A 57,671-nucleotide genomic window follows, 5' to 3' on the forward strand; every position below is an offset into this window, starting at 1 on the left:
TTCACTTTATCACCAAACATATCTAGATGCTTAGAAGTTGGGCCGATAAATGTAATACCTTCTTCTTCACAACGGCGTGCAAAATCAACATTTTCAGATAAAAAACCATATCCAGGATGAATCGCATCAACATTAGCATCTTTTGCAATCGCAATGATGCCCTCGATGTCTAAATAGGCATCAATTGGCTTCTTGCCAGCACCTACTAAATAGGCTTCATCTGCTTTAAAACGATGGAAAGCAGCACTGTCCTCACGGGAATAAATAGCGACAGTGTTGATCTTAAGCTCCGTACATGCACGGAAAATACGAATTGCAATTTCTCCTCTATTAGCTACAAGAATCTTGTTGATTGGACTCATTGGAATCCTCCTTATGAAATTGATTTTTTTCTTTCTACCTTTTCAAACATGGAAATATTTACTAATATCCCCATAGCTAAAGATAGCATTATTATAGATGTCCCGCCATAACTAATGAAAGGAAGCGTGACACCGGTTAACGGGATTAACCCAGTTACACCGCCAAGATTAATAAATGATTGGAAGCCTATCCAGCTAGCAATACCAGCCGCAATCATGCGTGCTAATGGATCTTTTGTACGTAGTGCGATAGATAAACCTTTATATACTATAAAGCCTAAACCACCAAGGACTATGAGAACACCCCAGATACCGAGTTCCTCCATAATAATCGCCATAATGAAATCGGTATGTGGCTCTGGCAAATAACCTAATTTTTGTATGGACTGACCTAAACCTCTACCCTCTAGACCGCCTCCGCCAATAGCATAGTAACCATTGACCACCTGATGGCCAGATCCATCTTCATAATCGAACGGATTAATATAGGATTTAATTCGTCCCACACGACTATCTGTTAATATATCACCTTTTAATGTAAATAGAATGCCTAGAATAACACCACCAAACGCACCTAATACACCAAAGAATTTCCAAAATGTCTTAAATGGTATACCACTTGCAGCCACAACTGAAACCGCAATTCCGCATAAAATAATAACCGCACCTAAATCAGTTTCAAAAGCTACTCCAGCAACGACCAAAATCCATAGAAAAATAGGATAAAATATTTCCGTCGGCTGTAGTTTTTCAAATGTATATTTTTGTGCCTTGCGATAAAAAGCAGCAGCAAAATATAAAATAATAAATAGTTTCGCATATTCAGAAGGTTGAAAACTACCTAATCCAGGTACTTTAATCCAACTTTGTGAACCTATCTCAGCACCAACACCATTTACTTTTACCCACGTAAATAACACAACTAATACAACTGTAAGCAATAACATAATATTTTTGTTTGCATAATGTTTATATGGGAAAAAGGCAGCTACTGCAAACGCCAAAAACGCTACTATTAAATTTTTCACTTGTCTTACATAAAAGTGGTCCGGTGCTTGCTCTTCTATAACAATCGCCACCATCATGCTGGAGCTATAAATCATTACTAGTCCAATTAAACTTAGCATTAGCACTGTAAAAAATAATGGGTAGTCAAAATTTTGTGCATAACGTTTCAAATATTTATTCATCGCGGAAACCTCGTTCTAGTAAAAAAACCCAAATCGCACATAGCGTTTTGAGTTTTTTCTTTTTATTTGTCTGTATACGCGTCGTGTAGTACAGAAAGTTCCTTCTCGAGTGAATCGAGAATTTCTTTGCCTTTTTCGCGCTCAATAAGTCCAAGCTTCACAGCAAAGTCAATTTCACGTGAAAGGCCGAACATTTGTGTATCTAATACTTCTTCATATAAAGGGCATTGTGGCATTGTCAAATGATCCATTTGTACTCGAATGAGGCGAGCAATTTTATCTGCATCAGCAACTAAAAGTTCCAAAGCCTTCTCTTGAAAAGAAGTTTGTGATTTCGTATCCATGAGGACGCCCCCATTATCTGATATTTCTTCGATTCTATCTTCATAAAGTTTATCTTTTAGTTGGTAAAATTGCAAGTGCCTACACTGTAAAATAGAGAATTCGAATTATATTTCTTTATTATCTCCTGTACTTAGCGTTATACTATTTCATGGATATACAAGATTTAAGGGGGACTTCTAACATGGAAATCATCATTCCAATTAAAGGCGCAGTTACATATCAACTAACATTAGATCCAACAGTATGGATTTTCGATGACCGTAAATTAGATTTAAATACGCACTTCAACGTAAAAGAAGATGAGGAAGATTCAGATACAAAATATATGCGTGAGGTCGGTGCACACTGGTCACGTGAGATTATGGAAGGTGCAACTTTCCCTCCAACGTTAAAGTCAGAACGAAAATTCGACCGTAAAGGCATGGAAACAGGTACTTTCGGTATCGAATTACGTCATTTTTTGAAAAATGCTGAAATTAAACCAGAAGCGACAAAAATCGTCATCGAATGTAAAGACGGCGAGGAACATGCCTTTACAATTGAAGAATCGAATACGCTGATTTTAAAATATAGCCAAGATGGTAAGCCGCTCTTAGAAGATGGTCCCGTTTATGTAATATTCGGCGACGGATCAAATATCGACAATCCAATCAAACATGTCTTAGCCATTCGTGCTGAATAGGGAGGAAAAACCATGCGTGTAAAATGTGTCATCTGCGATACAATTGGCCAGTTAGACGACGATTTACCGTTAGCAAAAAAATTACGAAATCGACCGATTAATACGTATATGTGTGACACATGTCACGAGCGCATCGCAGAAAATACCATCGCAAGAATCGAAACAGGAAACTTTCGCTTCTACCGTACATCTCCACAAATGGATAAAGAATTTTAACTTTATTTACATCAAAAACAGGGTGTCTCCTTAACGAGATACCCTGTTTGATTATTTAATCATTATTTTTAATAAGCTTCTTTTCAATTAATTCCACAACCTGATACATAATGGTTGCGAAGACGGCGATGATTAACAACGACATTAATACGAGGTTAAAGTTAAACACTTGGAAGCCATAAATGATTAAATACCCCAGCCCTTTTGAAGAAACTAAAAATTCCCCAACAATTACACCAACCCAAGCTAGGCCAACATTTACTTTCAGTGTCGAAATAATAGTTGGGAAAGAAGCTGGCAAAATTACCTCTTTAAATATTTGCCACCTCGTCGCCCCAAATGTTTGCATCACCTTGCTATAATTCGGGTCAACCCCTTTAAAAGCGGTATACACAACAATAGTTGTAATAATAATTGAAATCAGCGCACCCATCGCCATGATGGAAATATACCCCGGTCCCAACGCGACAATAAGAATTGGACCGAGCGCAACTTTAGGCATTGCATTTAAAATAACTAAGTATGGATCTAATACTTTCGACAACATCGGCGACCACCATAATAATGTTGCAAGCAAAGTACCTAGTAACGTGCCGACAATAAAGCCAACAACTGTTTCCATTAACGTAACACTTACGTGCATCAGTAACGTTCCATCACTTACTTTATCTAAAAACGTGAACCAAACGCGCGATGGAGAACTAAATATTAAGCGATCAATCCAATCATTTCTTGAAAATAACTCCCAACCACCAAAAAACACTAGCAATATTATTAACTGATAGAGCCTCACAAAGCGGCGTTCTTTTTTTAACGATTTCTGATACTGCTCAAATAATGTTTTATCCAAGGCTTTCAAGCTCCTTCCAAATCGTTTGGAATACTCCTCCATACGATGGATGTTGCCTTACATCAAAAGGTGATAGCTCTTGAAGTTCTTTCGGTACATCAAACACTTTGTGCAATTTACCTGGATTTGCCGAAAACAAGAAAACCCGTTCACTCATTGCTATCGCTTCACCAATATCATGCGTCACAAGGACAGCCGTTTTACGGTATGTTTTTAACGTTTCTACCACTAAATCTTCAAGTTTCAATTTAGATTGATAATCAAGTGCAGAAAACGGTTCATCTAACAATAATATTTTAGGATTGACGGCTAAAGTTCTCGCTAAAGCGACCCGCTGGCGCATCCCTCCTGACAACTCCCTGGGATAATTGCTACCTACATGTGGCAAACCGACTTCTTGTAAAAGAGCACTAGCCGTTACTTTATGTGTCTTATTTTTGCGATCCGTTAATTTTAATCCGATGGTGACATTATCTTCAATCGTTTTCCAAGGAAATAAATAATCTTGCTGCAGCATATAGCCGATAAGTGATTTATTTTGTTCATCTATTTCTTCCCCATCGATTAATACTTTGCCTTCAGTTGAAGGAAATAACCCTGCAATAATAGATAGTAATGTTGTTTTTCCGCAGCCACTCGGACCGATAAACGATACAAACTCACCTTCACGAATAGATAAATTAATATCGTACAAGACTTCTTTTGCTTCTTTGCTTGAGAAATAGCTATGGTGAATATGCTCAAGCTTTAGGAATTCCATTACTTCGCAGCCTTTTTAGCAAATGTTGTATTTACTAGATCTTCATATTCTACGCGTTGCGGAAGTTCACCGGCTTCCTCCATAACCGCTTGCAAGTTTTCCCACTCTTCTTTATCTAAAATAGGATCAGTTGCATAAGAACCCTGCGATTTATAACGCTCTACAACCGTTTCAATCAACGCTACATCAATATTTTCGAAATATGGTTGGATAATTTTCGCTACTTCAGCTGCACTTTTTTCCTGTACAAAATCTTGCGCTCTTTTTAAAGCATTTGTAAAACTTTGGGCTGTTTTGTCTTGTTCTTTTAAATAACTGTCTTTCGCCATATACGATGTATACGGTAAGTGCCCTGATTCTGTACCGAATGAAGCAACAATAAAGCCTTTTCCTTCATTTTCAAACACACTCGCAGTTGGTTCAAATAACTGTACAAAGTCACCTGTACCCGACGCAAATGCCGTAGAAATATTGGCAAAATCAATATTTTGAATCATTGTTAAATCTTTTGAAGGATCAATATCATGTTTCTTCAAAACAAATTCTCCTGCCATTTGTGGCATGCCACCTTTTCGTTGCCCAAGGAAAACAGAACCCTTTAAGTCTTCCCAAGAGAAGTTTTCCATTTTTTCACGAGCCACTAAAAAAGTACCGTCAGTCTGTGTCAGTTGCGCAAAATTTTGAATGGGGTCACTAGTACCCTGAGCTGTCACATAAATAGAAGTTTCTGAGCCAACTAAAGCAATATCAATGCCGTCCGTTAGTAATGCTGTCATCGTTTTATCTCCACCGGCAATGGTTTGTAGATCCACGGAAAGTCCCTCATCTTCAAAGAAGCCTTTTTCAAGCGCTACGTATTGAGGCGCATAGAAAATCGAGCGCGTTACTTCTCCAACTTTTACTTTTTGAAGCTCTCCTGAATTACATGCTGCCATTGAAAGAAGCAACAAAGCTGCTACACTAAACAAAATGCCCTTTTTAAGCCAACGCATTCTTTTTTCCTCCTTGATTGATGAAATAGCCTATCGACATTAACTTATTCACAAGGAGCATTTTCGGTGCTAGCTTTTTAGGCAAAATCTATGTTATCCTCCGGTGACTTTATTTTCATTCAACTCATCACCAAAATTGATGGCAAGTTGAATAAAAATAAAAACAGCCCTAGCACATTACCATGCTAGGACTGCTTTCATAGGAGCCGAGCTACTATCACTAATTGGCAGCTCGTTGCTCTTCTCTTTTCTCACGCCATAAACGCGTTTTGTATAAAATTAATATTAACGCAGCTACGATTAGTCCTTCAACCATAGGCAGGAATAACGCTAAAAATGTCAGCATAATACATCCTACAAATAGGAAAACGTAAATTACGATATTTTGAGACATTTTTAGTTTCTTCGCAAAGCCTAATTTATAGACAAGCGCGGAAAGTAAAAATACAAGGATGAAAACAACATATCCAGCCATGTTATAGCTAGGCAGGTTTTCATATAAAAAACGAGTAATCCCAGCCATACGGTTAAATACAAATTCTGTTTCTCCTGCATTTGCTGGTGCAGCAACTTGAATAACATTCAGTTCACCCATTAAAGCGGACTTCATATCCAAGACTCCTCTTCCTTTCATGACAGCGGAAAATTATACTTCAGCGTTACGTAATTTTTTCGCTGCTTTCTCACGTTCGTTTTTATCTAGAATTTGTTTACGAAGACGAATTGATTCTGGTGTGATTTCTAAGTACTCATCATCACCTAAGTATTCAAGCGCTTCTTCTAGTGAAAGGATACGTGGTTTTTTAATAACATTCGTTTGGTCTTTATTTGCTGAACGGATGTTTGTTTTTTGTTTCATTTTTGTGATGTTTACAGTAATATCAGCGTCACGAGTGTTTTCACCAACGATCATACCTTCGTAAATTTCTGTACCTGGCTCTAAGAATAGAGTACCACGGTCTTCAATTTGCATCATACCATAAGTTGTTGCTTTACCAGTTTCCATTGAAACTAATACACCTTGGTGACGGCCACCAATTTTACCTGGTAATAATGGTTGGTAGCAATCGAACGTATGGTTGATGATACCGAAACCTTTTGTCATTGACATGAATTCAGTTGTATAACCGATTAATCCACGAGCAGGTACTAAGAACGTTAAACGAACTTGTCCACTGCCGTTGTTTACCATATCAAGCATTTCACCTTTACGTGTACCAATTGATTCAATAATTGAACCAACATTTTCTTCAGGTACATCAATTTGAACGCGTTCAAATGGTTCACATTTTACGCCATCGATTTCACGCACGATTACTTGTGGTTTAGACACTTGTATTTCGAAGCCTTCACGACGCATGTTTTCGATAAGGATCGATAAGTGAAGCTCTCCACGACCTGAAACTGTCCAAGCATCTGGAGAATCTGTATCTTCAACACGTAAAGATACGTCCGTTTGTAATTGAGCACGTAAACGCTCTTCTACTTTACGAGAAGTAACCCATTTCCCTTCACGACCAGCGAATGGAGAATTGTTTACTAAGAACGTCATTTGTAGAGTTGGCTCATCGATACGTAATGGCGTAAGCGCATCTGGGTGCTCAACAGGGCAAACTGTTTCCCCAACGTTGATGTCTTCCATACCTGAAACGGCGATTAAATCACCAGCTTTTGCTGTCTGTACTTCTTCACGCTTTAAGCCGAAGAAACCAAAGATTTTCGTTACACGGAAGTTTTTCACTGTACCGTCTAACTTCATAAGAGATACTTGTTGACCTACAGAAATTGTTCCGCGGAAAACGCGACCAATACCGATACGTCCAACGAAGTCATTATAGTCAAGTAAAGCTACTTGGAATTGTAATGGGTCTTCTGAGTTATCAACTGGAGCTGGAATAGCTTCAATGATTTTTTCAAATAGACATTTCATATCTGCTTCTTGCTTAGCTGGATCAGCATCTAAAGAAGCTGTACCATTTACACCTGAAGCGTAGACAACAGGGAAATCTAATTGGTCTTCATCTGCACCTAGCTCGATGAATAATTCAAGTACTTCATCTACTACTTCTAGTGGACGAGCTGAATCTTTGTCTACTTTGTTAACAACAACGATTGGTGTTAAACGTTGTTCTAACGCTTTTTTCAATACAAAACGAGTTTGAGGCATACAACCCTCATACGCATCGACAACTAGTACAACGCCATCTACCATTTTTAAAATACGTTCTACCTCACCACCGAAGTCAGCGTGTCCAGGCGTATCAAGGATGTTGATACGAGTTCCTTCATAATTTACTGCTGTGTTTTTTGCTAAAATTGTAATCCCGCGTTCGCGTTCAATATCGTTAGAGTCCATTGCACGTTCTTCAACACGTTCGTTTGAACGGAATGTACCTGATTGTTTTAATAATTGGTCGACTAAGGTAGTTTTACCATGGTCAACGTGGGCGATAATTGCGATATTGCGAAGATCTTGACGTAAGTTTGTCATTATTCCACTCCATATTCTTTTTTCGAATGTTTAACTGTGTTATTATAGCACATGAAGGATGAAAATGTCCTTATTAGAATATCTATCATTCTAAAAATATATTTTTCCAGAGAAAATAATCCATAATAATTTTAGGAGGCACAGCTATGAATCGTGCGAAATTAGTAATGGGCATTTATGCATTAGCTGCCGTTTTAGCAATGTGTGCAATCGGTTATTCTGTTGCTTTAGGTAGTTGGTTTGGCATCTTAGCAGGTATTGTTGCTACATGTGTCGTTTTCATGACAGCTTTTAAAATGAAACGCAAATTCCGCGAGCAAGGACTTCTATAAAAAGCGAGAAACGTACCTAAGAGAAATGTAACTTTCTCTAGGTACGTTTTTTTAATCATATTGCACAATATATTTTTCTAAAAGTTCTTGATGAATAAACGGGTTTGCAATAATAAATGTGTCTTGATGTAAGAAATCGAAACCTTCTCCTCGAAGATTTGTCGCAATAGCTCCTACTTCCTTCGCAATAATCGTTCCCCCCGCAATATCCCAAGGTGATAATCGCATCGAAACGTAAGCATCTAACTTACCACTCACGACAAATGCAATTTCCATCGCTGCTGAACCATATGAGCGGGTACCTCGAGCAGTTCTTACTAAATCAATTACTTTTTCGTGATGAATTTTTCGATTTGGTGCAACCCAACTTGCATTAATGCCAATCACTGCTTCTTCAATTTTCACTGGTTGGAGTTTGCGCAAAGGAGAGTCATTATACCAAGCACCAACACCTTCAATAGCGTAAAATAAATCTTCACGCATAACATCAAATATGTAACCAAGCTTCCCTACACCATCGATAAAAATACCAATCGAGATCATAAAATGGCGATGTTGCTTAACAAAATTCATCGTGCCGTCAATCGGATCAATAATCCATACAACACCTTCTAGTGAATCGACTTTTTCGCCCATGCCTTCTTCACCAATTATTTTATGCGTCAAATCAAATGATTTAATTTTTTCTATGAAGAATAATTCTGTCTCACGGTCAATGTTTGTCACTAAGTCATTTGCGTTTGATTTTGTTTCTACGACTAAATCGTAAGTAAATGCATTTCGAATACGTCTACCCGCTTCAAAAATAGTATTTTTCGCAAATTGATCGATAAGTTGTAAATCCATAAAAACCCACCTTTCGAATAGAACCTTTACATAATTACATGAACCATTATGATATATTGTCTATTTTACCCTTTATAACGACAAAAATCACCTGCTGTCGGAATATTCAGCAAGTGATTTTTAAATTGGTTTAAAATTGCATTTACGCATAAGCGTGCAAACCCTCAAGCTCTTCTCTAATTTCAGCTAGTCGCTTTTTACTTTTTTCAATTTCACCCTCATTCTGCTCATTCATTGCAGAAAATAAGGAGGCTAATTCATAATCAATCTCTAATTGTAAGATGTGTTTATATTGCTTTTCAATGTCAACTTTACGTATAATTTTTACGATCTGTTTCATAAAAATCACTTCCTTTAATTTATTTTTTTACAAAACCTTATTGTTCTCGATAAAGTTGCTGTTATAAGATTTTTCCCCAAAAACTTAATAAAATAAACCTGAAAATCGAAAGGAATTATCAAAAATGCAAAAAACACAATGGACGAATCAGGACTTCGATGTTTTTCAAATAAATGGTTTAGAACAACGAATGGATGCACTGATTTCCTTAGTACGACCAAAATTTAATATACTTGGAGAAGATTTTTCCACTTACTTTTCCAGCAAATTAGGGGAAGAATTTTATCCTCATGTAGCAAAACATGCTCGCCGTACCGTTAACCCTCCTAAAGATAGTTGGGTTGCCTTTGCTCCTTACAAAAGAGGCTATAAAGCACTTCCACACTTTCAGATTGGTCTATGGGGCACACATTTATTCATCGTCTTAGCAATCATTTATGAAGCGCCTCAAAAAAATATGTTTGCAGAACGTTTATTAGCGAAAAAAACGCTTTTCAATGAGCTACCAAATGATTTCATCGTTTCTGGAGATCATATGTCACCTTTAGCGATTCCTCTAAGTGAAGCAAAGGATGAAAAACTCGAGCAATTACTTGTTCGCTTACGTGACGTGAAAAAAGGTGAGTTTTTAGTCGGGCGTCATATTCCACGTGAACAAGCTATCACCCTATCCGCCGATAACTTACATCATTTAATTGAGGAAACATTCGATGCGCTGCTACCTATTTACAGCACCATTACAAATAACTAAGTGCGTATATTTATGTAGTTTTAGTAATTAACCTCTTAATTATTCCAACAAATATAGAAAAAAAAATATTATATTGAATTTTTTATTTGCTACTGTTTCTACAAATAATGAAGTTCACATAATATTTAGTTAGCCCTAGGAAGTTGCACGTCACTCGATGGTGCAACTTCCTTTTCTTTCATACTATGAACATAAAACTGTCATCAACACCTATTTCAGAAAATTAAAGCCTTTAGAAATTGTCATATCTTTTGACAGGTACAAAAAGGGAGTGCTGAAAACAGCACTCCCTCTCAATCAAAAAATAATTTTATAATACTTACCCCATTGATGAATATACATTAGATATTCATTAAACATCCCTAATTTAGGCGTTCATTCACCGATAGTCATTGATTTTTTTAACGACGCTGCTTTGGCGCAATTTTAATCGTCGTACCATCTGGCGCTTCTTTTGTTTGTTTGATGACAGGATAGCTTACATAACCACTCGCTTCTTCAAACTCACGAAAGATTGTTTTTTCTTCAGCTTGCGAGGGCACAATTTCTTTAAAACGACGATATTTCGCCATCATCGTTTCTCGTTTAATCCCCTTTTCATAAGCTTGCTCGATTCCTTCAAAAAACTTTATAACGTCAACAATTTCTTCTGTCGACCAATCAATTGAAAACGGATATGAATATTCCATTTGGACAAAACCACCTTTACATTACTGACCCCATTTTACCCGGATACTTTCCGCTTCTGCAACCATTCGTGTCATTAGCTCATCCACTGTTGGTATATCATGAATCATGCCAGTTACTTGTCCTGCCCATCCAATACCCGAATCTTTCTCACCATCATATATAAAACGCTTATTTGCCTCACCGCTAATATAATCTTTTAATGCCTCATATGTCGGTGTTGTACGTTCAATTTCTAAAATTTTCTCAGTAAACTCACTACGTATCGCACGAGCGGGTGCGCCTATTGAACGTTTAATCACAGTCGTGTCCGCTTCCGAACTTGCAAGAAGCGCCTCTTTGTAAGCCTCTGAGGCATTAATACACTCCTTTGTCGCAATAAAACGTGTACCCATTTCAATGCCCTCTGCACCAAGCGCATGCGCAGCCATCCAACCACGCCCATCTCCAATACCGCCTGAGGCAATGACTGGAATTTTCACACTGTCGACAACTTGAGGCACAAGGACCATCGTACCAACATCATCTCGTCCCAAATGACCTCCACCTTCTTGTCCTACGACCATCACAGCATCTGCACCAAGTTCCTCTGCCTTCTGTGCTTGTCTACGTGCAGCAACAAGGACTAATTTTTTTATATTTGTTCCTGCCAAAATCTCGAAAATTGGCGCTGGGTTGCCACCTGTCATTGTGACAACAGGTACTTCTTCCTCAACTGCGACGCGTACCATATCCTCATAGCCTGTACCATGCAAACCAATCGCGAAATTGACGCCAAACGGCTTATCCGTTAATGTGCGTACCTTACGAATTTCAGCGCGCAATAAATCTGCGTCCCGTAAGCTCATTGCTGTAATTTGACCAAGTCCTCCCGCATTCGACACTGCGGCAGCTAAATCCGCATAGGCTAAATATGCTAGTCCCCCTTGAATAATCGGATATTTGACCCCTAATAACTCCGTCACTCGTGTGTGCCAGTTCATAATAATCTCCCCTTTCTACACTTAACTACTTCTTGAAGGATGCAGGGAAATCCTTCATTATTTTTTTAAAAGTCTATTCATGGAAGTCGTTAGGTGCTATAATTCACTTGTTTTCAAAATATTTAAAAAGTCAGGTGGTACCTGCGTTGTCACAATTAGAGACTCCTTTGTTCGACGTATTATTAAAACACCGGAACAGACATCCAATTCAGTTCCATATTCCAGGCCATAAGAAAGGGCGCGGAATGGATCCTGCTTTCCGAGAATTCGTCGGCGACAACGTTTTATCAATCGATTTAATTAATATTGCTCCACTAGACGATTTACATTCACCAAAAGGCGCGATTAAAGAAGCACAAGAACTTGCTGCCGAAGCTTTTGGTGCTGATCATACATTCTTTTCCGTTCAAGGTACTAGTGGCGCCATTATGACGATGATCCTGACCGTCGTCGGTCCAGGTGATAAGATTCTAGTACCACGGAATGTTCATAAATCAATCATGTCAGCAATTGTTTTTGCTGGCGCAATTCCAATTTTCATTCATCCAGAAGTTGATAGCGAACTTGGAATATCACATGGCATTTCAGCTGAAGCTGTGGAAAAGGCGCTTACTGCGTACCCCGATGCCAAAGCATTACTTGTTATTAACCCAACTTACTTTGGTTTTGCTGCCGACTTAAAACGAATTGTTGAGCTTGCACATAGCCGTAACATACCTGTTGTTGTAGACGAAGCACATGGTGTCCATATTAAATTCCATGATGATCTGCCTTTATCTGCGATGCAAGCAGGCGCAGATATGGCTGCAACAAGCGTCCATAAGCTCGGCGGTTCAATGACACAAAGCTCTGTACTTAACTTACGAGAAGGTCGTATTTCAGCAAAACGTGTACAAGCTATATTCTCCATGCTGACGACAACATCCACATCGTATCCAATTTTAGCATCACTGGATACAGCACGACGCCAGCTAGCGATTCATGGTCATGATTTAATTGATGAGGCCATACGCTTATCAAAAGATACACGTAAACGCATTAACCAAATTCCACATCTAACATGTGTTGGTAAAGAAAAATTACACTCTTCAGCAACCTATGATATGGACCCTACAAAGCTACTCATTAGTGTGAAAGATTTAGGTATTACAGGACACCAAGCCGAAGAATGGTTACGTCACAATGCCAATATCGAGGTAGAACTTTCAGATTTATACAATATTTTATGTCTTGTCACACTTGGTGATACAAAGAAGGAAATGAATCTACTCGTTAACGCACTACAGCGTATGTCAAAAGCGTATGATTCCGAAGCTACAATTAAAGAAACTCATGTGTCTGTTCCAGAAATACCCGCGTTGGCAATGTCACCGCGTGATGCTTTTTATGCAGATACAGAGGTCGTACCTCTTGCAGAAGCGCATAATTGTATTTGTGCAGAGTTCATAATGGTGTACCCACCTGGTATTCCTATATTCATTCCCGGGGAAATAATAACTGAGGAAAATATTCAATATGTTCAGATGAACATTGAAGCTGGACTTCCTGTACAAGGTCCAGAGGATAATACTTTACAGACGATTCGTGTCATCAAAGAGCGGAAAGCTATTAAGTAATAAGAAATCTATTCCTTTCATTAAATTGTTTGGATCTTGAATACACTAAAACCATTTTGCAGACTAGTGAAGTTTCACTAGTCTGCTTTTTTGAGCAAAAAAATCGATTCTATAATGCTACTTGCCTACAATATCAATAGGGAGTGATTTTAAACAATGGAATATATGTACGGAGAACAACCTAATACTTTTACTAAAAACTTCGCACAGCATTTAAAAGATTGTCGAACTGTAGCAGCCTACGCTGAAGGTGAAAGGCGCAGTGCGGTCTATTTAGCATCCAAAGGACGTACAATGACAGCCTTTGACTATGCCCAAAGCGGCTTAGATAAAACCGAAGAACTCGCGAAAAAACACAGTATTACAGTACATACCGAACTTATTGATTTATTGCATGATGAAATCCCAGATGAATTCTTTGATGCTGCAATTATGGTATTTGGGCATTTCCAACATGAACAACAGCAGGATGTCTTTGCTCGTATCGTACGCTCTGTGAAACCTGGAGGCATAATTATGATTGAATTATATTCTACATACCAACTTCCTTATGCATCAGGTGGCCCAAAGCAGATTGACTTTTTATATGATCTAACAGAAATTCTCACTTGGTGTAAACCATATAAAAATCCTTCACTTCTTCACAGGTGAACAAATTCGAAATGAAGGCATACTTCATACTAGTCTTGCTCATACGATTCAACTAATCATTCAGAAAAGCTAGGTGGACTGTTAAAAAATGCACTTTTATTGCCGCTTTCTTCCCCTTTTACACAGAAAGAGGTTGCCTCAAACTACTTTTGAGACAACCTCTTTTCTACATAAATATATACACAAAGAGCGGACATAAAAACGCTCCAATAATAGCTGTTAAGCCCATCGACAATGAACCTACCGATAACTCCTGTTCACCGTAATCTTTCAGTTTTACAAGTCCTACACCGTGCGAGGCACTACCAACCGACACACCTCTACTTACAGCAGATTCGATCTTTCCATATTTTATAACAAGAGGGCCTATAATGGCACCGACAAAACCTGCCAGCATTACTAACACAGCAGTTAATGGCGGAATACCTCCAATCGTTTCACTTACTTGCATAGCAACAGGCGTCGTTAATGATTTAGGTACCGCCGTAAGCAACCAACTTTCATTAACACCAATCCATTTCAGCATCACAAAGACCGTGATTAAGCCCGTCACCATCGCAAAGACAATCCCTGAAAGAATGGAATACTTATACTTCATAACGATTGTTCGTTGATTGTACAGAGGATAGGCAAGTGCCACCACCGCGGGTCCAAGCATTTTTTGTAGCCATTCTCCCCCTTCCATATACGTTGCATACGGAATTTTTAAAATGACTAACGTTAATGCACTTACTAAAGTAGTTGTTACTAGCGGAATCGTTAGCGGATGCGGGAATCGTTGATAAAATTTTGTAAAAAGCATAAATAAGCCAATCGTGCCGAGGACAACAATCACTTCATTCAACGGTTACGCCCCCCTTCGTTTTATCCAACGCTGTTTCTTTTTTAGCAACTTCCTTCCTCTCAATCACTTGGCTAATAGAACCCGTGACATAAATCACAATTAACGTGCTCACCGCTACTGCTAACATGACGAGTAAACCAGTTGACGTCCAGAGTTGTGGATAATCGATTACACCAACCGTTGCCGGTATGAAAAACAATGTTAATACACCAATTAAAAATCCAGCACCATCTTGAATGTACTCCACTTTAATAATTTTAAATTGTAGAGAGAGCGCAAGCAGTAATAGTCCAACTATACTTGCAGGAAAAGGTAAATGTAATAATGAGACAATCCCAACACCTATGTAATAAAAAATATTTAAAATACCTATCTGGACAATTATTCGAATTACTTTCATTGACGACGCAGCAAAATTCCGTTCATAATTTTGCCACTTTTCACCCCCTCACATCCATTCTACATCTGTTGAAATTTTCTGTCTATTACAATATTGGAAAAATAATAGTGAAAATAACTACATAAAGGACAATTTATCACCAACTATTCATATACTGAGAGAATATTGGAGCGTTATTTTTTAGATTTTTTTAAACAACCATAGATAATTTATATTAATAACTGTTACTATAAAAATACTATTTATAATTTTCCCAATATTTATAGAGTGGAATGATTGATTATTATTAAACCATTAAAATTACAAACACGATTCGCCTACTATTTTAGCTTTTTTATTCTAATTATTGTTACTTTCGCAGGCTTACTATTTTACTTAACCATTTCGGATGCTTTGCAAACACAACTTGGAAAACGTGCTCTCTATTTAGCGGAAACAACTGCCGATCGTGGTGATGTTTTAGCTGCCTTTAAAACAGACAATCCATCTGTAGCACTTCAAAAAATCAGCCTAAATATTATGAACACAACAGAAGCTGCGTATGTAGTAATCGGCAACAAAGATGGGATTCGTTACTCCCACCCACTTACTGACCGAATCGGAAAACCAATGGTCGGAGACGACAACGACCAAGCATTAATAGATGGTGAATCCTATATTTCAATAGCTGAAGGCTCTATGGGGGAGTCAATTCGGGGAAAATCACCAGTCTTTGACACTGACGGCACGATTCTTGGTGTCGTTTCGATTGGCTACTTAACAAGTGAAATGGATACTTTATATTCGCAATATCTCGACAATATTTTTTATATTGTAATGGTTGCATTAATCATCGGAATTTTTGGTTCCATTTTTTTATCTCGCAGCATCAAAAAACAAATTTTCAATCTCGAACCAAATGAAATCGCTAATCTTTTCACGGAAAAAAATGCGTTGATCGAATCAGTGCGAGAAGCGATTATTACGGTCAATCATAAAGGCGAAATTACAACACTTAACAATGCCGCCGCAAAGGTCTTACATTTATCCGACAAAGATTCTGTCATCGGCGACAGTATTGAGCAGCATGTTCCAAATACTCACCTACTTGAAGTGCTCACTGACGGAAAAAAACAACTTGATAAACCTATGATCATCAATGGGAATGAAGTTATCGTCAATCGTGTACCTATGAAGGTAAAAGGCAATATTGTTGGTGCTGTTGCTAGTTTTCGATTACAGTCAGAAATTGACCATCTTGCGATCGAATTATCACAAGTAAAGCAATATACCGAGGCATTACGTGCCCAAACACATGAATTTAACAATATTCTTTATACAATTTCAGGGCTGATTCAATTGAACGCATCAGATGAAGCACTGTCTATAATTCATAAAGAGGTACAAGGTCAATCGTCTTTAACGCAGTTCATCAGAAATCATGTGAAAGACCCATTTTTAAATGGACTCATTATCGGTTTTTTCAATCGCGCGCGTGAATTAAAAGTCAAACTAATTTTCGATGAAGACAGTTATTTAGAAACTTTGCCTGAAAACATCGAAAAAAGTCTCATTATCTCCATCATGGGTAATTTGTTGACGAATGCTTTTGAAGAAGTTGAAAAAAACAAAGACCGCCCGCCAATTGTACGACTTTTTATTTATGATAATGGTGAAGAGATATTAATTGAGGTTGAAGATTCAGGCAACGGTTTGGCACAAGAAAAGTTAGAAGTACTCTTTTCAGAAAATATTTCAACAAAAGATACAAAGTTTAGAGGATACGGTTTACGTAAAGTTATTTCTAGTACTCACGATTTAAATGGCACACTTGCTCTTGGAGAAGGAGATTTAGGTGGCGCATTATTCATTGTATCTATTAGCAGAGGGGGCTATGCAGAAGATGCAAAACATTGAAGTATTAATTATTGAGGATGATGTGCGTGTTGCTGACGTACATCGTCGTTTTCTAGAAAAAATTGAGGGATTTCATGTCATTGCCTGTGCACATACCGGTGAGGAGGCACTTGACTGGCTTATGTCTTTTTCACCACAATTAATTTTATTAGATGTATTTTTGCCTGATATACTCGGCATAGATTTAATTGATAAAATCCAAGAAATTCGACCTACTAGTAACATTATTTTGATTACAGCTGCAACAGAAGCACATATTGTACAAGTCGCATATCGAAAAAATGTAACGGATTATATTTTAAAACCTTTTACTTTTGAGCAATTAAAAGAAAGCATAGAGAAATTTCGTATTAAACACTCTATTCTACAAAATAATGAAAAATTCACACAAGAAAAAATTCAACAGTTGTGGCCTAAAGTACCATCCAATGACAAAATAGATTTGTCACCCTTGTTACCAAAAGGCATTGATCCAACAACAATGAATCATGTGGTGGGTTATTTAAATATCGTCGAAAATGGCACTACTGCAGAGGTATTAGGAAAGAGCATTGGGGTCAGCCGCTCTACAGCTCGGCGATATTTGGAATTTCTGGTTACACAAAAACAAGCTTACACTGAACTCACATACGGTACAGTCGGTCGTCCTGAACGGCGATACTTCATCATCCAATAAACTTTATGAACAAAATGAAACAAATTAACATTATTCTCATAATATTGTTAATTTCTAAATATACGATAAATTTATGGTAGCGCTTGCAATTGCAGCGCTACCATTTTACTTTACAAGGGGGATTTCTTATGTGGAAAACATTGACGAAATTTGCGGCAGCTGGTCTTTTATTAGCTGGCTTAGCAGGCTGTTCATCAACAGATTCATCTGACGCTGGGGACAAGGAAGCAGAGAAAGTAAGTGACTATCCGAAAAACAATATCACAATTGTTGCTCCTTCAGGTGCTGGCGGTGGCTGGGATTTAACAGCTCGTGCCATTGCTAAAACAATGAATGATACAAGTCTTATCGAAAAGTCAATCCAAGTTGAAAATAAGCCGGGTGGCGGTGGCGCAGTATTCATGGCAACTTTTGCAACTAAAGAAGCTGAAAATGATCACATGCTAATGGTAAAATCACCACCTATTTTAATCAATAATGAAAAAGCTGAAGGAAACAGTAAATTTGGTTATAAAGATACTACGCCTTTAGCACAATTAACACGTGACTATGGTGCAATCGTTGTAAAAAATGATTCTCCTTACAAGACACTAGATGACGTGTTAAATGCATTAAAAACAACACCAGAAAATGTAACATTAGCTGGTGGTTCTGCGCCAGGTTCTATGGACCATTTAGTAGGAATTATTCCAGCATTTAAATCAGGTATTGATTTAAAAACGATTAAATATGTTTCTTATGATGGTGGCGGTGAAGCTGTTGCTGCGCTTCTAGGTGGAAATGCTGATGTAATCGCAACAGATGCTTCGACAATCGCAACTTATGTAAAATCGGGCGATGTGCGCGTATTAGCTGTAAGTTCTCCTGAACGTTTAGAAGGTGAACTAGCTGATGTGCCAACATTTAAAGAGGCAGGCATTGACGAAGAATTTACAATTTGGCGCGGTATTTTCGGACCGAAAAATATGTCTGAGGATGCTGTAGCATATTGGTCTGAAAAATTACAAGCAATGGTAGAAACTGATGAATGGAAAGCTGAAGTAGAGCGTAATGGTTGGCAAAGTGAATACCGTAACGCAGAGGAATTCACAAAATATTTAGATGCACAAAATGAAACAATCGTTGAGCTATTAACAGCTTTAGGTATGCAGAAATAAGAAAAGTGCATTCGTTCCCGTCCGCACACGACAGCTGATTAATAGCCTAAAGCGAAAGTAAATGCTCCACCACTTTCGTCAAAGGAGCAAATCGCAATTTCGAGCGTGTGGCGCGAAAGTCTAGACACTATAAGAAAATTTATACTTTCTTTTTCTTTTAAATAATGAAAAGCGACTGCAATAGTCGCTTTTCCCCATTAGGAGGTGGCAAAACATTTGAGCCAAACTTTCGATAAAGTTATGAGTATTGTATTATTCATCGTTGGTATTTTGTTTATCGTTCAAGCAACACAAATTTCTGATAGTGCCTATGGGTCTGCAGTTGGGCCTAAAACCTTTCCTTTGGGTTTGGGAATAGTTTTAGTTTTACTTAGCTTACGACTCTTTTACGAGACATGGAGACAGGCTGTAAAAGCAAGATTAGCAAAAGGACCTGAAGATCCTTCAAAAACTTCTTCCATTGAAGCGAAAAAGTTTTTAATAATATTTGCTAGTGCTATTGCCTATGTATTCTTCCTTGAAATAGTAGGTTACGTGATTACGACATTTATCTTTTTATTAATCGGCTTCCAAACGATGGAACGAGGAAAATTATTATTTTCTGTCATTATTTCAGCCGCTTTCTCAATCGGCATTTATTATTTATTTTCAGTTGTTCTAGGAGGTTCTTTACCTAGTTTCCCAACTTTTTAATGTAAAGGAGTGAAAACATGTCCACATTGCAATTTTTAGCTGACGGCTTTGCAATTGCCTTTCAATGGCAAAATTTATTATTCGCTTTCGTCGGCGTTATTATCGGAACTGCAGTTGGGGTACTTCCCGGAATAGGTCCAATGAGTGGGGTTGCCTTACTCATCCCTGTTACTGCGACACTAACGTCTGGACTACCAACTGAAGCTGCAGCTGCAAGTTCCATCATTTTACTTGCAGGGGTATATTATGGAGCGATGTACGGTGGTTCTACAACTTCTATTCTATTAAATACACCAGGTGAATCTTCTTCTGTTGTTACAACATTAGATGGCTATCAAATGGCTAAACAAGGTCGTGCTGGCAGTGCTCTTTCAATTGCGGCAATTGGTTCTTTTTGCGCTGGTATCGTTTCATTGGTTGGACTAGTACTATTAGCAAAACCATTATCAAGTATCGCATTAAAATTTGGACCTGCCGAATACTTTTCTTTAATGTTATTAGGTCTTGCAGCTGTTAGTGGACTTGCTGGACGCTCAATTACAAAAGCGTTAATCATGACAGTGCTTGGTTTAATGCTTGGTACAATTGGAATTGATGCTGTATCCGGGATCGAACGATTTACATTTGGTCAACCTATGCTATTCTCTGGGATTGAATTTTTGACAATCGCAGTCGGTTTATTTGCCCTAGGTGAAGTATTCAAAACAATACTTGAAAAAGATGGTGATGACGGTCAAATCGCAAAGATTAATCGCATATTACCTACAAAACAAGATTTAAAAGATAGTGCGGTGCCAATTGCCCGTGGCTCGTTTTTAGGATTTTTTATCGGTGTCTTGCCTGGTGCAGGAGCAACGCTTGCTTCTTTCTTCTCTTATATTACCGAGAAAAAATTCAGTAAAACGCCCGAGAAATTCGGTCAAGGCCATATTGCTGGTGTAGCTGGGCCTGAATCAGCTAACAACGCAGCATCAGGTGGTGCAATGATTCCCCTATTAACATTAGGTATCCCGGGTTCTGGGACTACAGCGATTTTAATGGGCGCGCTTATTATGTACAATATTCAGCCAGGTCCGTTATTATTTGACGAGCATCCTGAGGTTGCTTGGGGTTTAATCGCGAGTATGTTTATCGGTAACTTAATGCTATTAGTATTAAATATGCCTCTAGTTCGTATTTTTGCAAAAGTAATTGAAACACCTAAAAAATACTTATTGCCTATTATTATTGCTATTTCATTCTTCGGTGTTTATGCAGTGCAATATACAACATTCGATTTGTATTTACTACTTGCTTGTGGTGTTCTTGGTTACCTTTTCGCCAAAAATGACTATCCAGTAGCTCCTTTAGTACTAGCACTTGTTTTAGGCCCGATGATTGAAAATAATATGCGTCGTGCTTTAACAATCTCTAATGGTGATTTTTCAATTTTTGTGACTAAGCCATTATCATTAGTATTTCTAATCGTGGCAGTGTCATGGTTACTCGTGCCGATCTTCATGAAGATGCGCGGTAAAAATGTCATTATCAACGAAGAAGAATAAAAAAGAGTGGAGAGAACCAATTTCTCTTCACTCTTTTATGTAGTTATAATGCGTGACCTGAACCACCATCAATATTAACAGCTGTTCCTGTAACATAGCTTGCGGCATCTGACACTAAAAACGTAATGACATTCGCCGCTTCCTCTGTATCTCCTACTCGCCCCAAAGGAATACTTTGTCCTACTTTTTGGGAGTACTCTTCCCAAGTTACATCCGGTGCTTCTGATTTCCACTTTTTCTCGATTTGATCACTTCGAATAAGTCCGATGCACACTGAATTCACACGGATATTGTCTTTCCCCAAATCTTTGCTCATTGCCTTTGTTAAGGCAAGTCCGGCAGCCCGACTCACTGTTGTAGGCAATGAGCTTGCTGGTGGTGTTTTAGCCATTACAGCCGTCACATTGACAATCGCACCTCCACCAACTTTTCGCATATGTGGAGCGGCATATTTCGAACAATGAATAGCACCAAATACTTTTAAATCTAAATCTGCTTGCCATAACGCACTGCTCACTGATTCAAAAGGATTGGCTGATGCCGTACCAGCATTATTCACTAAAATATCAAGACGTCCAAAATGTGATACCGTACGTTCAATCAATTCTTGGCAATCTTTTTCTTTCATAATATCCGTTGGTACTACCAATACATCTTCACCAGTTTCATTTTTAATGCAGGCAGCCGCCACTTGTAGCTGCTTCTCACCACGTGCACAAAGAACAACTTTCGCCCCTTCTTTTACAAGTTGCATTGCCGTATAATAACCTATTCCTTTACTTGAACCTGTAATGATCGCTACTTTCCCTTGTAATCCCAATTCCATCCTCTTCACCCCTGCGTAATTATTAGAATATTCCTAATTATATCTTATATGTTATCTAGTTTTTTTACTAATAGATTACACAATAAATTAGGTATTAATCGTAGAAAAATTAAAATACCCGGTTGTTATTTACTAATAAATAGATTATTTCCCGATTAAACGGTTTATCAACCTAACATCGGGTTGATTTCCGTTACGGCTGGACGCTTCTCGCCCCTGGAACGGAAATCAATCTACTACTTTAATAACAATGATTGTTATTGGTGAATCAACATACCTGTAAAAATATTTCCAACCTCTATTAGATGAAATTTCCGCTAAAAATCGTATTTTATTCACTACTATAACGTACATAGATTCTGAAATTACAAAAAAAGGCTACAAAGCACGTTCGCTTTGTAGCCATATAAGTATTATTATATTATTTTTTCGTTACGATATGGATTGGGTTGCCAAGTAACACTTCAGCAGCCTCCATTGTAATTTCACCTAAAGTTGGGTGTGCATGAATTGTTAATGCGATATCTTCTGCAGTCATGCCAGCTTCAATAGCTAAGCCCATTTCTGAGATCATATCTGATGCACCAGCACCAACGATTTGAGCACCGATTAATAAACCATCTTCTTTACGAGCAACAAGCTTCACAAAGCCTTCTGGTTGGTTAAGCGCAAGTGCACGACCATTTGCCGCAAATGGGAATTTTGCTGCAGTATATTCAATACCTTCAGCTTTAGCTTGTTCTTCGTTGTAACCTACAGTTGCCATTTCTGGATCTGTGAAGCATACAGCAGGAATAGCTAAGTAATCCACGATTGATTTTTCGCCTGCGATCGCTTCGGCAGCAACTTTACCTTCGTAAGAAGCTTTGTGTGCAAGTTGAGGACCAGCAACGATATCACCGATTGCATAAACGTTTGGAATATTTGTACGGCATTGTTTGTCGACGTTAATTAGACCACGATCACCGAATTCGATACCGATTTCAGCAAGACCCATTTCGTCTGTATTAGGACGACGACCAACAGTTACTAATACGTAGTCAGCTTCAACTTTTTTCTCTTCTCCGCCAACTTCATAAGTTACTACTACACCATTTTCCGTTTCTTCAACACCTTTAGCAGATGCGTTTACTTCGATTTCAACGCCTTTCTTTTTAAGGCCTTTTTTCACAATTTGAGTCATTTGTTTTTCAAAGCCAGCTAAAATGTCTTTTCCGCCTTCGATAATTGTTACTTCAGCACCTAGGTTTGCATAAGCTGAACCTAATTCAGTACCTATGTAACCGCCACCAATTACAACTAATTTACCAGGCATTTCTTTTAAAGCAAGTGCACCAGTAGAGCTTAGTACGCGATCAGTGAATTTGAATGTTGGAATTTCAACAGGGCGAGAACCAGTTGCTATAATTACATTGTTGAATGTGTAAGTTTGAGCAGATTCACCATTGATGATACGTACTGAATGAGCATCAACAAAGTAAGCTTCACCTTGTACGATTTCAACCTTATTGCCTTTAAGTAAGCCTTCAACACCGCCAGTTAATTTCTTAACAACGCTGTCTTTAAATGCTTGTACTTTTGAAAAGTCTAATTTTACATCAGAAGCGATAATACCCATGTCATCTGAATGTTTAGCATGTTCAAAACGGTGACCAACTGAAATTAATGCTTTTGATGGAATACAACCTACGTTTAAGCACACGCCACCAAGTACATTTTTTTCAACGATTGTTACTTTTTGGCCAGTTTGAGCTGCACGAATTGCAGCTACATATCCTCCAGGACCTGAACCAATGACAAGAGTATCTGTTTCGATTGGGAAATCTCCTACTACCATTATTGTTACGCCTCCATTAATAATAATTCTGGCTCACTTAACAAACGCTTCAAGTGATTTAAAGCATTTTGTGCAGTGGCTCCATCGATCATACGATGGTCAAAGCTCAATGATAATGCTAACACAGGTGCAGCTACAATTTCACCATTTTTTATTACAGGTTTTTCAGAAATTCTTCCAATACCTAAAATCGCTACTTCAGGATGATTAATTACTGGCGTAAACCATTGTCCTCCTGCTGAACCAATATTCGTAATAGACATAGATGCGCCCTTCATTTCATGTGGTGCAAGTTTGCCATCACGTGCTTTTGTCGCTAGTTCATTAATTTCATTTGATACTGCAAATACGGATTTGCGATCAGCATGTTTAATAACTGGGACAAGTAAGCCTTTTTCTGTATCTGCTGCAATCCCAATATTGTAGTAATGCTTTTGAATAATTTCTTGTGTTGAGTCATCTAATGAACGATTAAATTCTGGGAATTCGCGTAAAGTCGAAACAAGCGCTTTTACAACGTATGGTAAGTACGTTAATTTCACACCTTTTTCGGCAGCGATATCTTTGAATTTTTTGCGATGTGCAACAAGTTCTGTTACATCCACATCATCCATTAGCGTAACATGCGGAGCTGTTTGTTTCGAATGTACCATTGCTTTGGCAATTGCTTTTCGAATACCAGACATTTTCTCGCGCGTTTCAGGGAAATCACCCTCAAGTACAACAGGTGTTGCTACAGTCGATGCTTCTTGTTGTACTGGTGCTTCCTCAGTTACAGTTGGTGCTTCAACCGCTTGCGCTACTCCGCCACTATTTAGGAAATTCTCGATATCTTCTTTTACTATACGACCATTTTTTCCAGTGCCCGCTACCATATGAATATCGACATCATGCTCACGTGCAAATTTACGAACTGAAGGCATTGCAATGACACGTTTAGTTGTATCAGTAACTTCTTCCTTCACTGGTGCAACTTCAGCTACTGGCGCTTTTTCTACTTCAGCTGCTGGTTGTACTTGTGCTTCCGCTTTCTCAGCCGCATGATCGTCACCTTTTAGTTTTAAATCCTCGTATCCTGGTGCATCAAGACGGATTAAAACATCTCCTACAACCGCAACTGTACCTTCGCCTACTAATACTTCTTCAACTTTTCCATCTACTGGAGACGGAATTTCTACAACTGCTTTATCGTTTTGAACTTCACAAAGAATGTCGTCTTCTTTAACTGTATCGCCAGCTTTGACGAACCATTTTACGATTTCTCCTTCGTGAATACCTTCCCCAATATCTGGTAATCGAAATTCAAATGCCATTTATACCATCCTTCCTAATCGTCCTTAGAATGTTAAAACTTTTTTTGCTGTTTCCATTACGTCTTTAAAGTTTGGTAACCATACACCTTCAGCTTGAGGGAATGGATACACTGTATCAGGTGCTGCAACGCGAAGTACTGGTGCTTCTAAGCTTAAAATTGCACGCTCTGTAATTTCAGCGACAACATTTGCTGCAATACCCGCTTGTTTTTGTGCTTCTTGTACAACGATTGCACGACCTGTTTTTTCAACAGATGCGATAATAGTTTCAATATCAAGCGGTTGAATTGTACGTAAGTCAATTACTTCTATAGAATGACCTTCTTTTTCTAATTCTTCCGCTGCTTTTAAACTTTCATGAACCATTAAGCCGTAAGCAATAATCGTTAAGTCTTTACCTTCACGCTTCACATCAGCTTTACCAAGTGGAATTGTGTAAGCTTCCTCCGGTACTTCTTCTCGGAATGAACGGTAAAGTTTTAAGTGCTCTAAGAAAATAACTGGATTATCATTACGAATAGATGAAATTAATAAACCTTTTGCATCGTATGGTGTTGATGGTACAACCACTGTTAAACCAGGTTGAGCAGTCATTAAGCTTTCTAAACTATCTGAGTGCATTTCTGGTGTGTGTACCCCACCACCGAATGGCGAACGGATTGTTACTGGTGCATTATACACGCCACCGCTACGATAGCTCATACGTGCTAATTGACCACTAATAGAGTCCATCACTTCATAAACGAAGCCAAAGAATTGAATTTCAGGTACTGGACGATAACCTTGTAGAGAAAGACCGATTGCTAAGCCACCGATACCCGATTCAGCTAACGGCGTATCGAATACACGATCCACACCGAATTCTTTTTGTAGGCCTTCAGTTGCTCGGAATACCCCGCCATTAACACCTATATCTTCCCCGAATACAAGAACGTTTTCATCGTTCTTTAATTCCACGCGAAGTGCATCTGTAATTGCTTGAATCATTGTCATTTGTGCCATAGCTTATTTCGACTCCTTCTCTTTGTAGATTTCATACTGTTCTTTTAAGTTCGAAGGCATTTCGCCTTTATACATGTTATCCATTAATTGCGTTACTGTTTGTTTTGGCGTTGCATCTGCTTTTTTGATGGCTTCTTTAATTTCTTCTTTAGCTCGCTCAATCACAGATTCTTCTTTCGCCTCATCCCATAAACCTTTTGCTTCTAAATATTTACGGAAGCGTACTAACGGGTCTTTTAATGCCCATTCACTATCTTTATCTGAAGTACGGTAGCGTGTTGGGTCATCCCCAGCCATCGTATGAGGACCATAACGGTAACACATTGTTTCTATTAATGTTGGACCTTCACCATTTACTGCTCGCTCACGTGCATCACGTGTTGCTACATAAACTGCAAGCGCATCCATTCCGTCTACTAAAATACTCGGTATACCCGCTGCTACACCTTTTTGTGCAATTGTTTTTGCTGCTGTTTGTAATTCGCGTGGTGTTGAAATCGCAAATTGGTTATTTTGTACGATGAAGATTGCTGGTGATTTGAACGAACCTGCAAAGTTAATACCTTCGTAGAAATCACCTTGTGATGAACCACCATCACCTGTGTACGTAACAGCTACTGCTTTTTTACCGCGTTTTTGAAGTCCAAGCGCCACCCCAGCTGCTTGAATGTATTGTGCACCGATAATAATTTGTGGTGCTAAAACGTTTACACCTTCAGGAACTTGGTTACCAACGAAGTGACCTCGAGAGAATAAAAACGCTTTCTCAAGCGGCAGTCCATGCCACACAATTTGTGGTACATCACGGTAACCTGGTAAAATCCAATCTTCTTTTTCTAAAGCATATTGAGATGCTAATTGTGAAGCTTCTTGACCTGCTGTCGGTGCATAGAAACCTAAACGCCCTTGTCGATTCAAAGAAATCGAACGTTGGTCTAAAATACGTGTATAGACCATACGCGTCATTAATTCTACTAACTCCTCATCCGATAATTTCGGATCAGCTTCTTCATTTACAATTTCGCCATTTTCGTTTAGAATTCGAAACATTTCAAATTTTTCTTCAATTTCAACTAGCGTTTGTTTCGGATCAAAAATATTATTGTTTTTCTTGCTCATAATTCACATCTCCCTTTCAACTGTATTAAAATAAATCATTTTTTTACTAGTACAACTTCTTCTTAGGACTCAGTATACTGAATAAAATTACGTCGGTCAATCAAATAATATAGCTAATTACAAACATTTTTCTTCAAAAATCACAATTTTCAAACTGTCTTATACTGTACCACACACATAAACAATCTGTATTACAACAACTCACTTTTACTATAACAACAATGCGTTTCTGGTCAGAAAATACAATAGTAGAATACCCTTATTCCTCCAAAACAATCACGATTAATAATAATTAAACGAAGGCATTTTTCATTGAATGCAATTAAAAGTGAGGTATACTAGTAAAAAAACGTACAAAGTGATCGAAAGGACGATTTACATATGATTTTAATGGATGATATTATTCGTGAAGGCCATCCGACTTTACGCACAAAGGCTGTAGAAGTAAAATTCCCTTTATCTGAAGAAACGAAACAATTAGCTGAGGATATACTTCAATATGTAAAAAATAGCCAAGACCCTGAAATGATTGAAAAATATAACTTACGCGGAAGCATTGGCTTAGCTGCTAACCAAGTAAATAGTTTACATCGTATGTTTGCGTTGCATTTAAAAGATGATAATGGCGAACAAGTAAGCTTCACGGCCATCAATCCAAAAATTGTGAGCCATTCAGTTGAAAGCACATATATTACAGCAGGTGAAGGTTGCCTGTCAGTTGACCGTAATGTTCCCGGATATGTACCGAGACATGCGCGTATTACAGTGAAATTCAAGACAATTGACGGCGAAGAACAAAAAATGCGACTAAAAGGACTAGCTGCTATAGCCTTCCAACACGAATTAGACCATTTAAACGGTGTTATGTTCTATGACCGCATCAATGAGAAAAATCCATTTGCGGATATTCCAAATTCTATCCCATACGATCGCGACTAAAAGAAGGCATCATGTTATAGGCGACTATACATGATGCCTTCTTTTTCTTCATAGAATTAAAACCCTTAATATACTTCAATTTTTATACTAAGTAAATTTCCACCTTAGAAATTATGATTGTACTAATTCATCCCCTAAGTGCTCGTTGATTACTTCAAGTAACGCAGGTAGCTCTGCCATTGTTTGAATTGTATATTGTGCACCTATTTCTTCGAAGACACATCTTGTTTTTTCAATAGCAAGCTGTTGTTGTTCTTCAGATAACGCATTAAATTCATCTTCAGTTAAGCCCATTTCTGAACTCCCAATAATGACACCTACAGCCCAAACACCGGCATTAAGTGCCTCTTGAATATCAGAAGTTGTATCGCCGACCTTAACAACTTGCTTTGTAGATTTCACACCAAGCTTCTCCATATTTTTAAAGATCATATATGGATAAGGACGACCTACATTCCCTACTTGATCGGGTGTTACTAAAAAGTCCGGTTTATATCCTTTTACCTCTGCGTTCTTTGTTACTACAGCCATCATTGAATCCGTATAGCCCGTTGTAGAACCAATACGGATACCCACTGATTTTAATGTAGATACTGTATCGATCACATGCTGAATCGGATCTGTATAAGTTGAAAGAGATTCCATTAGCTGTGTTTCGAATTCTGCATACAGCACTTGAACATCTTCTTCCTTGTATGCTTGACCATGCACTTGTTTCCATTCATCACTAATTCTTGGCATCTCAAGCATCGTACGGATATGATCAATTTTCAACATTCCCATTGGCTTACGTGCTTCTTCCAACGTCACAGGAACCCCTGCTTTTTCAAAAATACTTAGAAAAACATTCACTGGTGCAAAACATCCGAAATCAACTGCTGTTCCCGCCCAATCTAATACAATCGCTTCTACTCTCATTTTGTATTCACCGCCATATAGTTTTCGATAATTTCACATAATGAATTCATATCTTCCTCATAAACATCCCCAATATTCCCAATACGGAATGTATCAAAATCAGTTAGTTTCCCCGGATAGATGACGAATCCTCCATTTTTCATCTCATTATAAAAATGCTCAAATGAGAAGCCATCATGAGGGAATAAAAACGTTGTGATAATTGGTGATTGCTGAGCTTCCGAAATATACGCATCAAAACCTACTGCTGCTAATCGGGAGCGAACGATTGCATTGTTTTTAGCATAACGACTGTAACGCGTTCGAATTCCACCTTCTTCGATCAGCCCTTCTAACGCCTTAGCAAACGCCGCTACAACATGCGTAGGTGATGTAAAACGCCATTTACCATCCACTTTCATGACTTCCCATTGGCTATGTAAATCAAGTGCCACACTTTTAGCTTGCCCTTTACATTTTTCTAAAGCACCAATCTTAGCAATGACAAAGCCAAACCCTGGAACACCTTGAATACATTTGTTGGCACTACTAATTAAATAGTCAATTTGTAGATTTGGAACGTCCATCGGCACACCACCAAAGCTACTCATCGCATCTACGATATACGTTTTATCGAACTCCTTAACAACTTTAGCAATTTCAGCAATTGGGTTCAGCATGCCAGTCGTCGTCTCACAATGCACAATGGCTACATGAGTAATTGCCGAATCATTTTGTAAAAGCGCTCGAACTTCTACGTGTGATGGTTGCTCGTTATACGGCACACTATAGACAACATGTTGAAGTTGCAATGTTTGCGCCATTTCTGCAATACGTTCACCGTACGCACCATTTGTAAGTATCAGCACTTTGTCATTTTCAGCGATAGCTGTCGTTAAGACAGCTTCTACAACGAAACTACCACTACCTTGCATAAGAACCGCAGTATAATCAGATTCATCGGCTTGAGCTAAATAAACCAACTGTTTACGAATTGTTTGTGTAACATTCTTGTAGTCGTCATCCCAAGTACAACGATCTTCTAGCATTTCTTTTTTTACTGCTGCTGTTGTTGTTAATGGGCCTGGTGTAAGTAATTTGTATGTGTTCATGTGAATCCTCCTATTTTGCTTCCTTGAAGAATGCTTGATGTTTCTCTAGTAAATCTACAGTTAGTGTTGTTTCCCATTTTTTTAGGTGTGCTGGAATGTGCTCTGCATTTACTTGCTCATCTTCATAAAGAGCTACTGGATATTGTTCTAGCAAATCCGTCCGTGCCTCTGTAGCAATAACCTTGGCTACTTCAAGTGCTAACGCATCATCACCTTCTTTATCTACAACAGCAACCGATTCAGTTAACGTAAAGTTACCTTCTGTCGGGTCAATATAGTCAATAGGAAACCCCTCACTCTTGGCTTCAATCGCCTGATTACGTAAACCGAATCCAGCGGCCACTTCACCTGTTTTCACTTTTTTGATAGGACCCGAGCCTGAACTTTCAATATGAGGACCTGCATTCTGTATTAAATCAGCTAAAACTTGTTGCCCCTCTTTTTCTCCATACTCGCTAACGATTGCCTGCACTAATAACCAGCCCGTTGAGGAATCTATAATATTTGGGAATGACACTAAATCTTTATAGATCGGATTCGTCAAATCTTTGATTGTTTTTGGAACTGGTAGCCCCTTTTGCTCTAACAAATCTGTATTAATAAAAATCGATCCTGTATTCCCCAAAATCGGCAATGCATATGGAGTGCTTCCATCTAACGGCTTTAAATCCGAGGATTGCTCCACAAACATCGACTTTGAACTTTGCGCACTTTCAATAAAGTACGAAGCCATCGTAATGACATCCGCTTCAATCTTCGTGCCTTCCGCCATCATTTTGCCTCCTAATTCAGATGTGCCAAATGACTGGATTAAATACTGCCCTTCGTATCCTTTTTCATCTAACGTAGCCTCCATTACTTCAACTGCTTCATCATCCGCATTGGAGTAAATAATGACTTGGTCTTTTGTCTCTGCAGCTGTTCCACCACATGCGGCTAATACAATCGCTGAACTTACTGTACCTAACATCATTGCCGTTGATTTTTTCATATATTACAGCTCCTTCGTCTTTTCTTTATTTGTAGTTATATAATCACAACCTAATTTCACAATGAGGTTCGTGCACAAAATGAATATTGATAACACAAAAATATCTGTATATTTCGCAAAGTGCTGAAGTTCTTTAATACGTGTCGATACAAGCATGGTGCTAGTACTCACAAGGAAAATAACACCACTTACTGTCACCATTGCATTTAAAAAGTAGTAGCTAAACATTTGAATAATCGTCGGACGGACATTCGGCAAAATGATGCGAATGACAGTTTTTATCCACGAATCCTTTAGCAATTCCCCTGTCACTTCCCAGGTTGGATCCATTTTTTGTAGCGAGTTTTTTGCCATTAAATACGGTGTGGTAAAAAAGTGAACGATATTGCATGCAATAATAATGAGAAAAGTTCCTTTTAATGAACTATTATTAAAGAGAAATAAGTAAGAAAGACCAAGGACCATTCCAGGTACGGTATTCGTGACCATCGATACAAAGTCCAAACTTTTTCGCCCTTTAAGTGGTGTTCGCACATTTAATAAGGCAGAAATAAACGTTACACATACTCCGAAAGCTGCTGTTAAAAATGCGACGATCAGTGAATTGACATATACTTTCGTCAATTCTTTTTCTGCAAGTACGTTTTGTACATGCTCCAAGGTGAAACTTAAATCGTATGGATAGCCCTTTGTAAAAGGCACAATAATCATTGTAGAAAAAATTACGAAAATGACACCGACACATAAAATCGAAACAAGTCCAAACGTTACATCACGTAAACGGCGAGCGATGAGTTCACTTTGACTCACTTGCTTGTATTGAAAGTTAAAGCGATCGAGTATACTTAACATCACGATCCCTAGAACAGCAGGGACCAGCATTAATACAGAAATCACAGCACCTTGCTCAAACCTGACAATAGAACCAAGCATTGATTGATAAAGCGTTGTAGCAATGACATCGAAATTACCACCAACGGATGCAGGTATCCCGAAATCTGTAAAACTTAAAATGAATGTTAAAATAAACGCACCACCAATCGTACCGATCATTGGGCGAAAAACTGTATGATAAAATCGTCGTGACGGTTTATCATGCATAAGCATCGATACGAGTAAAAAACGCTTGTCAATATACTGCATTGAGTTTTGCATTAAGATAAAAGCAACTGGCAGCGTGTATAGTACATAACCAATTAACAGACCATTAAATCCATATATCAAAAATAATGGTTCGCCGAATAATTTCGTCACAATGCCTTGATTACCAAAGGTGTAAATTAGCACAAAACCGTATGTAATTGTCGGCAATAACATTGGCAATGTAATACCAATTTGTAAGAGCTTTTTAACAGATCGGTTCATAACGGTAAAATGCACCGCATATGCCAAAAGAAAAGCCAAACAGGTCGTGATAATGGCAGCTACAAAAGATACTTGAAAGCTATTTATAAACGCTTCTCGAATCTCAGTACTCCCTAATGCTTCCACATAGTTTTGAAGCGTAAAGGTTTTCCCCATTCTGATAGACTGCCAGAACATACATAGTAATGGCACAAATAAAAAACAGATGAAAAAGAATATAATCGGAACAAATAATAATTTCACCATTTTGTTAGTTTTAAGCATATGATTCTCCAAATAACTGATAGATGTTATGACGCTTAATATCTAGTTGTCTTAAAATAAAGTCTTCTATAAATTGATTTTTAGGTGATTTTAATATTTCATGAGGTGTTCCATATTGCGATATCGTACCCTCGTTGATGATTAGTACTTTATCCGATAAAGTTAACGCCTCTTCGGGATCATGCGTCACAATAATGGTCGTTAAATTGAATTGACGTGCTATGGATTTAATACGCTCCTTAATAGACTCCTTGATGACGCCATCAAGTGCACTTAAAGGTTCATCTAGTAATAAGATTTTAGGTTGCATCATAAGTGTTCGAGCAATCGAAACGCGTTGTTTTTGACCACCTGATAGCTCGTGGATTTTTTTATGTAAATGCGGTGTGAGTTCTAAAAACTCGATGTACTCCTGCACCTCAGCTTTTGACATTTGTTCTTTTTTATTGCGTAGACCATACACGATATTGTCATAAGCATTTAAATGTGGAAATAAGGCAAAGTCTTGAAAAACAATATTAAACCCACGCTCTTGCATCAGCTGTTGTGAAATGTCTTGCCCGTTATAAAGAAGTTGTCCAGCTGTTTGATCTGTTAGCCCTAAAATAATGTTAAGCAAAGTTGTTTTGCCACACCCGCTAGGTCCAAGTAAAGATACAATCTCGCCAGGTGCAATGCTTAAATTTATATCATGTAAGACATTTTTATCTTTGTAGCTTTTTGAAATATCTTTTAGCTCCAACAAGTTGTTCACCTCTTTTCAATTCTTAACCAAAGTATAGAACTCCAATGTAAAGTTGATATCGGATTCTTGTAAATGTTGAGTAAATTCTGACCACTTGTTGACAAACTCATGAATAATTTGAGTAAATAACAAGAGAGGTGATTCGATGTATACAATAGAAAGACAACAAAAAATTTTGCAGTTAGTCAGGCAGCATAAAGTCATAAAATTAGTGACCTTGACAAAAGAGTTTAATGTATCGATGGAAACGATTCGTCGAGATATTCATCAACTCGCACAAGAGAAAAAAATAGAGAAGTTTTATGGTGGGGTTAAATATATTGAGCCAGTAGAAGGTTTAATAGATAGTCGATTCGATCAACAAATAAATGAAAAAATCGCCATTGCGAAGACTTGCGCAGAATTAGTAGAGAATGGGGAATGTATATTTTTAGATAGCGGGACAACAACTTATCAAATTGCACAATTCTTACTAGAGAAAAAGAATGTTACAGTTATCACTAACTCACTTCCAATTGCATTTGACCTGATTGGCTCTAATTTGGATGTGATGATTATCGGTGGAAAAATCCGCCATTCAGAGAAATCCGTAACTTCAAATGATTTTCTCTTTCATTTTAAGCATCTCAACATTAACAAGGCCTTTATTTGCACAAGTGGTATCACACTCCAAAAAGGAATTTCAGATTTCAATATGGACGAGGCGATTACCAGAAAAGAAATCATCAATATTTCTCAAACTGTCTATGTAGCTACAGATGCTTCAAAATTCAATAAAAATGTAGCCATTCAAGTCTGTCCAATCGATATGGTAGATATGATTATCACAGATGACACTCTCGACCCCGATACAATAAAACGTTTTTACGAAGCTGGGGTCCAGTTAAAAATCGTTAATACAACTACTTCATGAAGTTATATCTAAAAAAGCAACTAGTTCAGAGAGTAATCCCTAAACTAGTTGCTTCGTTTCCCCTTAATTGGAAATGAGTTCTTTTTTCATCCGAATTAAATCAGTTCTTTTGAAAATTAAGCCACTTTTTCAAAACATATACTCGATGAGCGTGGCTGAGCACCCAATCTCTTGCACCTCGATTTTGCTTGGTCTGGAGCCACCGCGACTCCCGTTCCACATGTTTTACATCAATATATAATGATTCAAGAACATATTTCGGTGTTGAGCAAAATTATTTTAAATAATTTTTAACTCTCTCATTATTTTGGCTAGACCATCTGCATCTACATGATCTGCAATATGCGTAGCGACCGCTTTCGCTTTGTCGTGCCCATTCCCCATCGCGACACCGACACCAACAGCCTCCAGCATTTCCACATCATTTAAGCCATCACCAAAGGCAATTGCATCCTCCATCGTCAAGTTCATTCTAGTTAGCACCTTCTCGATACCCGCCGCCTTCGAACCTCCTTTCGGCAAAATATCACAGCAATACTTATGCCAACGTACAAATTGCACTTCTGGAAACGTTTGACTATACAACTCTTCGTCTTTCTCTTCCATAAATATAAGTGTTTGATAGACATCGTTCTGCATATAATAAGATGAGTCTAGTTTAGGATACGGACATTCTAACGTGGTTAAACTTTCAGCAACCCTATCATTGTCATCAACAGATGCAACCATCTGCTTGTCGTCAATAAATACGACTGGTTCATTACGCGCCTCTCCAAAAGCTACAATCTGACGCAAAGTTTCATTTTCTACGCCATTCGCATAGACAACCTCACCTTGGTAGACAACATACTGCCCGTTGAACGTCACATACGTATTTATGTCAAGCTCTTCTAGTAATGACTCAATCATAAACGGTGCACGGCCAGTCGCTATCGCTAGCTCATATCCATTGTTACGCGCTTCTAATAATGCTGCTTTCGCTGAAGCTGGTAATTGTTTTGTACTATCATAAAGTGTGCCATCTACATCAAAAAATAATATTTTTTTCATCGTTGAATTCCTTTCTTTACTTATACTTTATCTGCAAAGCTTTATCACTTTACAAATACAAATTTATCCACTATAATGATCCTAAGGAGTGATGTGCCATGATGAAGAGACTTAAACAAAAATTGTTAAAGCAACTTCGCGGCCTGCTCGGTAAAAAATCAATTGCCTAACATTTGCCCTTCATTATTTGGAGGGCTTTTCTTTATTTTAGAGTAGCTGCGTGATAATATAAAGGAAATGCATTTATTTGGCTATGCGCAACCACTGTCTCGTTTTTTTAAAATTGTTGTTAATTGAACAATTAAAATAACGAGGTACAAGAAAGTCAAACGCTCATTTCTATTACAGTATACTAGAAATTCGCGATTTTTTCTTGTAGTACGTGTGTGGTAATAGGCAAATATGCAATAATAATGTACGCAAATAAAGGAGAGTAAACCATGATTTACAAAGTTTATTATCAAGAAAAAGCAAATGACATTCCAGTTCGCGAAAACACTAAAAGTCTATACCTTGAAGCTGCTTCAGAGCGCGAAGTACGTCAAAAGTTACAAGACCGTGATTACAACATCGAGTTCATCCAACTGCTTGAAGGTAACTACCTTGATTACGAACAAGCTAGTCCGAACTTCATCTTGGAGGAAATTTGACAAACATGAAGTTTGTTAAGAATGACCAAGCAGCTGTTTTCGCACTCGGCGGACTGGGCGAAATCGGCAAAAATACTTATGGCGTTCAATTTCAAGACGAAATTATTTTAATTGATGCCGGCATTAAATTCCCAGAAGATGATTTATTAGGAATTGACTATGTCATTCCAGATTATACGTATTTAGTACGTAATGTCGATAAAATCAAAGGGCTATTTATTACGCACGGACACGAAGATCACATCGGTGGTATCCCGTACCTACTGCGTCAAATAAATGTTCCAGTATATGGCGGTAAGCTAGCGCTTGGTTTACTACGTAACAAACTAGAAGAACACGGCTTATTACGTACAACAAAACTAATTGAAATTAAAGAAGAAGATATTATTAAATTCCGAAAAACATCTGTCAGCTTCTTTAGAACTACACACAGTATCCCTGATGCTTACGGCATTGTGGTAAAAACACCACCTGGTAACATCGTGCATACCGGTGACTTTAAATTCGACTTTACGCCTGTTGGTGAACCAGCTAACTTAACAAAAATGGCTGAAATCGGGCGTGATGGCGTACTATGTTTACTATCTGATAGTACAAACGCAGAAAAACCTAACTTTACAATGTCTGAACGAACAGTTGGCAAAAGCATTGATGAGATTTTCCGCAAAGTGGATAGCCGTATTATCTTTGCTACCTTTGCATCAAACATCCATCGCTTGCAACAAGCTACAGATGCAGCCATAAAATATGGTCGTAAAATTGCTGTATTTGGTCGTTCAATGGACAATGCGATCACAATTGGTCGTGAACTCGGTTATATTAACGCACCTAAAGATACATTCATCGACGCACAAAGCATTAATCGCTTACCTGCTAACGAAGTAATGATTTTATGTACAGGCTCTCAAGGTGAACCAATGGCAGCACTTTCTCGTATTGCCAACGGTACACATCGTCAAATTCAAATCCAGCCTGGTGATACTGTAATCTTCTCTTCTTCACCAGTACCAGGTAACACAGTGAGCGTTAATAAAATTATTAACTTACTGTTCCGTGCAGGTGCTGAAGTTATTCACGGTGCACTTAATAATATCCATACATCAGGTCACGGTTCACAAGAAGAACAAAAACTGATGCTACGCCTAATGAAACCTAAATTCTTTATGCCTATTCACGGTGAGTACCGCATGTTAAAAATGCATACGCATTTAGCGGAAAATTGTGATGTGCCAATTGAAAATACGTTCATTATGGAAAATGGCGACGTTCTTGCATTAAGCACGAACGAAGCAAACGTTACTGGTCGCATCCCTTCAGGTGATGTGTATATAGACGGTAATGGCATCGGAGATATCGGCAATATCGTTTTACGCGATCGCCGTATACTTTCTGAAGAAGGTTTAGTGATCGTTGTCGTTAGCGTGGATATGCAGCAACAGAAAATGGTTTCTGGACCTGACATTATTTCACGTGGATTCGTCTACATGCGTGAATCAGGTACAATGATTAACGAAGCGCAAAAAATGTTGAATCGTCATTTAAACGGGGCAATCCAAGGCAAAACGCCTCAATGGACTGAACTTAAAAATGAAATTACTGACGTTTTAGGACCTTACCTATTCGAGAAAACAAAACGTCGCCCAATGATCTTACCAATTATTATGGAAGTATAGTCTTCTATAAATAGAGAAGTTACGCAAATTTTGCGTAGCTTCTTTTTTATTTTCAAAATAGTGAAACCTCTTTTTTGTTTTTTCGTATATAGTAATACAAACACCATAAAGGAGCGTTACCATGTTCGATAAAATCATTAAGTCCTTATTAAAAGGCACATCATCAAGTCATCGCCGTCATTCGTCAAGCAGTCGCCGTAAATATTCAAAGCGTCATAATCACTATGGTCACAAGCATTATAAAGGGAGTCATCGCAAAAGTTCACGTAGTTTCTTTAGCTCACGCAGCTTCTTCAGCAGCTAATGTGGTGGAGGAAATCACGAGAAGCGAAGTTCGACAATGAAGTTCAACGCTACATTACAAAACATTCCGATTTTATATTTATCAAGTTTCTTGGGTACGGCTCGTATGGTCGTACTTACTTAGTTGAAGATGTATCTTCTCATAAACACTATGTGTTGAAATGTCTTCGCCCTAAGCACCGTCGTTCTAATAAAACAAAACATAAGTTTATGCAGGAAATTCAAATACTTGAACAATTAACTCTCCCCTTCGTTCCTTCTATTAAAATGACAGGTATACTTCTAGATATGCCGTACTTTGTCATGGATTATGTAGATGGGCAAACATTTGAGCAACTGATTTTTGACGATGGGCAAAAGTTTAAGATTACTGAAGCTCTTTCAATTACACAACAATTATTAACACAAGTCATCTCACTACATAATAAAGGCATCGTGCACCGAGATTTACGCATTCCTAACATTCTACTCGTTGAAGGTAATCTTCACATTATCGACCTCGGACTTGCAACCTATATGAAAGAAGTGGATTTTGCAACAATTCGTAATCCAAAACGAGCTGAAAATCATATTAGTGACTTATATTTTGTCGGACATTTTTTATTATTTTTACTTTACTCCACCTATGAGCCTACTTCACGCAAAGAAAAAAGCTGGCAAGAAGAACTTTCATTGCCAGCAGAGGTTGTAAGTTACCTCGAGCGGTTGCTATGCATCAACGAACCATTCCAAAGCGCTGCAGAAGCATTACAGTCATTACCAATAAAAAAATAGAATTGTTCACCATTACTTGTGAACAATTCTATCCATTTGCTTACATCGACAACTATAAATCAAAATATTTAATAAGTACATAAGCTGTCCACTTACAATCTTCTAAATGTTGAATATTTCCTATTAAACCTTTGATTATTGCTTTGCTCAGCGATTGATGATCAATTTGCTCTTTCAAAAGTTCCAATGATTCACGTTCAATCGATTCATCTAACCCATAAATATTTTGGTCGAGTAATTCGTGTAACTTCCCAGTGGAGATACCCTGGTCAAAAGAATTTTCTACGATTTGCACCAATTCTTTTGGAACACAAGGAATGGTCGAGTATTTCACTAGTATATTTGTTTTTTCGGCTAACGAATTAGAGACATCTTCCAAGTTCAACGGTAAATCATGAAATAAAAACAACTCAGAATAGCTCCTCATAAAACCTTTTACACAATAGACAAGGTCATATTTATTATCACCTATTTTTTCTCCATAGAGCTCTTCCAACATGCGAATAATCGATTGAGTCATAATTATTTCATATGAATTCACTTTCTTGAACAGCTCCTTATTAGGTGTTAGAGCTTGTTCTTTCATCAAAAAACGTGCTGCTTGTGACTGCTCATTGAACCTCTTGAAAATACATTTATAAAATTCAACCAACATATTTTGTTTATTTACTGCACCTCTGACTACCAAGTCAACATCAGCTATAAACTGTTGCATATAGTAGTCAATCATGTAGAAAATCAATTCATCTTTTGTTTTGAACGATAAGTAAAATGCTCCTTTTGAAATCCCACATCGTTCGGTAATTTGCTGTACTGACGTAGCTTCAAAGCCTTGTTCTGAAAAAAGTTCTAATGCTTTTTCCATGATCAATTGTTTTTTTACCATAATTTTAAATCGCTCCTAGGGCATATCATTGACAAATGACTAATTGGTCATTAGTATAAATAATTGAATCAAGTAAGTCAATAAAGGGTAGGTGTGAAGGTGAAAGGTTTAGTTAATTTTGTATTGAAAAATAAATTGGCAGTATGGTTACTAACAATTATCATCACTGTCTCGGGTATCTATTCAAGTACTCGTATGAAAATGGAAACAATACCGGATATTTCGATCCCCTATTTAATGGTGATGGGCGTATATCCTGGTGCAACACCTGAGAAAGTAATGGAAGAAGTATCGATTCCTTTTGAAAAAGCTATCGAAGGTCTCGATGGCGTGAAGTCTGTCTATTCGAATTCAAGTTCGAATATCGCTAGTATTCAGGTTGAATACGATTATGGTGTCGATATGGACGAAAAAAAACGTCAACTTGAATCTGCATTAGATAACGTGAGCATACCTGAGGACGCTCAAACGCCAATGATTACTGCAATTAGTATGAACATGATGCCAGTCATTGCCCTTTCAGTTAGTAGCTCTGAAGAAGATATCGTCGAACTGACATCAACGGTACAAGATATTCTTTTACCGAAAATCGAAAAAATCAATGGTGTTGCCTCTGCTACAATTACAGGGCAACATATCGAAGAAGTTGCATTTACGTATAATGAAGCAAAAATGGCTGAGCTTGGATTAACTGAGGACTCTGTAAAGCAAATGATTCAAGCAAGTGATATGGCTATTTCATTAGGCTTATATGAATTTAAAGAAGGCGAGCAAGCCGTTGCCGTTGATGGTAAATTCACAACAATTGATGAGCTGAAAGAAATGCTCATTCCTGTCACACCTAGTGCAACAAATCCATCACCATTTGTAAAATTAAGTGATATCGCTACAATCGAAACGGTTGGTAAAGTACAATCGATCTCACGTACAAATGGCGAAGATGCAATTGCAATTCAAATTGTCAAAGGTCAAGCAGACAATACCGTAGATGTTGTAAATCAAGTAAAAGAATTAATTAAAGAAGAAGAAAAAAATATCGATGGATTAATCGTTGATATTTCACTTGACCAAGGTAAACCAATTGAAGATTCTGTTTTCACAATGATTGAAAAAGCGGTATTCGGTGGTTTAATCGCAGTTTTAATTATCCTTTTATTCTTAAGAGATTTCAAATCAACTATTATCTCAATCGTTTCTATACCAGTTTCATTGTTTATGGCGCTCTTGCTATTAAACTGGATGGATATATCGTTAAACATTATGACATTAGGTGCTATTACAGTAGCGATTGGTCGTGTTATCGATGACTCGATCGTTGTAGTTGAAAACATTTATCGTCGTATGCATCTTGAAAATGAAAAGCTAACAGGTCGTGCTTTAATCCGAGAAGCAACAATTGAAATGTTCAAACCAATTTTATCGTCAACATTAGTAACCGTTGCGGTATTCGCACCACTTATTTTCGTTGGTGGTATGGTTGGAGAATTATTCATGCCGTTCGCATTAACGATGACATTTGCACTTGGGGCTTCCCTGCTTGTTGCGATTACGATTGTACCTGCCCTATCTCACTTCTTATTTAAGAAGAAATTATACGGTACGAAAACAGCTAGTAGTCACAAAGAAGTTGGTAAACTAGCACTTTGGTATAAAGGAATTTTAGAAAAAGCCTTAAACCATAAAATTATTACGTCTGTGCTTTCAGTATTATTATTAGTCGGCAGTTTAGCGCTTACACCTTTAATCGGTTTCAGCTTCATGGGTAGTGAAGAAGAAAAAGTGATGTACTTAACATACACACCAGCTACAGGTGAGTTAAAAGATGAGACTTTGGCTAATATTGAAGCAGTTGAAAAAGAATTAATGAAAAACGACGATATCGACATTTTACAATTATCTGTTACAGATAGTGATAGTGCCGATATGCAATCGATGATGATGGGCGGCGGTTCTGGTGGTGCTTTAATGTACCTGATTTTCGATCCTGATATGAAGGACTTCCCAGCAGCTCGCGAAGAAATCGAGGAATATGTTTTCAATATCGGTCAATCTGGCGAATGGAAGAGCCAAAACTTCTCGTCAATGTCGATGTCTTCAAATGAAGTCAGCTACACATTCTACAGCGAAAGTTTAGATAAACTGAGCTCAGCTGTGAAAATGGTAGAAGACGTTATGAATGATAATAAACGCCTTAAAGATGTCTCTACAAGTATGGAAGACGCTTACGTAGAGCATGTGTTTAAAGTAGATCAAGCAAATGTCTTACAATACGGCTTAACAACTGGTCAAATTGTAATGGCACTGAATACAACATCTACAAAAGATGTGTTAACAACACTTCAAACAGACGGCAAGGACCTTGAAGTTGTCGTTCAAAAAGAAAAATCAGCTGCTGCCACATCAATTGATGACGTACTAGCAACGCAAATTCCTACCGCACTTGGTACAACAATGCCACTTTCTGAACTGGTTACAGTAGAAGAAGGCACAACATTAAATACGTTATCTCGTAGTGCTGGTGAATACTACGCAACAGTATCTGGTACAATTTTAGACGAAGATATTTCAAAAGCAACCTCTGAAATAGATGCAGCAATTGATAAATTAGATTTACCTAAAGGTGTAACAGTTGGTGTTGCCGGTGTTGCAGCTGATATGGAAGAGACATTTACACAATTAGGTGTAGCAATGCTTGCAGCAATTGCGATTGTATACTTCATTTTAGTCGTAACATTTGGTGAAGGGATTGCACCATTCGCAATTCTATTCTCATTACCGTTTGCCGTAATTGGTTCATTCGTAGGTCTCTTTATTGCCGGCGAAACGATTTCTGTATCTGTTATGATGGGACTTCTCATGTTAATTGGGATTGTGGTCACGAATGCAATCGTATTCGTTGACCGAATTATCCACATGGAACGCGACGGAATGACAATGCGTGACGCTATCCTCGAAGCAGGTGCAACACGTTTACGTCCAATTCTGATGACGGCTATTGCTACAGTTGGCGCTTTAGTACCGATGCTATTCGGAGCAGCAGGTGGCGGATTAATTTCTAAAGGTCTTGCTGTAACAGTTATCGGTGGTTTAACAAGTTCTACATTATTAACACTTGTGATTGTTCCAATTGTATATGAGGTATTATCAAAAGTGTTCAAGAAAAACCGTAAAGATTTAGAAGAAAACTAAATTTAAAACGAAAGCGAGGATATTCCATTTTGGAACTATCCTCGCTCTTTTTATCAGTTGAATTCTCCCCTACTGTTGATAACACTAAAGTGCCATGCTATGATAGTTTTACTTTTAAGAAATGTGGGTTTCCTATTATGGCATCTGTGAGACTTCAATTCCAAAATTTGAACAGTTAATTGAATACGTTCAATGCTCTGCTGTGCTTTGTAGAGTAAATGGGATTGATCTGGCTATGTTTAGGGAAATCTTTATTTTACATTCGATGTGAAATAAGAGGGATGATTGCCCCCTCTTTTTGTTGTCTTTTTAAAAAAGATATTACTATCTATTTGAAAGAATTCTACTTACTTTGCATTTAACACTTTTAAGGCTATGTTATATCTATAACTCTTCATTTAAATCACCAAATATATAACCAGTAAGAGATATGGTCTCATTAATGATATGAGATGGTTTTTCTCAGATTTCTTATGTTAGGCTCTTATCATTCATCACCAAAAGTCGGGGATGACATTTGATTAAAGTGTGTATTGATTTTAAAATGCTCGTTGATTGGAGTGGAGGCTGGGCGACTCCTGGGGGATTAACGTCCAAGATGAGACCCTGGAGCGAGGCTTGCCGAGTGAAGCGGCTCATCGGACGTCCCCCGGAAAGCGCCCAGCCGGAATGGAAATCAACCCCAAGTTATGGCGTCGACCCACTATTATCGATTTATTCCAAACACAGGCGAATCACCTGTGTTTTTTGTATTAAAAGAAAGGGACGTGTAAAAATGACACAGACAAAAGAACCTATAATAGGGAATTGGAAAAGGAATATTATTCTCTTTTTAGGAAGTCAAACAATCTCGCTTTTTGGATCGTCTTTAGTACAGTACGCCATCATGTGGTATATCACTCTAAACACACAGTCAGGCGTTATGATGACAATATCCATCATTTGCGGATTCGTACCTACTTTCTTTCTTTCGCCGATTGCCGGCGTATGGGCTGATCGATACAACCGAAAAAAATTAATCATCTTATCAGATGGTTTGATCGCGATGTCTACTCTTATTTTAGCAATCTTATTTTTAATGGGCTATGAATCACTTTGGTTGCTCTTTGTTATATCTGCCGTACGTGCAGTCGGAGCAGGTATTCAAACTCCTGCAGTGGGAGCTATTCTTCCTCAAATTGTGCCCGAGGAAAAGTTAACGAAAGTAAATGGGGCAAACGGTAGTATTCAAGCTATTGTGATGCTTATATCTCCGATGGCCAGTGGCGCCCTGCTTACAATGGCTTCGATTGAAGCTATCTTATTTATAGATGTCATTACTGCAACTATAGCCATCCTTACATTGCTTGTGTTTTTGGATATTCCAACACATGCAAAAGCATTACAAAAGCAAACAACGAGCTATTTTAGTGACTTACAACAAGGGTTCACATATATCAAAAATCATGATTTTCTTAAAAAGTTTTTTCTGTTCTTTGCATTCTTCTTTATCCTAGCAGCGCCCGTTGCATTTTTAACACCGCTTCAAGTAACACGTAGCTTCGGTAATGATGTTTGGCGTTTAACAGCAATAGAAATAACTTTTGCATTAGGTATGTTGATTGGTGGACTCTGCATGGCTTCATGGGGAGGCTTTAAAAATAAGGTTCATACGATGACATTAGCGGCTCTGTTAATTGGGGCTTGTACATTTTCATTAGGGATTATCCCAATCTTTTGGTTATACCTAATTTTCATGGGTATAGTTGGTTTGGCCATGCCAATCTTTAATATACCCGCTACGGTCTTACTACAAGAGAAGGTTGAGGGCGATTACCTAGGTAGAGTATTTGGTGTTTTAGGAATGATTTCTACATCAATGATGCCATTAGGAATGCTTATATTCGGACCCATCGCAGACATTATTCAAATAGAATGGTTGCTAATAGGTACTGGATTACTATTATGTGTGCAAGGATTTGTCTTACTCCGTAGCAAAGCATTATTAGCGGCTGGAGAGCCAAGTCCAAAAGAACCTAGCCAATGAGAAATTAAATAAACTAGACGTTTTAAAAAAGCCCTCTATAAAATAGACATGCGAAAGTCTATCTTTATAGAGGCTTTTTGTATTAAATATAATAGCGATGAACCGGACGTCCCACGCTACCGTATTGAATATCTACCTTTAACATGGATTGCTTTTCTAAAAAATCTAAGTAACGGCGGGCAGTTACTCGAGCAGTACCAATATAAGTCGCCACTTCCTCCGCAGATACAGCTTCGTTACTTTCTTCTATATACGCCAGCACCTTATCAAGCGTTGCACGATTAAAACCTTTCGGCAATTCCTCAATTTCAATTTTCTGAGTTGTTACCGGTGAAGTTTGCAGCTCTGGCATTCGCTTTTGCATCAAATGATCAAGATCTTGCTGCGTTAAATCTTGCATCCCCTTCAATTTGGCTTTAAATGCTTGATAATTTTTTAACGTTTGTTCAATTCTCTCAAACGTAAAAGGCTTCATTATGTAATCATAGACACCAAGGTGTAGAATTCTTTGTATAGTCGGCATGTCATTAGCTGCAGTAACTGCAATCACATCAACAACTAGTTGTTCCTCACGAATCTTCCCTAGCGTCACCATGCCATCCTGCTCTGGCATGAAAATATCCATAAACACCAAATCCGGCTTCAATTCCTTAACCCTTTCTAGTCCTTCAATCCCATTCCCTGCATAACCGACCAGCTTAAATCCTTCTATACGCTCGATAAATTGCCTGTTGACCTCTCGCACCATCGGATCATCTTCAATGAGTAATACGTGTATTGTCTCCATCGTTATTTTCTCCTAACTCAAACAGTAATAGAAAGCTTGTACCTTCCATGAATTCACTAGTCACTTCAATTTCTCCGTGTCCTTTTGTCACTATCTCATGAATTAAATATAAGCCGATACCTCGATTTTCACTTTCCTTAGTGGAAAAGCCATTTTCAAACATACGAGCCCGTACCTCTTCACTCATCCCTATACCATTATCAGAAACTGCAATTGCGAGAATGCCATCATGCTCATCAACTGAAATCGATACATACTTATCTTCTTTCGATATTACGTTTAATGCTTCAAACGCATTTTCGATTAAATTGCCAAATAACACGACAAAATCATGATGATCTAATAATGCAGGGAATCGTTTAAAATGACTTTTCCGGTCAATCTCTAGCTGAATGCCTAGCTCTTTTCCATAACTGACCTTACTCAGTAACAACCCAGAAATATTTTCATTATGGAATCGTTCATTTAAAAACTTTGTTAAAGATGCTTCACTTTCCGTTGCCGTTGTTACATATTCGAGCGCCTGCCTCGTATGCCCTAACTGCAACAAACCGGCAATTGTATGTAATTTATTTTTATGTTCATGTGTCTGTACCCGTAGTGCCTGAACGAACGCTTTAACTCCGGTAACCTCTTCAGCTAACTTCTTCACCTCAGTTAAGTCCTTGAACATCGCTACTGCACCGACAATCTCACCGTTCACACTGATTGGTACACGATTGCTTAAAATACTATGATGGTTAATGTATAGTTCCTGATTATATATAGCTGTACCGGTTTCCACAATTTCAGGGAGTCGTGTATCTGGCAAGACATCATATATTTTTTTGCCTATGTAATTCTCCATTTTTGTCCCTACACCTAAAATATCGCCAGCCTTTTCATTAAAAATCGTAATATTCATAGTCTTGTCGACAGCAATAATTCCTTCATGCATCGCATTAAATGTTTCTGTTCGCTCAACATACATTTTGGCAATCTCATGTGGCTCAAGCCCAAACATTTGTTTTTTTATATGTTTCCCTAGCGTATATGCGCCCCAAACACTAAAAATCAGAGACATTAGTACCGTGATAAGTATTTCATGACCGTAACTTTCAATCATTTTCATGAATGTTGGCACAGGATATCCAACAATAACAATACCCACCTGCTTTTTCGTATCATCAATCACGGGTGCAAACGCACGAATCATCACGCCTGCTCCCCCCTGCGCCTTTGAAATATAATAATGTTCACTAAATGCAGCATTTAAATCCATTGATTTACTGGGCATACCAATTTCCTTACTTGATGGATGTGAAAGCTTCACACGATCTATATTCATGACGACAATATACTCTGCCTTATTGATAATCCGGATCCCCTCGACAAGCGCATTAACATTTGACGCGGCTTCTTTGATATCCGTATTTTTCAAATGCGTACTCAATTCTGGCATATTCGAAACCGTACGTGCTACGAGCATTGCACGTTGTTCAAAATCTTTTTCTTGCTCGTAAAGTATATTACTAAGTACAAAAATCCCACCAAGTAAGAAGGAAAACGCAATGATTAAAAATGTCACTAAAAGTATTTTCCAATTCACAGGCATTTTCACCATAGAGTGAATCCTCCTTTTCGACTTTTCTAGTCATTACTATATTATAGTAGTATTCTTATTGAACTCTCGTCAAAAATAATATTTCCACTATTCTACCCTACTAGATTATACAGAATCAGCAATAACTAGCTATGAACTTAATGAACAATATTACCACTCAACACTTTTGTATTATAACAACAATATATTATACCAACCGTACCATAACAGTTTAAAGCCTTAAAAACACTACGTTTTCGTTATTTATTCTCTTATTGTTCTTAATGAACGATATGTTCCTTATTTTCTAAATAACTTTTTTCATATAACATTCGTTATGATAACTTTAACGAAATTGAAAGCGATAACAAAATAGAAGATTTAGAAAAGGGGTAGCACTAAATGAAATTACTAAAAAATTTGACAGTTCAAGTTATTATAGCCATCATTTTAGGTGTCATCGTTGGGGCAATGTTCCCAGAATTCGGTGCAAGCCTTAAAATCTTAGCAGATTTATTTATCAAACTTATTAAAATGTTAATCGCACCAATTATCTTCTTAACGGTCGTAATCGGTATTGGAAGTATGGGCGATATGAAAAAGGTTGGAAAAATCGGAGGGAAAGCATTACTTTACTTCGAAATCGTGTCAACAATTGCACTTACGATAGGTATTGCAGTGGCTTTAATCGTTAGCCCCGGTACTGGTCTAGATACAACAGGTGCTGCTGATGCTGATATTTCAAAATATACAACAGCAGCTGAAGAAACTGATCAAGGTTTAGGTGCCTTCATCTACAACATCATTCCAGATAACGTAGTCGGCGCATTAGCAAATGGTGATTTACTTCCTGTATTATTCTCAGCAATATTATTTGGTTTAGCAGCCGCTTCAATTGGCGCACCTGCAAGACCTGTCATTACATTCTTTGAACAAGTAGCAGAAATTTTCTTCAAAATCGTTGGCATGGTCATGAAAATTTCACCAATTGGTGCTTTCGGTGCTATGGCCTACACAATCGGTAATTTCGGTTTAGAATCATTAAGCAATCTAGGATTATTAATGGCGTCAGTATACATTACAATGTTCTTATTCGTTGTATTTGTATTAGGCTCAATCGCAAAATTCTTTGGCTTTAATATTTTCAAATTTATCGCCTACCTAAAAGACGAAATATTCCTAGTAATCGGTACTTCATCATCTGAATCTGCTTTACCTTCAATGATGCGTAAATTAGAAAACTTCGGTTGTTCGAAACAAGTTGTTGGATTAGTCGTACCAACCGGCTACTCATTCAACCTTGACGGTACTTCTATCTACTTATCGATGGCAGCGTTATTCATTGCACAGGCTTATGGAATGGACTTAACGTGGATTCAAATCATTACATTACTTGGTATTTTAATGATTACATCGAAAGGAGCAGCAGGTGTAACGGGTTCTGGTTTCATCACACTTGCCGCAACTCTTGCAGCCTTCCCTATGATTCCGGTTGAAGGGATTGCACTTTTAATCGGAGTTGACCGCTTCATGTCTGAAGCTCGTGCCGTAACGAACTTAATCGGTAATGGCGTAGCGTGCGTTGTTGTCTCAAAATCTGAAAAAGAATTTGATGTAAGTATGCAAGAAAGTGCACTGCAGGGAAAAATTAACGTAACATCATAAAAATAATGGGTAGTGGTAACAGTATTTTGCTGTCGCCACTACCCATTTTACTTACCAAATTGCTCAAGTAAAAGCTTTGTATTCATTGATTGCTCAAGCGCCTTTTTCTCATCAGCCCAATAAATTAAGTACTGATTCTCTCCCACTGTGAACAACATCGATTGCAACTCCTCACTAAGTTCAGAGCTAATTGCTACTTTTAAAATATCGACCTCATATAAAGGCTTATCACCTATTTCATATACAATCTGATAAGCAGGTTGTTCTTCAAATAAGCTTCGTTCTTTTTTTGAGACATCTCTTATATGACTTAATGGGTATTTCTCCATATACTGTTGAAGGTCTGCACCTTCCACACGCACTAACCTGGTTTCATTTCGAAATAATTCCAACGCATCTCGCTCATTCGCATGATCTAATATATTCGTAATCGCTTCTTCCTCGCCTTTTTCACGAAACTGCATCGTGAAGGCTCCTACAAGTAAAAGTACTGCAAATAGTAAAAGACGCCATCTTCGCTTCGTCATACACTCACCTTATCCATGTAACGCCTTTTTCACAAATCGATTAATATCAACATCCGCACCGATTACGAGCATAATATCACCTAGCAAAATTTTGTCGCTGGCCTGTGGAGAAACGATAATTTCATCCCCTCGTTTAATACCAACGATATTGATGCCATATTGTGCACGAATATCAAGATCTACGACAGAATAACCAGCGATTGCATCATTAGCTTTTATCTCCATGATTGAATGCTCATCAGAAAGCTCTAAGTAATCAAGCACAGTATTCGACATCATGTTATTGGCAATACGAATACCCATATCACGCTCAGGATGGACGATATAATCTGCTCCAATTTTACGTAGCACTTTTTCATGATAATCATTTTGCGCTTTAACGGTAATTTGCTCTACACCTAATTCTTTTAAAATAATGGTTGTTAAAATACTTGCCTGAATGTCTTCACCAATTGCTACAATCACGTGCTCAAAGTTGCGAATACCTAGTGAATTCAGTACTGACTCATCTGTTGAATTCGCAATAACGGCCTGTGTTGCTATAGAGGCGAACTCGTCCACTCGCTCAGAAGAATAGTCAATCGCCATTACTTGTGCGCCCAGACTGATTAATTCACGAACGATACTCCCCCCAAAACGTCCTAATCCAATAACAGCAAACTCTTTTTTCATCATAATAAACTCCTCCGGATACTACTATTGCTCCTAGTGTACCGCATTCATTGACATATGTATCGTAAAAAGGAGCAAAAGATACAGCGTTTTATTAAGATAACCACCGATACATTATCGAAGATAAAAAAGGGCGAGGAATCAAAACATCCTCGCCCTACAACCATTATAATTATGCGTTACGCATTTCGTCTAATACACGGTTTACGCGTTTTTCTAACATTTTCATACCACTTCCACCAGCTTGCATGTGACGAAGTTGACCATCTTTATCGAATACAAAATACGCTGGTACGTATTGGTTTGCGAATGCATCTGTTAACTTCAATTCATTATCAACAAAAATTGGTTGTGTAATGTCATGTTCAGCTGCAACTGCTTTAATTGTTTCTAGATTCGTATCTTCCTCTGAACGAGGCATATGCACAGCGATGACATTTAGCTCATCGTTATATTGGTCACGGAAATTGTTAACCTCAGGCATTGCTTCTTTACATAAATAGCAGCTTACTGACCAAAAGTGAATAAGTGTTGGTTTTTCTCCAACTAAATCTGCTTTCGTTACTTCACCATTTAACCAAGTTGTTGCGCCTGTAAGTTCAGGCATTTGTTCACGAAGTTTCATAAATAATATCCTCCTTTATTGGCTCTAAACCAAAATATATGCTTGCATACGAATCCCACTCCCTTTTCTCGGGCAAGTCGCAAGTCCCTTGCTGTGGGGTCTTGCCTGACTTGCTTTCCCGCAGGAGTGTCGCGGGATTCGTCTAGCTCCAAACAACACTTCTATTGAAGTAGAGTACAGATTACAGTAAAGAGCCACTTTATCGTTTGAAAAATCCCCACAACAAAAGCCGTGGGGATTCAAATTGTTGTTTAAAATTATAGTGTTGCTTGACCTGGACGCCAGTTAGCTGGGCAAAGACCGCCTGTTTGTAATGCTTGAAGCACACGTAAAGTTTCATCTACGTCACGGCCGATGTTGTTGTCAAATACTGTTTGGTATTTTAACTCGCCTTCTGGGTCAATGATGAATAAACCGCGTAGTGCGATACCTTCTTCTTCAATTAGAACGCCATAGTCTTTTGCAACTTTGTGATTCGTATCTGCTGCTAATGGGTATTTTAACTCGCCAAGACCATTTTGTGTGCGGTCTGTGTTAATCCAAGCTAAGTGCGTGTGGATTGTATCAGTTGAAACACCGATTACTTCTGCATCTAAATCTTCGAACTCGTCGTAACGATCGCTCATTGCTGTAATTTCTGTTGGACATACGAAAGTGAAGTCCATAGGGTAGAAGAAAAGTACAGTCCATTTGTCTTGCCCTTTAATTTCTTCTAAAGATACTTTACCGAAAGATTTGTCAGCAAGTACTGCTTCCATTGTGAAATCTGGTGCTTGTTTGCCTACCATGCGTTCTGCCATGTGTATTCCCTCCGAATATGAATATGTATTAATTGCCCATTCGCTAGTGATGCGAACCCATCTTCTACCATAACAAAGATAAGTCGCTTTTTCAATGTACGAAACTTTGCCGCTTTTTCTAACTTCTAAGACTAATTTTATTAACCCGTTAAATTGCGAGATTATTCGAATAATAAAGTTCTGTATTTTGTCTCGTTTATTCTAATATTTTCTACAAAATACCGTTATTTCACGATGTAAATTTTATCTAATCATGCATAAATTTTAAACTTATTTTTTTTCGCCAAAACGATTGCATTTTTTTTTTGATTATGTATAATAATAATGTTTTTGTAAACTAAAAGTTTTGTTAAAGTAAACTTCAGTTATCTAAAGTTTATGATTGCTAAACTTCTTCGAGGAGGGAAAAGATGCAAATCGGAAGTAAAATCAAAGCACTTCGTTTGACAAAAGGTCTCACCCAAGAAGAGCTTGGAGAACGCACAGATTTAAGTAAAGGCTATATTTCTCAATTGGAGCGTGATTTAAATTCACCTTCCATTGAAACACTTTTTTCATTATTAGAAGTGTTAGGTTCAACACCTAAAGAGTTTTTTGATGATGAAGCACCTGAACAAAAAGTTGTTTATACAGAAGAAGACCAATCGACTTATACGGACGAGGATAAGAAATACGAAATTCAATGGCTCATTCCAACATCGAATGAAAAAGAAATGGAACCTATATTCTTAACCCTAGCAGCTGGTGGGGAGTTCAAACAATTCGAACCCTCTCTATCTGAAACATTTATTTATGTTGTCAAAGGGCGTATTCGTCTTGCTTTAGGGAAAGTTCAATATATAGCAAGTGAAGGCAATGCCGTTTATTTTGATGCGGCGGACCATCATCAAATTTTCAATGCTCATGACGAAGAGACAAAAATTTTACTCGTCGCAACGGATTCATACTTATAGCTTAAGGAGGCGCATCGATGACAACTAATTCAATAATTCGATTTGAAAATGTATCAAAATCATATGATGACGGCACAGTCGTCTTAAAAAATATTAACTTAGAGCTTGAAAAAGGAAAGTTCTATACATTGCTCGGCCCATCTGGTTGTGGGAAGACAACAATTCTTCGTATTATCGCTGGATTCACAGAGCCAACAACAGGAGATGTGTTCTTTCACGATAAAAGAATTAACTCAGTTCCTGCCAATGAACGCCAAGTAAATACGGTGTTCCAAGACTATGCGCTATTCCCTCATTTGAATGTCTTTGAAAACGTAGCATTCGGCTTACGAATTCAAAAGAAACCTGAAAATGAAGTGAAGGAACGTGTCGCTGAAGCTCTGAAATTTGTAAATTTAGCTGGCTATGGAAACCGTGAAATTTCAGAAATGTCAGGTGGTCAACGTCAACGTGTTGCCATAGCGCGTGCGATTGTCAATGACCCTGAAGTAATCTTACTTGATGAGCCACTATCGGCACTGGACTTAAAGTTACGTACAGAAATGCAATACGAGCTACGTGAGTTACAGCAACGTCTTGGCAAAACATTTGTCTTCGTTACACATGATCAAGAAGAAGCACTTGCTATGAGTGATGAAATTTTCGTTTTAAGTGAAGGTGAAATTCAACAATCAGGAACACCAGTAGACATTTATGACGAACCAATTAACCGCTTTGTAGCAGACTTTATCGGTGAATCAAACATCGTTCCAGGTGAAATGATTGAAGACTTTAAAGTTAAGTTTACAGGCAAAGTATTTGAGTGTGTGGACCAAGGGATGAAAGCAAACGAGAAAATTGACATCGTCATTCGACCTGAGGATTTAGAAATCACTACGGCCGATAAAGGGAAATTAATCGTAACTGTCGATACACAATTATTCCGTGGTGTTCACTATGAAATTTCTACGTATGATGAAGACGGCAATGAGTGGCTAGTGCACTCTCTTAAAAAAGCTGATGTAGGGGCAAAAATCGGCTTAGACTTCGATTCAGAAGCGATTCATGTAATGCGCTTAAACGAAACAGAAGAAGAATTCGATAAACGTTTAGAAGCATATGGAGACGACGAAGATGCAAACTAAGGCTTCAAAATCAGCCTTATTCCCTTACGTTTTATGGATTGCATTATTCGTTATCGCGCCGATTGCCCTTGTTGTATACTATTCCCTACTAGACTTACATGGCAATTTCACGCTCGATAACTATAAAGCGTTCTTTACATCGGTTTATTTAAAAATGACATTAAGCTCGTTTTGGTATGCGTTTTTAATCACGTTCTTTACATTATTAATTTCTTACCCAACAGCTTATTTCTTAACAAAAACAAAGCATAAGCAGCTTTGGTTATTACTGATTATTATCCCGTCATGGATTAACTTACTATTAAAAACGTACGCATTTATTGGGATTTTTGGTCTCTATGGACCAATCAATGCCTTTATCGAAGTATTTGGCTTTGATCCGAAGCAAATACTATTTACTGATATGAGCTTTGTGTTTGTATCGGTCTATATTTTCATTCCGTTTATGATTTTACCGATTTTTAATTCATTAGACCGTTTGAATCCAACACTAGTTTATGCAGCACGTGATTTAGGGGCTTCAGCCTTTACTACATTCCGTCGTGTCGTGTTGCCACTGACAATGGATGGCGTAAAAGCAGGCATTCAAGTTGTCTTCATCCCGGCGTTATCACTATTCATGATTACACGTTTAATCGCGGGTAACCGTGTGATTACGCTTGGTACAGCCATTGAACAACAGTTCCTTGTCACTCAAAATTGGGGCATGGGTTCAACAATTGCTGTATTCCTAATTTTATTCATGGTCATCATTATGTTAATAACAGGCCAAAAGAATAAAGGAGGTCGCGTACGATGACAAAACTTTCAAAATCGGCAAAAGTGTATTTAGCGATTGTCTTTATCGTCTTGTATGCGCCCATTTTTTACTTAATCTTTTACTCCTTTAATAGCGGCGACTCCATGAATAGCTTTGACTCATTCACGCTCGACCACTATAAAGCTGTTTTCGAGGATACTCGATTACTTGTGATTTTGATTAATACCGTTATTGTCGCATTGCTATCAGCATTAATTTCCACGATTATCGGTACATTAGGTGCTATCGGTATTGTGACAGTGAAAGATTCAAAAATGCGCAATACATTACTATCGTTAAACAATGTACTAATCGTCAGCCCAGACGTGATTATCGGGGCTAGCTTTTTAATTTTATTCACAATGGTTGGCATTAAGTTGGGCTTTGCATCTGTTCTACTTGCGCACGTTGCGTTTAGTGTACCAATTGTCGTTTTAATGGTATTACCTAAATTACTTGAAATGAACAAGTCTTTAATTGATGCTGCACTTGATCTAGGTGCCACAAAAAAAGATGTTATGATGCGTGTCATCTTGCCGTATATTAAGCCAGGTATTTTCGCAGGATTCTTCCTCGCTTTAACGTATTCTTTAGATGACTTTGCGGTGACATTTTTCGTTACGGGTAACGGATTTAGTACGCTGTCAGTAGAAATTTACTCGATGGCACGTGCAGGAATTTCCTTAACCGTGAATGCGATTTCTGGTTTAGTATTCTTCGTGACTGTGTTAATCGTAATCGGTTATTATTTCGTGACAAGTCGTACAAGTAAAAGAACGGGGGGACATTAATGAAGTCATTAATTCAAGCAACAATCGCCATTCTTGTCGTTACCGCCCTTTTAATGTATGCTGGGAACGCAATGAGTGCTGGTAGCGGAAAAAGCGGAAAAGATACGCTTACCATTTTTAACTGGGGTGAATACATTGATCCTGATTTACTAAAGCAATTTGAAAAAGAAACAGGTATCCATGTTATTTACGAAACATTCGACTCGAATGAAGCCATGATGACAAAAGTTCAACAAGGTGGAACAGCTTACGATATTGCGATTCCTTCTGAATACATGATTGAAAAAATGAAAGAGGAAGATTTACTCATTCCTCTTGACCATTCAAAAATTCCAAACATGAAAAATATTGACCCTTACTTTTTAGATTTACCTTTTGATGACAACAATAAATATTCTCTCCCTTATTTTTGGGGCACAGTTGGGATTGTCTATAATCCTAATTTAGTCGGAGATTTAGACTTCTCTTCTTGGGAAGATTTATGGGATCCTTCATTAAAAAGAACAGTCTTTTTAGTAGATGGTGCACGTGAGGTTATCGGTATGGGCTTAAACAGCCTTGGTTATTCATTAAATTCTTTAGATCACAATGAGTTACGTTCAGCAACAGATAAGTTAATTCAACTTGCGCCAAACGTAAAGGCCATTATTGGTGATGAAATTACACCGTTAATGATTAATAACGAGGCGACAGTTGCACTTACTTGGTCTGGTCAAGCAGCAGACATGATGTATGAAAATGAAGACTTAGACTTTGCGGTACCTGAAGAAGGTTCGAACTTATGGTTTGATAATATGGTCATTCCAAAAACTTCGAAAAATATAGACGGTGCACATGCTTTCATTAATTTCATGTTAGATGCTGACTCCGGTGCACAAAACGCTGATTTTGTTGGCTACTCTACACCAAACGTTGCCGCAATGGCTTTAATGGATGAGGAAGTTGTCACTGACGAACGTTATTATCCTTCAGAGGAACAACGCGACACATTAGAGGTTTATAAAAACTTAGGACCTGATTATTTAGGCAAATACAACGAACTGTTTTTAGAATTTAAAATGAGTATTCGTTAAAGAACAAATGCGCTAAAGCGCTCGTTTACATCCGACAAGCGCTGGAGAGCCCGAAGCAAAAGTATGCGTTCCACCACTTTTGCCCGAGGGATCGAAGCGACCTCGAGGATGTAGCGCTTTAGCCTAGCCGTCAACTTTGCCCTAGGCTATCCATAATAAAAAAATCTGTTATTTCCTTAACAACAAAATAAAGCTGTCACCCCAGTTAGTCACTGGAGTGATAGCTTTTTGTAATTGAAAATAAAAGTACGCAGTCAGACTTTTAGTCAATAGCAACTTAATATCCATTATGTTAGACTGTAGTATATTTGAATAGACTACGCAAAAGGAGGCTATAAAATGGCCCAACAGACATCAAACAAGGCAGCTTTATATATTTTAATGTTTAATATGTTCATTGCGATGGGAAGCATTGGTATCATTATTCCTGTCATGCCCGAATATTTGAAAATTTTCGGTGCAGCAGGACAAGTTCTCGGTCTGCTCATTGCATCGTTTGCATTAGCACAATTTGTATTTTCACCAATAGCTGGAAACCTCTCGGATCAATATGGTCGTAAGAATCTTATTGTTTTTGGACTTGTGGTAACAGGTCTTTCACAAATTGCTTTTGGACTTTCAACAGAAGTTTGGATGCTCTTTGTTGCTCGCTTTTTAGGAGGCTTAGGCTCTGCTTTCATTGCACCCCCGATTATGGCATTTGTAGCGGATGTCACTACATATGAAGAACGTGGTAAAGGTATGGGGATGCTTGGGGCTGCCATGTCTCTAGGCTTTATGATTGGTCCTGGAATTGGCGGCTTCTTATCTACAGTCAGTCTTCACTTTCCATTTTATATGGCTGGAGCTGCGGCAATTTTAGCTGCCATATTATCGTTAGTGTTGTTGCCAAACACAAAACCAAGCTCATCACAAAAAGCACAAAAACAAGACAATCTTGCTAAGCAGATGATACGCTCAGTCAAAATGCCCTACTTTGTTATGCTGATCATCATGCTTGTTTTCTCGTTTGGCATCGCCAATTTCCAAGCGACTTTATCTTTATTCGTCACACAGAAATTCAACTACACACCAACAGATATTGCAATAATACTA

General features: G+C 38.0%; 56 protein-coding genes and 1 pseudogene (1 of these 57 running past the window's edge). 25 read left to right on the forward strand and 32 right to left on the reverse strand.

Going from position 1 to position 57,671, the window contains the following annotated elements:
* The 3 genes from ACIQ2D_RS05505 to ACIQ2D_RS05515 form a co-directional block, all read right to left on the reverse strand.
* Positions 1-362, reverse strand: a 362-nt coding sequence (locus ACIQ2D_RS05505) for a biotin carboxylase N-terminal domain-containing protein (RefSeq protein ID WP_402860648.1), incomplete at its 3' end; no start/stop codon positions are given.
* A gap of 11 nt (positions 363-373) precedes the next feature.
* A complete protein-coding gene (locus ACIQ2D_RS05510) occupies positions 374-1,552 on the reverse strand; it encodes an FtsW/RodA/SpoVE family cell cycle protein (protein ID WP_402860650.1) in 1,179 nt (392 codons plus the stop codon).
* A gap of 62 nt (positions 1,553-1,614) precedes the next feature.
* Positions 1,615-1,896: an Fpa/YlaN family protein gene (locus ACIQ2D_RS05515; protein ID WP_004224778.1), complete on the reverse strand. Its 282-nt coding sequence runs from the start codon at positions 1,894-1,896 to the stop codon at positions 1,615-1,617.
* Between the two features lie 182 nt (positions 1,897-2,078).
* On the opposite strand from ACIQ2D_RS05515, the gene ACIQ2D_RS05520 reads away from it, so the two are divergent.
* Both ACIQ2D_RS05520 and ACIQ2D_RS05525 read left to right on the forward strand, forming a co-directional pair.
* Positions 2,079-2,579: a molybdopterin-binding protein gene (locus ACIQ2D_RS05520; protein WP_402860653.1), complete on the forward strand. Its 501-nt coding sequence runs from the start codon at positions 2,079-2,081 to the stop codon at positions 2,577-2,579.
* A gap of 12 nt (positions 2,580-2,591) precedes the next feature.
* Positions 2,592-2,795: a YlaI family protein gene (locus ACIQ2D_RS05525; RefSeq protein ID WP_402860656.1), complete on the forward strand. Its 204-nt coding sequence runs from the start codon at positions 2,592-2,594 to the stop codon at positions 2,793-2,795.
* Between the two features lie 55 nt (positions 2,796-2,850).
* On the opposite strand, the gene ACIQ2D_RS05530 is transcribed toward ACIQ2D_RS05525, so the two are convergent.
* The 5 genes from ACIQ2D_RS05530 to typA all read right to left on the reverse strand — a co-directional run bounded on the left by ACIQ2D_RS05530 (position 2,851) and on the right by typA (position 7,888).
* On the reverse strand, positions 2,851-3,645 hold the full coding sequence (locus tag ACIQ2D_RS05530) for an ABC transporter permease (RefSeq protein WP_402860659.1): 795 nt from the start codon (positions 3,643-3,645) through the stop codon (positions 2,851-2,853).
* Positions 3,638-4,405: an ABC transporter ATP-binding protein gene (locus ACIQ2D_RS05535; RefSeq protein WP_402860662.1), complete on the reverse strand. Its 768-nt coding sequence runs from the start codon at positions 4,403-4,405 to the stop codon at positions 3,638-3,640. The genes ACIQ2D_RS05530 and ACIQ2D_RS05535 overlap by 8 nt, the downstream gene beginning before the upstream one ends.
* On the reverse strand, positions 4,405-5,397 hold the full coding sequence (locus tag ACIQ2D_RS05540) for an ABC transporter substrate-binding protein (protein WP_402860665.1): 993 nt from the start codon (positions 5,395-5,397) through the stop codon (positions 4,405-4,407). Before ACIQ2D_RS05540 ends, ACIQ2D_RS05535 begins: the two co-directional genes overlap by 1 nt.
* A gap of 220 nt (positions 5,398-5,617) precedes the next feature.
* Positions 5,618-5,992 (reverse strand): YlaH-like family protein, encoded by a 375-nt coding sequence (locus ACIQ2D_RS05545; RefSeq protein WP_402861661.1) that lies wholly within the window; start codon positions 5,990-5,992, stop codon positions 5,618-5,620.
* 51 nt (positions 5,993-6,043) lie between these two features.
* Complete coding sequence (gene typA / locus ACIQ2D_RS05550; protein ID WP_402860668.1) at positions 6,044-7,888, reverse strand: translational GTPase TypA; 1,845 nt, start codon at positions 7,886-7,888, stop codon at positions 6,044-6,046.
* Positions 7,889-8,034: 146 nt separating this feature from the next.
* Between typA and ACIQ2D_RS05555 the strand changes: the two genes are divergently transcribed.
* Positions 8,035-8,220 (forward strand): DUF5325 family protein, encoded by a 186-nt coding sequence (locus tag ACIQ2D_RS05555; RefSeq protein ID WP_402860671.1) that lies wholly within the window; start codon positions 8,035-8,037, stop codon positions 8,218-8,220.
* A 51-nt stretch (positions 8,221-8,271) separates the two neighbouring features.
* On the opposite strand, the gene ACIQ2D_RS05560 is transcribed toward ACIQ2D_RS05555, so the two are convergent.
* A complete protein-coding gene (locus tag ACIQ2D_RS05560) occupies positions 8,272-9,066 on the reverse strand; it encodes an inositol monophosphatase family protein (protein ID WP_402860674.1) in 795 nt (264 codons plus the stop codon).
* 142 nt (positions 9,067-9,208) lie between these two features.
* Entirely contained in the window at positions 9,209-9,406 is a 198-nt protein-coding gene (locus tag ACIQ2D_RS05565) for a hypothetical protein (RefSeq protein WP_402754179.1), read from the reverse strand.
* A gap of 124 nt (positions 9,407-9,530) precedes the next feature.
* On the opposite strand from ACIQ2D_RS05565, the gene ACIQ2D_RS05570 reads away from it, so the two are divergent.
* Positions 9,531-10,157, forward strand: coding sequence for a YktB family protein (locus ACIQ2D_RS05570; RefSeq protein WP_402860677.1), 627 nt, complete (start codon positions 9,531-9,533; stop codon positions 10,155-10,157).
* A 401-nt stretch (positions 10,158-10,558) separates the two neighbouring features.
* Here ACIQ2D_RS05570 and ACIQ2D_RS05575 read toward each other — a convergent pair whose 3' ends face one another.
* Together ACIQ2D_RS05575 and ACIQ2D_RS05580 are read right to left on the reverse strand one after the other, a co-directional pair.
* Positions 10,559-10,846: a UPF0223 family protein gene (locus ACIQ2D_RS05575; RefSeq protein ID WP_402860680.1), complete on the reverse strand. Its 288-nt coding sequence runs from the start codon at positions 10,844-10,846 to the stop codon at positions 10,559-10,561.
* A 21-nt stretch (positions 10,847-10,867) separates the two neighbouring features.
* Entirely contained in the window at positions 10,868-11,827 is a 960-nt protein-coding gene (locus ACIQ2D_RS05580) for an NAD(P)H-dependent flavin oxidoreductase (protein ID WP_402860683.1), read from the reverse strand.
* A 146-nt stretch (positions 11,828-11,973) separates the two neighbouring features.
* Between ACIQ2D_RS05580 and ACIQ2D_RS05585 the strand changes: the two genes are divergently transcribed.
* Together ACIQ2D_RS05585 and ACIQ2D_RS05590 are read left to right on the forward strand one after the other, a co-directional pair.
* Complete coding sequence (locus ACIQ2D_RS05585) at positions 11,974-13,443, forward strand: aminotransferase class I/II-fold pyridoxal phosphate-dependent enzyme (RefSeq protein WP_402860686.1); 1,470 nt, start codon at positions 11,974-11,976, stop codon at positions 13,441-13,443.
* A gap of 156 nt (positions 13,444-13,599) precedes the next feature.
* A pseudogene (locus tag ACIQ2D_RS05590) lies at positions 13,600-14,167 on the forward strand (class I SAM-dependent methyltransferase).
* A 93-nt stretch (positions 14,168-14,260) separates the two neighbouring features.
* Here ACIQ2D_RS05590 and ACIQ2D_RS05595 read toward each other — a convergent pair.
* Together ACIQ2D_RS05595 and ACIQ2D_RS05600 are read right to left on the reverse strand one after the other, a co-directional pair.
* Complete coding sequence (locus tag ACIQ2D_RS05595) at positions 14,261-14,929, reverse strand: LrgB family protein (protein WP_402861664.1); 669 nt, start codon at positions 14,927-14,929, stop codon at positions 14,261-14,263.
* 1 nt (position 14,930) lies between these two features.
* Positions 14,931-15,338 (reverse strand): CidA/LrgA family protein, encoded by a 408-nt coding sequence (locus ACIQ2D_RS05600; protein WP_402860689.1) that lies wholly within the window; start codon positions 15,336-15,338, stop codon positions 14,931-14,933.
* Positions 15,339-15,614: 276 nt separating this feature from the next.
* Here ACIQ2D_RS05600 and ACIQ2D_RS05605 point away from each other — a divergent pair, with 276 nt between their 5' ends.
* From ACIQ2D_RS05605 to ACIQ2D_RS05625, 5 genes are all read left to right on the forward strand, one after another.
* Positions 15,615-17,234 (forward strand): ATP-binding protein, encoded by a 1,620-nt coding sequence (locus ACIQ2D_RS05605; protein ID WP_402860692.1) that lies wholly within the window; start codon positions 15,615-15,617, stop codon positions 17,232-17,234.
* Positions 17,221-17,910 (forward strand): response regulator, encoded by a 690-nt coding sequence (locus ACIQ2D_RS05610; protein ID WP_402860695.1) that lies wholly within the window; start codon positions 17,221-17,223, stop codon positions 17,908-17,910. The genes ACIQ2D_RS05605 and ACIQ2D_RS05610 overlap by 14 nt, the downstream gene beginning before the upstream one ends.
* A 128-nt stretch (positions 17,911-18,038) precedes the next feature.
* Entirely contained in the window at positions 18,039-19,067 is a 1,029-nt protein-coding gene (locus ACIQ2D_RS05615) for a tripartite tricarboxylate transporter substrate binding protein (protein WP_402860698.1), read from the forward strand.
* 216 nt (positions 19,068-19,283) lie between these two features.
* Positions 19,284-19,760: a tripartite tricarboxylate transporter TctB family protein gene (locus ACIQ2D_RS05620; protein ID WP_402860701.1), complete on the forward strand. Its 477-nt coding sequence runs from the start codon at positions 19,284-19,286 to the stop codon at positions 19,758-19,760.
* Between the two features lie 17 nt (positions 19,761-19,777).
* The gene (locus tag ACIQ2D_RS05625) at positions 19,778-21,304 is read left to right on the forward strand and encodes a tripartite tricarboxylate transporter permease (protein ID WP_402860704.1); all 1,527 of its coding nucleotides are present in this window, start codon (positions 19,778-19,780) and stop codon (positions 21,302-21,304) included.
* Positions 21,305-21,347: 43 nt separating this feature from the next.
* Here the strand turns inward: ACIQ2D_RS05625 and ACIQ2D_RS05630 are convergent, their stop codons facing one another.
* The 5 genes from ACIQ2D_RS05630 to pdhA all read right to left on the reverse strand — a co-directional run bounded on the left by ACIQ2D_RS05630 (position 21,348) and on the right by pdhA (position 27,401).
* Positions 21,348-22,130: an SDR family NAD(P)-dependent oxidoreductase gene (locus ACIQ2D_RS05630; protein ID WP_402860706.1), complete on the reverse strand. Its 783-nt coding sequence runs from the start codon at positions 22,128-22,130 to the stop codon at positions 21,348-21,350.
* A gap of 421 nt (positions 22,131-22,551) precedes the next feature.
* The gene (lpdA, locus tag ACIQ2D_RS05635) at positions 22,552-23,967 is read right to left on the reverse strand and encodes a dihydrolipoyl dehydrogenase (RefSeq protein ID WP_402860709.1); all 1,416 of its coding nucleotides are present in this window, start codon (positions 23,965-23,967) and stop codon (positions 22,552-22,554) included.
* Positions 23,968-23,972: 5 nt separating this feature from the next.
* Positions 23,973-25,280 carry a dihydrolipoamide acetyltransferase family protein gene (locus ACIQ2D_RS05640; RefSeq protein WP_402860712.1) on the reverse strand — a complete coding sequence of 436 codons (1,308 nt, stop codon included), beginning with the start codon at positions 25,278-25,280 and terminating at the stop codon, positions 23,973-23,975.
* A gap of 24 nt (positions 25,281-25,304) precedes the next feature.
* Positions 25,305-26,282: an alpha-ketoacid dehydrogenase subunit beta gene (locus ACIQ2D_RS05645; protein ID WP_402860715.1), complete on the reverse strand. Its 978-nt coding sequence runs from the start codon at positions 26,280-26,282 to the stop codon at positions 25,305-25,307.
* A gap of 3 nt (positions 26,283-26,285) precedes the next feature.
* Entirely contained in the window at positions 26,286-27,401 is a 1,116-nt protein-coding gene (gene pdhA / locus ACIQ2D_RS05650; protein WP_402860718.1) for a pyruvate dehydrogenase (acetyl-transferring) E1 component subunit alpha, read from the reverse strand.
* Between the two features lie 381 nt (positions 27,402-27,782).
* Between pdhA and def the strand changes: the two genes are divergently transcribed.
* Entirely contained in the window at positions 27,783-28,340 is a 558-nt protein-coding gene (gene def, locus ACIQ2D_RS05655; RefSeq protein ID WP_402860721.1) for a peptide deformylase, read from the forward strand.
* Between the two features lie 111 nt (positions 28,341-28,451).
* On the opposite strand, the gene phnX is transcribed toward def, so the two are convergent.
* From phnX to ACIQ2D_RS05680, 5 genes are read right to left on the reverse strand one after another with little or no spacing between them, the layout of a single operon-like run.
* Complete coding sequence (gene phnX / locus ACIQ2D_RS05660) at positions 28,452-29,258, reverse strand: phosphonoacetaldehyde hydrolase (protein WP_402860724.1); 807 nt, start codon at positions 29,256-29,258, stop codon at positions 28,452-28,454.
* A complete protein-coding gene (phnW, locus tag ACIQ2D_RS05665) occupies positions 29,255-30,349 on the reverse strand; it encodes a 2-aminoethylphosphonate--pyruvate transaminase (RefSeq protein WP_402860727.1) in 1,095 nt (364 codons plus the stop codon). The genes phnX and phnW overlap by 4 nt, the downstream gene beginning before the upstream one ends.
* A gap of 10 nt (positions 30,350-30,359) precedes the next feature.
* Positions 30,360-31,340 (reverse strand): extracellular solute-binding protein, encoded by a 981-nt coding sequence (locus tag ACIQ2D_RS05670; protein WP_402860730.1) that lies wholly within the window; start codon positions 31,338-31,340, stop codon positions 30,360-30,362.
* A 3-nt stretch (positions 31,341-31,343) separates the two neighbouring features.
* Positions 31,344-32,969, reverse strand: a complete 1,626-nt coding sequence (locus ACIQ2D_RS05675) for an ABC transporter permease subunit (RefSeq protein ID WP_402860733.1) — start codon at positions 32,967-32,969, stop codon at positions 31,344-31,346.
* Complete coding sequence (locus tag ACIQ2D_RS05680; RefSeq protein ID WP_402860736.1) at positions 32,962-33,714, reverse strand: ABC transporter ATP-binding protein; 753 nt, start codon at positions 33,712-33,714, stop codon at positions 32,962-32,964. Before ACIQ2D_RS05680 ends, ACIQ2D_RS05675 begins: the two co-directional genes overlap by 8 nt.
* 145 nt (positions 33,715-33,859) lie before the next feature.
* Between ACIQ2D_RS05680 and ACIQ2D_RS05685 the strand changes: the two genes are divergently transcribed.
* Positions 33,860-34,627 (forward strand): DeoR/GlpR family DNA-binding transcription regulator, encoded by a 768-nt coding sequence (locus ACIQ2D_RS05685; RefSeq protein WP_402860739.1) that lies wholly within the window; start codon positions 33,860-33,862, stop codon positions 34,625-34,627.
* Positions 34,628-34,906: 279 nt separating this feature from the next.
* Here the strand turns inward: ACIQ2D_RS05685 and ACIQ2D_RS05690 are convergent, their stop codons facing one another.
* Positions 34,907-35,677 (reverse strand): Cof-type HAD-IIB family hydrolase, encoded by a 771-nt coding sequence (locus ACIQ2D_RS05690; RefSeq protein ID WP_402860742.1) that lies wholly within the window; start codon positions 35,675-35,677, stop codon positions 34,907-34,909.
* A gap of 440 nt (positions 35,678-36,117) precedes the next feature.
* On the opposite strand from ACIQ2D_RS05690, the gene ACIQ2D_RS05695 reads away from it, so the two are divergent.
* The 3 genes from ACIQ2D_RS05695 to ACIQ2D_RS05705 all read left to right on the forward strand — a co-directional run bounded on the left by ACIQ2D_RS05695 (position 36,118) and on the right by ACIQ2D_RS05705 (position 39,077).
* A complete protein-coding gene (locus tag ACIQ2D_RS05695; protein ID WP_402860745.1) occupies positions 36,118-36,327 on the forward strand; it encodes a DNA-dependent RNA polymerase subunit epsilon in 210 nt (69 codons plus the stop codon).
* A gap of 5 nt (positions 36,328-36,332) precedes the next feature.
* A complete protein-coding gene (rnjA, locus tag ACIQ2D_RS05700; protein WP_402860748.1) occupies positions 36,333-38,000 on the forward strand; it encodes a ribonuclease J1 in 1,668 nt (555 codons plus the stop codon).
* A gap of 303 nt (positions 38,001-38,303) precedes the next feature.
* Positions 38,304-39,077, forward strand: a complete 774-nt coding sequence (locus ACIQ2D_RS05705; protein ID WP_402860751.1) for a serine/threonine protein kinase — start codon at positions 38,304-38,306, stop codon at positions 39,075-39,077.
* Positions 39,078-39,129: 52 nt separating this feature from the next.
* Here ACIQ2D_RS05705 and ACIQ2D_RS05710 read toward each other — a convergent pair whose 3' ends face one another.
* Positions 39,130-39,963 carry a TetR/AcrR family transcriptional regulator gene (locus ACIQ2D_RS05710; protein WP_402860754.1) on the reverse strand — a complete coding sequence of 278 codons (834 nt, stop codon included), beginning with the start codon at positions 39,961-39,963 and terminating at the stop codon, positions 39,130-39,132.
* 99 nt (positions 39,964-40,062) lie between these two features.
* Between ACIQ2D_RS05710 and ACIQ2D_RS05715 the strand changes: the two genes are divergently transcribed.
* Positions 40,063-43,152 carry an efflux RND transporter permease subunit gene (locus ACIQ2D_RS05715; protein ID WP_402860757.1) on the forward strand — a complete coding sequence of 1,030 codons (3,090 nt, stop codon included), beginning with the start codon at positions 40,063-40,065 and terminating at the stop codon, positions 43,150-43,152.
* 775 nt (positions 43,153-43,927) lie between these two features.
* Positions 43,928-45,178, forward strand: coding sequence for an MFS transporter (locus tag ACIQ2D_RS05720; protein ID WP_402860760.1), 1,251 nt, complete (start codon positions 43,928-43,930; stop codon positions 45,176-45,178).
* Between the two features lie 82 nt (positions 45,179-45,260).
* On the opposite strand, the gene ACIQ2D_RS05725 is transcribed toward ACIQ2D_RS05720, so the two are convergent.
* On the reverse strand, positions 45,261-45,965 hold the full coding sequence (locus ACIQ2D_RS05725; RefSeq protein WP_402860763.1) for a response regulator: 705 nt from the start codon (positions 45,963-45,965) through the stop codon (positions 45,261-45,263).
* The gene (locus ACIQ2D_RS05730) at positions 45,937-47,568 is read right to left on the reverse strand and encodes an ATP-binding protein (protein ID WP_402860766.1); all 1,632 of its coding nucleotides are present in this window, start codon (positions 47,566-47,568) and stop codon (positions 45,937-45,939) included. Before ACIQ2D_RS05730 ends, ACIQ2D_RS05725 begins: the two co-directional genes overlap by 29 nt.
* Positions 47,569-47,949: 381 nt before the next feature.
* On the opposite strand from ACIQ2D_RS05730, the gene ACIQ2D_RS05735 reads away from it, so the two are divergent.
* The gene (locus ACIQ2D_RS05735; protein WP_402860769.1) at positions 47,950-49,212 is read left to right on the forward strand and encodes a dicarboxylate/amino acid:cation symporter; all 1,263 of its coding nucleotides are present in this window, start codon (positions 47,950-47,952) and stop codon (positions 49,210-49,212) included.
* Between the two features lie 47 nt (positions 49,213-49,259).
* On the opposite strand, the gene ACIQ2D_RS05740 is transcribed toward ACIQ2D_RS05735, so the two are convergent.
* The 4 genes from ACIQ2D_RS05740 to ACIQ2D_RS05755 all read right to left on the reverse strand — a co-directional run bounded on the left by ACIQ2D_RS05740 (position 49,260) and on the right by ACIQ2D_RS05755 (position 51,836).
* Positions 49,260-49,739, reverse strand: coding sequence for a hypothetical protein (locus ACIQ2D_RS05740; RefSeq protein ID WP_402860772.1), 480 nt, complete (start codon positions 49,737-49,739; stop codon positions 49,260-49,262).
* A gap of 9 nt (positions 49,740-49,748) precedes the next feature.
* Positions 49,749-50,411 carry a potassium channel family protein gene (locus ACIQ2D_RS05745; RefSeq protein WP_402861666.1) on the reverse strand — a complete coding sequence of 221 codons (663 nt, stop codon included), beginning with the start codon at positions 50,409-50,411 and terminating at the stop codon, positions 49,749-49,751.
* A 172-nt stretch (positions 50,412-50,583) separates the two neighbouring features.
* On the reverse strand, positions 50,584-51,036 hold the full coding sequence (locus ACIQ2D_RS05750) for a TlpA family protein disulfide reductase (RefSeq protein WP_402860775.1): 453 nt from the start codon (positions 51,034-51,036) through the stop codon (positions 50,584-50,586).
* 257 nt (positions 51,037-51,293) lie between these two features.
* Positions 51,294-51,836, reverse strand: a complete 543-nt coding sequence (locus tag ACIQ2D_RS05755; RefSeq protein ID WP_053584521.1) for a peroxiredoxin — start codon at positions 51,834-51,836, stop codon at positions 51,294-51,296.
* Positions 51,837-52,246: 410 nt separating this feature from the next.
* Here ACIQ2D_RS05755 and ACIQ2D_RS05760 point away from each other — a divergent pair, with 410 nt between their 5' ends.
* From ACIQ2D_RS05760 to ACIQ2D_RS05785, 6 genes are all read left to right on the forward strand, one after another.
* The gene (locus ACIQ2D_RS05760) at positions 52,247-52,789 is read left to right on the forward strand and encodes a helix-turn-helix domain-containing protein (protein WP_402860778.1); all 543 of its coding nucleotides are present in this window, start codon (positions 52,247-52,249) and stop codon (positions 52,787-52,789) included.
* A 17-nt stretch (positions 52,790-52,806) separates the two neighbouring features.
* On the forward strand, positions 52,807-53,913 hold the full coding sequence (locus tag ACIQ2D_RS05765) for an ABC transporter ATP-binding protein (protein ID WP_402860781.1): 1,107 nt from the start codon (positions 52,807-52,809) through the stop codon (positions 53,911-53,913).
* Complete coding sequence (locus tag ACIQ2D_RS05770; RefSeq protein ID WP_402860784.1) at positions 53,903-54,712, forward strand: ABC transporter permease; 810 nt, start codon at positions 53,903-53,905, stop codon at positions 54,710-54,712. The genes ACIQ2D_RS05765 and ACIQ2D_RS05770 overlap by 11 nt, the downstream gene beginning before the upstream one ends.
* Positions 54,709-55,503 (forward strand): ABC transporter permease, encoded by a 795-nt coding sequence (locus tag ACIQ2D_RS05775; RefSeq protein ID WP_402860787.1) that lies wholly within the window; start codon positions 54,709-54,711, stop codon positions 55,501-55,503. Before ACIQ2D_RS05770 ends, ACIQ2D_RS05775 begins: the two co-directional genes overlap by 4 nt.
* Positions 55,503-56,576: an ABC transporter substrate-binding protein gene (locus ACIQ2D_RS05780; protein ID WP_402860789.1), complete on the forward strand. Its 1,074-nt coding sequence runs from the start codon at positions 55,503-55,505 to the stop codon at positions 56,574-56,576. The genes ACIQ2D_RS05775 and ACIQ2D_RS05780 overlap by 1 nt, the downstream gene beginning before the upstream one ends.
* 339 nt (positions 56,577-56,915) lie before the next feature.
* On the forward strand, positions 56,916-57,671 hold the 5' portion of the coding sequence (locus ACIQ2D_RS05785; RefSeq protein WP_402860791.1) for an MFS transporter. Its footprint extends 441 nt past the window's final position; only the first 756 of its 1,197 coding nucleotides appear in the window; its start codon is at positions 56,916-56,918; its stop codon lies beyond the right edge, outside the window.

Source organism: Lysinibacillus sp. NPDC097287 (assembly GCF_044761695.1).
Classification (GTDB): Bacteria; Bacillota; Bacilli; order Bacillales_A; family Planococcaceae; genus Lysinibacillus.

Excerpts from the sequence above, each read along its gene's own strand:
- ACIQ2D_RS05510 (WP_402860650.1), bottom strand. The coding sequence starts at position 1,552 with ATGAATAAATATTTGAAACGTTATGCACAAAATTTTGACTACCCATTA.
- ACIQ2D_RS05515 (WP_004224778.1), bottom strand. The coding sequence starts at position 1,896 with ATGGATACGAAATCACAAACTTCTTTTCAAGAGAAGGCTTTGGAACTT.
- ACIQ2D_RS05520 (WP_402860653.1), top strand. The coding sequence starts at position 2,079 with ATGGAAATCATCATTCCAATTAAAGGCGCAGTTACATATCAACTAACA.
- ACIQ2D_RS05525 (WP_402860656.1), top strand. The coding sequence starts at position 2,592 with ATGCGTGTAAAATGTGTCATCTGCGATACAATTGGCCAGTTAGACGAC.
- ACIQ2D_RS05535 (WP_402860662.1), bottom strand. The coding sequence starts at position 4,405 with ATGGAATTCCTAAAGCTTGAGCATATTCACCATAGCTATTTCTCAAGC.
- ACIQ2D_RS05540 (WP_402860665.1), bottom strand. The coding sequence starts at position 5,397 with ATGCGTTGGCTTAAAAAGGGCATTTTGTTTAGTGTAGCAGCTTTGTTG.
- ACIQ2D_RS05545 (WP_402861661.1), bottom strand. The coding sequence starts at position 5,992 with ATGGGTGAACTGAATGTTATTCAAGTTGCTGCACCAGCAAATGCAGGA.
- typA (WP_402860668.1), bottom strand. The coding sequence starts at position 7,888 with ATGACAAACTTACGTCAAGATCTTCGCAATATCGCAATTATCGCCCAC.
- ACIQ2D_RS05555 (WP_402860671.1), top strand. The coding sequence starts at position 8,035 with ATGAATCGTGCGAAATTAGTAATGGGCATTTATGCATTAGCTGCCGTT.
- ACIQ2D_RS05560 (WP_402860674.1), bottom strand. The coding sequence starts at position 9,066 with ATGGATTTACAACTTATCGATCAATTTGCGAAAAATACTATTTTTGAA.
- ACIQ2D_RS05565 (WP_402754179.1), bottom strand. The coding sequence starts at position 9,406 with ATGAAACAGATCGTAAAAATTATACGTAAAGTTGACATTGAAAAGCAA.
- ACIQ2D_RS05570 (WP_402860677.1), top strand. The coding sequence starts at position 9,531 with ATGCAAAAAACACAATGGACGAATCAGGACTTCGATGTTTTTCAAATA.
- ACIQ2D_RS05575 (WP_402860680.1), bottom strand. The coding sequence starts at position 10,846 with ATGGAATATTCATATCCGTTTTCAATTGATTGGTCGACAGAAGAAATT.
- ACIQ2D_RS05580 (WP_402860683.1), bottom strand. The coding sequence starts at position 11,827 with ATGAACTGGCACACACGAGTGACGGAGTTATTAGGGGTCAAATATCCG.
- ACIQ2D_RS05600 (WP_402860689.1), bottom strand. The coding sequence starts at position 15,338 with ATGAAAGTAATTCGAATAATTGTCCAGATAGGTATTTTAAATATTTTT.
- ACIQ2D_RS05610 (WP_402860695.1), top strand. The coding sequence starts at position 17,221 with ATGCAAAACATTGAAGTATTAATTATTGAGGATGATGTGCGTGTTGCT.
- ACIQ2D_RS05615 (WP_402860698.1), top strand. The coding sequence starts at position 18,039 with ATGTGGAAAACATTGACGAAATTTGCGGCAGCTGGTCTTTTATTAGCT.
- ACIQ2D_RS05625 (WP_402860704.1), top strand. The coding sequence starts at position 19,778 with ATGTCCACATTGCAATTTTTAGCTGACGGCTTTGCAATTGCCTTTCAA.
- ACIQ2D_RS05630 (WP_402860706.1), bottom strand. The coding sequence starts at position 22,130 with ATGGAATTGGGATTACAAGGGAAAGTAGCGATCATTACAGGTTCAAGT.
- lpdA (WP_402860709.1), bottom strand. The coding sequence starts at position 23,967 with ATGGTAGTAGGAGATTTCCCAATCGAAACAGATACTCTTGTCATTGGT.
- ACIQ2D_RS05640 (WP_402860712.1), bottom strand. The coding sequence starts at position 25,280 with ATGGCATTTGAATTTCGATTACCAGATATTGGGGAAGGTATTCACGAA.
- ACIQ2D_RS05645 (WP_402860715.1), bottom strand. The coding sequence starts at position 26,282 with ATGGCACAAATGACAATGATTCAAGCAATTACAGATGCACTTCGCGTG.
- pdhA (WP_402860718.1), bottom strand. The coding sequence starts at position 27,401 with ATGAGCAAGAAAAACAATAATATTTTTGATCCGAAACAAACGCTAGTT.
- def (WP_402860721.1), top strand. The coding sequence starts at position 27,783 with ATGATTTTAATGGATGATATTATTCGTGAAGGCCATCCGACTTTACGC.
- phnX (WP_402860724.1), bottom strand. The coding sequence starts at position 29,258 with ATGAGAGTAGAAGCGATTGTATTAGATTGGGCGGGAACAGCAGTTGAT.
- phnW (WP_402860727.1), bottom strand. The coding sequence starts at position 30,349 with ATGAACACATACAAATTACTTACACCAGGCCCATTAACAACAACAGCA.
- ACIQ2D_RS05670 (WP_402860730.1), bottom strand. The coding sequence starts at position 31,340 with ATGAAAAAATCAACGGCAATGATGTTAGGTACAGTAAGTTCAGCGATT.
- ACIQ2D_RS05675 (WP_402860733.1), bottom strand. The coding sequence starts at position 32,969 with ATGCTTAAAACTAACAAAATGGTGAAATTATTATTTGTTCCGATTATA.
- ACIQ2D_RS05685 (WP_402860739.1), top strand. The coding sequence starts at position 33,860 with ATGTATACAATAGAAAGACAACAAAAAATTTTGCAGTTAGTCAGGCAG.
- ACIQ2D_RS05690 (WP_402860742.1), bottom strand. The coding sequence starts at position 35,677 with ATGAAAAAAATATTATTTTTTGATGTAGATGGCACACTTTATGATAGT.
- ACIQ2D_RS05695 (WP_402860745.1), top strand. The coding sequence starts at position 36,118 with ATGATTTACAAAGTTTATTATCAAGAAAAAGCAAATGACATTCCAGTT.
- rnjA (WP_402860748.1), top strand. The coding sequence starts at position 36,333 with ATGAAGTTTGTTAAGAATGACCAAGCAGCTGTTTTCGCACTCGGCGGA.
- ACIQ2D_RS05705 (WP_402860751.1), top strand. The coding sequence starts at position 38,304 with ATGTGGTGGAGGAAATCACGAGAAGCGAAGTTCGACAATGAAGTTCAA.
- ACIQ2D_RS05710 (WP_402860754.1), bottom strand. The coding sequence starts at position 39,963 with ATGGTAAAAAAACAATTGATCATGGAAAAAGCATTAGAACTTTTTTCA.
- ACIQ2D_RS05720 (WP_402860760.1), top strand. The coding sequence starts at position 43,928 with ATGACACAGACAAAAGAACCTATAATAGGGAATTGGAAAAGGAATATT.
- ACIQ2D_RS05725 (WP_402860763.1), bottom strand. The coding sequence starts at position 45,965 with ATGGAGACAATACACGTATTACTCATTGAAGATGATCCGATGGTGCGA.
- ACIQ2D_RS05730 (WP_402860766.1), bottom strand. The coding sequence starts at position 47,568 with ATGGTGAAAATGCCTGTGAATTGGAAAATACTTTTAGTGACATTTTTA.
- ACIQ2D_RS05735 (WP_402860769.1), top strand. The coding sequence starts at position 47,950 with ATGAAATTACTAAAAAATTTGACAGTTCAAGTTATTATAGCCATCATT.
- ACIQ2D_RS05740 (WP_402860772.1), bottom strand. The coding sequence starts at position 49,739 with ATGACGAAGCGAAGATGGCGTCTTTTACTATTTGCAGTACTTTTACTT.
- ACIQ2D_RS05745 (WP_402861666.1), bottom strand. The coding sequence starts at position 50,411 with ATGAAAAAAGAGTTTGCTGTTATTGGATTAGGACGTTTTGGGGGGAGT.
- ACIQ2D_RS05750 (WP_402860775.1), bottom strand. The coding sequence starts at position 51,036 with ATGAAACTTCGTGAACAAATGCCTGAACTTACAGGCGCAACAACTTGG.
- ACIQ2D_RS05755 (WP_053584521.1), bottom strand. The coding sequence starts at position 51,836 with ATGGCAGAACGCATGGTAGGCAAACAAGCACCAGATTTCACAATGGAA.
- ACIQ2D_RS05760 (WP_402860778.1), top strand. The coding sequence starts at position 52,247 with ATGCAAATCGGAAGTAAAATCAAAGCACTTCGTTTGACAAAAGGTCTC.
- ACIQ2D_RS05765 (WP_402860781.1), top strand. The coding sequence starts at position 52,807 with ATGACAACTAATTCAATAATTCGATTTGAAAATGTATCAAAATCATAT.
- ACIQ2D_RS05770 (WP_402860784.1), top strand. The coding sequence starts at position 53,903 with ATGCAAACTAAGGCTTCAAAATCAGCCTTATTCCCTTACGTTTTATGG.
- ACIQ2D_RS05775 (WP_402860787.1), top strand. The coding sequence starts at position 54,709 with ATGACAAAACTTTCAAAATCGGCAAAAGTGTATTTAGCGATTGTCTTT.
- ACIQ2D_RS05780 (WP_402860789.1), top strand. The coding sequence starts at position 55,503 with ATGAAGTCATTAATTCAAGCAACAATCGCCATTCTTGTCGTTACCGCC.